Annotated in this window: 50 protein-coding genes (1 of these 50 running past the window's edge); 25 read left to right on the plus strand and 25 right to left on the minus strand. The window is 69.7% G+C overall.

From position 1 onward, the window contains the following. Window positions 1-80 precede the first annotated feature (80 nt). Window positions 81-1433, minus strand: coding sequence for a M14 family metallopeptidase (locus JK364_RS33645; protein WP_201855148.1), 1353 nt, complete (start codon window positions 1431-1433; stop codon window positions 81-83). Window positions 1434-1559: 126 nt separating this feature from the next. Here JK364_RS33645 and JK364_RS33650 point away from each other — a divergent pair, with 126 nt between their 5' ends. Then, window positions 1560-2450 (plus strand): S1 family peptidase, encoded by an 891-nt coding sequence (locus JK364_RS33650; protein WP_201855149.1) that lies wholly within the window; start codon window positions 1560-1562, stop codon window positions 2448-2450. Between the two features lie 84 nt (window positions 2451-2534). Here JK364_RS33650 and JK364_RS33655 read toward each other — a convergent pair whose 3' ends face one another. Then, window positions 2535-3545 (minus strand): chitinase, encoded by a 1011-nt coding sequence (locus JK364_RS33655; protein WP_201855150.1) that lies wholly within the window; start codon window positions 3543-3545, stop codon window positions 2535-2537. A gap of 218 nt (window positions 3546-3763) precedes the next feature. After that, window positions 3764-5536: a chitinase gene (locus JK364_RS33660; RefSeq protein ID WP_201855151.1), complete on the minus strand. Its 1773-nt coding sequence runs from the start codon at window positions 5534-5536 to the stop codon at window positions 3764-3766. A 280-nt stretch (window positions 5537-5816) separates the two neighbouring features. Here JK364_RS33660 and JK364_RS33665 point away from each other — a divergent pair, with 280 nt between their 5' ends. The 12 genes from JK364_RS33665 to JK364_RS33720 all read left to right on the plus strand — a co-directional run bounded on the left by JK364_RS33665 (window position 5817) and on the right by JK364_RS33720 (window position 17234). Then, window positions 5817-6722, plus strand: a complete 906-nt coding sequence (locus tag JK364_RS33665; protein ID WP_201855152.1) for a hypothetical protein — start codon at window positions 5817-5819, stop codon at window positions 6720-6722. Between the two features lie 26 nt (window positions 6723-6748). Then, window positions 6749-7453 carry a Flp pilus assembly protein CpaB gene (gene cpaB, locus JK364_RS33670; RefSeq protein ID WP_201855153.1) on the plus strand — a complete coding sequence of 235 codons (705 nt, stop codon included), beginning with the start codon at window positions 6749-6751 and terminating at the stop codon, window positions 7451-7453. A 16-nt stretch (window positions 7454-7469) separates the two neighbouring features. Further along, window positions 7470-9215, plus strand: a complete 1746-nt coding sequence (locus JK364_RS33675) for a CpaE/TadZ family protein (protein WP_201855154.1) — start codon at window positions 7470-7472, stop codon at window positions 9213-9215. Window position 9216: 1 nt separating this feature from the next. Further along, on the plus strand, window positions 9217-9864 hold the full coding sequence (locus JK364_RS33680) for a TadE/TadG family type IV pilus assembly protein (protein WP_307841457.1): 648 nt from the start codon (window positions 9217-9219) through the stop codon (window positions 9862-9864). Next, a complete protein-coding gene (locus JK364_RS33685) occupies window positions 9861-11369 on the plus strand; it encodes a TadA family conjugal transfer-associated ATPase (protein WP_230992903.1) in 1509 nt (502 codons plus the stop codon). Before JK364_RS33680 ends, JK364_RS33685 begins: the two co-directional genes overlap by 4 nt. A gap of 8 nt (window positions 11370-11377) precedes the next feature. Next, the gene (locus JK364_RS33690) at window positions 11378-12316 is read left to right on the plus strand and encodes a type II secretion system F family protein (RefSeq protein ID WP_201855155.1); all 939 of its coding nucleotides are present in this window, start codon (window positions 11378-11380) and stop codon (window positions 12314-12316) included. A 67-nt stretch (window positions 12317-12383) separates the two neighbouring features. Then, window positions 12384-13271, plus strand: coding sequence for a DUF5936 domain-containing protein (locus JK364_RS33695; RefSeq protein WP_201855156.1), 888 nt, complete (start codon window positions 12384-12386; stop codon window positions 13269-13271). A 289-nt stretch (window positions 13272-13560) separates the two neighbouring features. Then, window positions 13561-13710: a hypothetical protein gene (locus JK364_RS33700; RefSeq protein WP_162496074.1), complete on the plus strand. Its 150-nt coding sequence runs from the start codon at window positions 13561-13563 to the stop codon at window positions 13708-13710. 8 nt (window positions 13711-13718) lie between these two features. Continuing rightward, window positions 13719-14432: a pilus assembly protein TadG-related protein gene (locus JK364_RS33705; RefSeq protein ID WP_201855157.1), complete on the plus strand. Its 714-nt coding sequence runs from the start codon at window positions 13719-13721 to the stop codon at window positions 14430-14432. A gap of 67 nt (window positions 14433-14499) precedes the next feature. Continuing rightward, window positions 14500-15081, plus strand: coding sequence for a hypothetical protein (locus tag JK364_RS33710; RefSeq protein WP_201855158.1), 582 nt, complete (start codon window positions 14500-14502; stop codon window positions 15079-15081). Between the two features lie 8 nt (window positions 15082-15089). Continuing rightward, window positions 15090-15722 (plus strand): OmpA family protein, encoded by a 633-nt coding sequence (locus JK364_RS33715; protein WP_201855159.1) that lies wholly within the window; start codon window positions 15090-15092, stop codon window positions 15720-15722. Window positions 15723-15971: 249 nt separating this feature from the next. Continuing rightward, complete coding sequence (locus tag JK364_RS33720; protein WP_201855321.1) at window positions 15972-17234, plus strand: SLC13 family permease; 1263 nt, start codon at window positions 15972-15974, stop codon at window positions 17232-17234. A gap of 141 nt (window positions 17235-17375) precedes the next feature. Here the strand turns inward: JK364_RS33720 and JK364_RS33725 are convergent, their stop codons facing one another. Together JK364_RS33725 and JK364_RS33730 are read right to left on the minus strand one after the other, a co-directional pair. Continuing rightward, on the minus strand, window positions 17376-17786 hold the full coding sequence (locus JK364_RS33725) for a cold-shock protein (RefSeq protein ID WP_201855160.1): 411 nt from the start codon (window positions 17784-17786) through the stop codon (window positions 17376-17378). Window positions 17787-17890: 104 nt separating this feature from the next. After that, entirely contained in the window at window positions 17891-18382 is a 492-nt protein-coding gene (locus JK364_RS33730; protein ID WP_201855322.1) for a DUF192 domain-containing protein, read from the minus strand. A gap of 84 nt (window positions 18383-18466) precedes the next feature. On the opposite strand from JK364_RS33730, the gene JK364_RS33735 reads away from it, so the two are divergent. From JK364_RS33735 to JK364_RS33755, 5 genes are all read left to right on the plus strand, one after another. Then, window positions 18467-19210, plus strand: coding sequence for a prepilin peptidase (locus JK364_RS33735; protein WP_201855161.1), 744 nt, complete (start codon window positions 18467-18469; stop codon window positions 19208-19210). Between the two features lie 297 nt (window positions 19211-19507). Further along, window positions 19508-20269: an isoprenyl transferase gene (locus JK364_RS33740; protein WP_201855162.1), complete on the plus strand. Its 762-nt coding sequence runs from the start codon at window positions 19508-19510 to the stop codon at window positions 20267-20269. 397 nt (window positions 20270-20666) lie between these two features. Further along, a complete protein-coding gene (gene phoH2, locus JK364_RS33745) occupies window positions 20667-22004 on the plus strand; it encodes an RNA 5'-3' helicase PhoH2 (protein ID WP_201855163.1) in 1338 nt (445 codons plus the stop codon). 428 nt (window positions 22005-22432) lie between these two features. Further along, window positions 22433-23155 (plus strand): aggregation-promoting factor C-terminal-like domain-containing protein, encoded by a 723-nt coding sequence (locus tag JK364_RS33750; protein WP_504942168.1) that lies wholly within the window; start codon window positions 22433-22435, stop codon window positions 23153-23155. Between the two features lie 145 nt (window positions 23156-23300). Beyond that, window positions 23301-24863, plus strand: a complete 1563-nt coding sequence (locus JK364_RS33755) for an AI-2E family transporter (RefSeq protein ID WP_201855165.1) — start codon at window positions 23301-23303, stop codon at window positions 24861-24863. An 80-nt stretch (window positions 24864-24943) separates the two neighbouring features. Here the strand turns inward: JK364_RS33755 and JK364_RS33760 are convergent, their stop codons facing one another. Both JK364_RS33760 and JK364_RS33765 read right to left on the minus strand, forming a co-directional pair. Further along, on the minus strand, window positions 24944-25483 hold the full coding sequence (locus tag JK364_RS33760) for an alkyl hydroperoxide reductase (RefSeq protein WP_201855166.1): 540 nt from the start codon (window positions 25481-25483) through the stop codon (window positions 24944-24946). 11 nt (window positions 25484-25494) lie between these two features. Then, window positions 25495-26049 carry a peroxiredoxin gene (locus tag JK364_RS33765; RefSeq protein WP_201855167.1) on the minus strand — a complete coding sequence of 185 codons (555 nt, stop codon included), beginning with the start codon at window positions 26047-26049 and terminating at the stop codon, window positions 25495-25497. A gap of 138 nt (window positions 26050-26187) precedes the next feature. On the opposite strand from JK364_RS33765, the gene JK364_RS33770 reads away from it, so the two are divergent. Next, window positions 26188-27147: a hydrogen peroxide-inducible genes activator gene (locus JK364_RS33770; protein WP_201855168.1), complete on the plus strand. Its 960-nt coding sequence runs from the start codon at window positions 26188-26190 to the stop codon at window positions 27145-27147. Between the two features lie 3 nt (window positions 27148-27150). On the opposite strand, the gene JK364_RS33775 is transcribed toward JK364_RS33770, so the two are convergent. From JK364_RS33775 to JK364_RS33800, 6 genes are all read right to left on the minus strand, one after another. After that, window positions 27151-27756 carry a Uma2 family endonuclease gene (locus JK364_RS33775; RefSeq protein ID WP_201855169.1) on the minus strand — a complete coding sequence of 202 codons (606 nt, stop codon included), beginning with the start codon at window positions 27754-27756 and terminating at the stop codon, window positions 27151-27153. 171 nt (window positions 27757-27927) lie between these two features. Then, on the minus strand, window positions 27928-30345 hold the full coding sequence (locus tag JK364_RS33780; protein WP_201855170.1) for an ABC transporter permease: 2418 nt from the start codon (window positions 30343-30345) through the stop codon (window positions 27928-27930). Then, window positions 30342-31028 carry an ABC transporter ATP-binding protein gene (locus JK364_RS33785; protein ID WP_201855171.1) on the minus strand — a complete coding sequence of 229 codons (687 nt, stop codon included), beginning with the start codon at window positions 31026-31028 and terminating at the stop codon, window positions 30342-30344. The genes JK364_RS33780 and JK364_RS33785 overlap by 4 nt, the downstream gene beginning before the upstream one ends. After that, window positions 31025-31549 carry a PadR family transcriptional regulator gene (locus JK364_RS33790; protein ID WP_201855172.1) on the minus strand — a complete coding sequence of 175 codons (525 nt, stop codon included), beginning with the start codon at window positions 31547-31549 and terminating at the stop codon, window positions 31025-31027. Before JK364_RS33790 ends, JK364_RS33785 begins: the two co-directional genes overlap by 4 nt. 87 nt (window positions 31550-31636) lie before the next feature. After that, the gene (locus JK364_RS33795; protein WP_230992926.1) at window positions 31637-31897 is read right to left on the minus strand and encodes a type II toxin-antitoxin system antitoxin; all 261 of its coding nucleotides are present in this window, start codon (window positions 31895-31897) and stop codon (window positions 31637-31639) included. A gap of 47 nt (window positions 31898-31944) precedes the next feature. After that, entirely contained in the window at window positions 31945-32901 is a 957-nt protein-coding gene (locus JK364_RS33800; RefSeq protein ID WP_201855174.1) for an SPFH domain-containing protein, read from the minus strand. 216 nt (window positions 32902-33117) lie between these two features. On the opposite strand from JK364_RS33800, the gene JK364_RS33805 reads away from it, so the two are divergent. After that, entirely contained in the window at window positions 33118-35361 is a 2244-nt protein-coding gene (locus JK364_RS33805; RefSeq protein WP_201855175.1) for a transglycosylase domain-containing protein, read from the plus strand. Window positions 35362-35573: 212 nt separating this feature from the next. Here the strand turns inward: JK364_RS33805 and JK364_RS33810 are convergent, their stop codons facing one another. Beyond that, the gene (locus tag JK364_RS33810; protein ID WP_201855176.1) at window positions 35574-36914 is read right to left on the minus strand and encodes an NsdA family TPR-like regulatory protein; all 1341 of its coding nucleotides are present in this window, start codon (window positions 36912-36914) and stop codon (window positions 35574-35576) included. A 246-nt stretch (window positions 36915-37160) separates the two neighbouring features. On the opposite strand from JK364_RS33810, the gene JK364_RS33815 reads away from it, so the two are divergent. From JK364_RS33815 to JK364_RS33825, 3 genes are read left to right on the plus strand one after another with little or no spacing between them, the layout of a single operon-like run. Next, window positions 37161-37481: a hypothetical protein gene (locus JK364_RS33815; protein WP_201855177.1), complete on the plus strand. Its 321-nt coding sequence runs from the start codon at window positions 37161-37163 to the stop codon at window positions 37479-37481. Beyond that, a complete protein-coding gene (locus tag JK364_RS33820; RefSeq protein WP_201855337.1) occupies window positions 37478-37795 on the plus strand; it encodes a hypothetical protein in 318 nt (105 codons plus the stop codon). Before JK364_RS33815 ends, JK364_RS33820 begins: the two co-directional genes overlap by 4 nt. Before the next feature lie 29 nt (window positions 37796-37824). Beyond that, complete coding sequence (locus JK364_RS33825; RefSeq protein ID WP_230992904.1) at window positions 37825-38001, plus strand: hypothetical protein; 177 nt, start codon at window positions 37825-37827, stop codon at window positions 37999-38001. A 456-nt stretch (window positions 38002-38457) separates the two neighbouring features. Here the strand turns inward: JK364_RS33825 and JK364_RS33830 are convergent, their stop codons facing one another. Genes JK364_RS33830 through JK364_RS33840 form a run of 3 tightly spaced genes read right to left on the minus strand, consistent with a single transcriptional unit; the run spans window position 38458 to window position 41944 of the window. Next, window positions 38458-39207 (minus strand): hypothetical protein, encoded by a 750-nt coding sequence (locus JK364_RS33830; protein ID WP_201855179.1) that lies wholly within the window; start codon window positions 39205-39207, stop codon window positions 38458-38460. A gap of 4 nt (window positions 39208-39211) precedes the next feature. Next, window positions 39212-39649, minus strand: coding sequence for a hypothetical protein (locus JK364_RS33835; protein ID WP_230992905.1), 438 nt, complete (start codon window positions 39647-39649; stop codon window positions 39212-39214). A gap of 51 nt (window positions 39650-39700) precedes the next feature. Beyond that, window positions 39701-41944, minus strand: a complete 2244-nt coding sequence (locus tag JK364_RS33840) for a glycoside hydrolase domain-containing protein (protein WP_201855181.1) — start codon at window positions 41942-41944, stop codon at window positions 39701-39703. Window positions 41945-43604: 1660 nt separating this feature from the next. Between JK364_RS33840 and JK364_RS33845 the strand changes: the two genes are divergently transcribed. Continuing rightward, entirely contained in the window at window positions 43605-43841 is a 237-nt protein-coding gene (locus JK364_RS33845; protein ID WP_201855182.1) for a hypothetical protein, read from the plus strand. Window positions 43842-44816: 975 nt separating this feature from the next. On the opposite strand, the gene JK364_RS33850 is transcribed toward JK364_RS33845, so the two are convergent. Genes JK364_RS33850 through JK364_RS33860 form a run of 3 tightly spaced genes read right to left on the minus strand, consistent with a single transcriptional unit; the run spans window position 44817 to window position 49059 of the window. Continuing rightward, the gene (locus JK364_RS33850) at window positions 44817-46250 is read right to left on the minus strand and encodes an Nramp family divalent metal transporter (RefSeq protein ID WP_201855183.1); all 1434 of its coding nucleotides are present in this window, start codon (window positions 46248-46250) and stop codon (window positions 44817-44819) included. Window positions 46251-46303: 53 nt separating this feature from the next. Further along, complete coding sequence (locus tag JK364_RS33855) at window positions 46304-48100, minus strand: bifunctional sugar phosphate isomerase/epimerase/4-hydroxyphenylpyruvate dioxygenase family protein (RefSeq protein WP_201855184.1); 1797 nt, start codon at window positions 48098-48100, stop codon at window positions 46304-46306. 2 nt (window positions 48101-48102) lie between these two features. Beyond that, window positions 48103-49059 carry a shikimate dehydrogenase gene (locus JK364_RS33860; protein WP_201855185.1) on the minus strand — a complete coding sequence of 319 codons (957 nt, stop codon included), beginning with the start codon at window positions 49057-49059 and terminating at the stop codon, window positions 48103-48105. Window positions 49060-49173: 114 nt separating this feature from the next. Here JK364_RS33860 and JK364_RS33865 point away from each other — a divergent pair, with 114 nt between their 5' ends. Beyond that, window positions 49174-49821, plus strand: a complete 648-nt coding sequence (locus JK364_RS33865) for a TetR/AcrR family transcriptional regulator (protein ID WP_201855186.1) — start codon at window positions 49174-49176, stop codon at window positions 49819-49821. A gap of 40 nt (window positions 49822-49861) precedes the next feature. Here JK364_RS33865 and JK364_RS33870 read toward each other — a convergent pair whose 3' ends face one another. The 5 genes from JK364_RS33870 to JK364_RS33890 all read right to left on the minus strand — a co-directional run. Next, entirely contained in the window at window positions 49862-52453 is a 2592-nt protein-coding gene (locus tag JK364_RS33870) for a SpoIIE family protein phosphatase (protein WP_201855187.1), read from the minus strand. Window positions 52454-52510: 57 nt separating this feature from the next. Then, complete coding sequence (locus tag JK364_RS33875; protein ID WP_201855188.1) at window positions 52511-53251, minus strand: class I SAM-dependent methyltransferase; 741 nt, start codon at window positions 53249-53251, stop codon at window positions 52511-52513. A gap of 112 nt (window positions 53252-53363) precedes the next feature. After that, entirely contained in the window at window positions 53364-54065 is a 702-nt protein-coding gene (fomD, locus tag JK364_RS33880) for a cytidylyl-2-hydroxypropylphosphonate hydrolase (protein WP_201855189.1), read from the minus strand. Between the two features lie 68 nt (window positions 54066-54133). Next, on the minus strand, window positions 54134-55552 hold the full coding sequence (locus JK364_RS33885; protein ID WP_201855190.1) for a class II fumarate hydratase: 1419 nt from the start codon (window positions 55550-55552) through the stop codon (window positions 54134-54136). A gap of 78 nt (window positions 55553-55630) precedes the next feature. Continuing rightward, window positions 55631-57671, minus strand: the 3' portion of a protein-coding gene (locus tag JK364_RS33890; RefSeq protein WP_201855323.1) for a bifunctional polysaccharide deacetylase/glycosyltransferase family 2 protein. 47 nt of this gene lie beyond the right edge of the window; only the last 2041 of its 2088 coding nucleotides appear in the window; its start codon lies off the right edge, out of view; the stop codon is at window positions 55631-55633.

Genomic DNA, 57671 nt, shown 5'->3' on the forward strand with positions numbered 1-57671 from the left:
CCAACAGCCGACGCCTCGCGGGGCGCCGTCCCGGGTCTCCCCGCCGGGACGGCGCTCGCGTCGGGCCGTGCGGCCCAGGCTCAGGTGCAGTACTGTGCCTCCTTGCCGATCGAGCGGTACATGCAGTCCGCGTTCTCCACGAGTTGGAGCACCGCGTCGCGGTTGCGGCTGGTCTCGCGGTCGATGACCTCGTCGGGCGGGTAGAAGCCGCCGGCGCCGCTGGAGGTCGGGTACATCTCGAAGGTGTAGGCGAAGACCTTCTGGGTGCCCCACAGATAGTCGTCGATCGCGCCGTCCGTGATGTACAGCTCGCTCGACTGCTCGGGGGTGTAGCCGTTGCTCGCGGCCATCTTCTTGCCGACCGCGGCGAAGGCGTCGTAGTCGTCCCGCGTCATGCCGGTGGTGGTCTCGTCGTACGTCCAGCCGAACGGCCACAGCACGAGTTCGCTGTAGGTGTGGAAGTCGATCGCGGCCTTGATCTGCTGCTTGCCGCCCACGACCCGGCTGCGGGCGAAGTCGGCGACGACCTTCACCTCGGGGGCGGAGGCGGCTTTGGGCCCGCGGTAGGTCTCGGACCCCGGGGAGCCGGAGGAGCCGCCGCAGCAGCCCCACTTGAAGTCCCAGTTGCGGTTGAGGTCGGTGCCCACGGACGAGGAGCCGGAGTTGGGCTGGCGGTTCTTGCGCCAGCTGCGGTAGGAGCCGGTGGCGATGTCGTACTCGCCGCCGTCCGGGTTCACATCCGGCACGATCCAGATCTCCCGGCCGTTGACCGCGCTCGTGATCCGGGAGTCGCTGCCGTAGCCCTCGGTGAACTGCCGCACCAGATAGAGCGCCATCTCCACCGTAAGGTGCTCACGGGCGTGCTGATGGGCGGTGAAGAGGACCTCGGGCTCGTTCTCGTCCGTGGCCACGTTGTCGCTGATCTTGAGGGCGACGATGTCGCGACCCTCGTACGACTTTCCGATGACGCGCTTGCTGAGGATCGACGGATACTTGGCCACCGCCGCGTTGATCTCGGCGTTCGCTTCGGCGTAGTTGTGGTACTTCGCATCGGCCGACGGGAAGTCGAACGGCTTGGCCGATCTGCCCTCGGCACGGTCGGGCGGGCCCGGGAGCTCGGTGAGCCGGTAGCCGAGCGCGCGCAGCCGCTTGGCCTGCGCCGGGTCGGCGGTGACGACCAGGGAGCGGGCGTCCACCTCGTCGATGGACACCCCGGTGGCGGCGACCGCGGAGCGGTCGGCCTTGGTGGCGGGGCCGGAGACCTTGTACTGCCGTACGCTCTCGTCGGCGCCCTGGGCAGTGGACGATGCGGTGCGGTCGGTGCCGGGCCGTGGAGCGGGATCGTCGGCCTGAGCTGCCATGGGGGCGGCGAGTGCGAGAGTGAGCAAGGCGGAGAGGGCGGTGGCCCGTCTACCGCGGATGCGACGTCGCATGACATCTCCTGGGGGGTGAAGGGCGAGCGACTGCTGCGCCAGTGTTCGGCCATGCGCATGACATGCGCAAGGGTGGGAAATGGTCGAAGCCGAAGGAATCTCTCATCGAGGGAAGGAACCCCCCGCATGAACAGATCTCTCGTCGGTGCGCTCTCGGCCCTGTTACTGGGCGGCGCGACCCTCGTCGGCGCGGGCGCGGCGCCCGCGGCGGCGGCATCCCCCGCCAAGGCTCCTGCCGAGGCCCCCGCCAAGGTTTCGGCCAAGGTCTCCGCCAAGGCGCCGAAGGCGGTCAACTTCGCGGGCACGGTGGCGCTCAGCAACTGCTCCGGCTCCGTCGTCCGTACGCCGGGCTCGGCCGACACCGACCCCGCGCTCGTGCTCTCCAACGGCCACTGCCTGGAGAGCGGCTTCCCCGGCGCGGGAGAGGTGATCGTCAACAAGCCGTCGACCCGGAGCTTCACCCTGCTGACCGCCTCGGGTGGCAGTGCCGGCACCGTCCGGGCGAGCAAGGTCGCGTACGCGACGATGACCGACACCGACATCTCGCTGTACCAGCTGACGTCCACGTACGCCCAGATCCAGTCGTCGTACGGCATCAAGGCGCTGACGCTTTCGGACAGCCGCCCGACCCAGGGCTCCGCCATCAATGTGGTCTCCGGCTACTGGAAGAAGATCTACTCCTGCAATATCGACGGATTTGCATATCGCCTTAAGGAGGGGGACTGGACCTGGAAGGACTCGGTCCGCTACACCTCCGCCTGTAACACGATCGGCGGAACGTCCGGCTCTCCCGTCGTCGACCCGGCGTCCGGCAAGGTCGTGGCCGTCAACAACACGGGCAACGAGGACGGCGGCCGCTGCACCCTCAACAACCCGTGCGAGGTGGACGAGAACGGCACGGTGACGGTGCGCCAGGGCATCAACTACGCCCAGGAGACCTACCCCATCACCAAGTGCGTGACCACCGGTAACAAGATCGACCTGAACCTGGCGGGGTGTGTGCTGCCCAAGCCCTAGCGAACACCTGTGCGCCGGTGCGCCCCGCATGGTGTGAGCGGGGCGCACCGGCGTACGTCGAACTGTCGTTCGTGTCCTGAGGGTCTACAGCCCGTGGACGTGCGGGCCGACCGCCTTCGACCAGGCGTTCCCGCTGGCCGCGTCCCAGTTGGTGGACCAGGTCATCGCGCCACGGATGCCGGGGTAGGTCTTGGACGGCTTGAAGGAGCCGCAGCCGGAGCCCTTGGCGAGGCAGTCCAGGGCGTCGTTGACGACGCCCGGCTCGACATAGCCGGAGCCGGCGCCGCTGGTGGAGGCGGGCACGCCGATGCCCACCTGGGACGGGTCGAGACCGTTCTCCAGCTGGATGCAGGCGAGGGCGGTGAGGAAGTCGACCGAGCCCTGCGAGTAGACCTTGCCGTCACAGCCCTGCATCGAGCCGCTGTTGTAGTACTGCATGTTGACGACCGTCAGGAAGTCCTTGATCGCCAGGGCGGTCTTGAAGTACTCGGTGGACGCCGACTGCATGTCGATGGTCTGCGGCGCCATGGTGACCACGACATCGCTCTTCTTGTCGTGGATGGCCTTGAGGGCCTTGGTCATGTACGTGGAGTTGACGCCGTTCTCGAGGTCGATGTCGACGCCGTTGAAGCCGTACTTGTCCATCAGGCCGGTGATGGAGGAGGCGAAGGCGTCCGCCGAGGCGTCGTCGCTGACCGAGATGGAGCCCTTCTCGCCGCCGACGGAGACGATCACGGACTTCCCGGCCGCCTGCTTGGCCTTGATGTCGTCCTTGAACTGCTGCTCGTCGCTGTAGCCGGTGCCGGGGTCGAGCTTGAAGTCGACGGCTCCGGGGGAACCGGTGGCGTCGGCGAAGGCCACCGCGATGATGTCGTAGTCGTCCGGGACGTCCGAGAGCTTCTGCTTCGTCGCGCCGTTGTCGAAGTTCTGCCAGTAGCCGGTGACGGCGTGCTCGGGGACGGCGGCGGCGCGCTGCCCCGCGTCCGGGTGGTCCTCGGACGCGTTGGCCGAGCCGGCGGATATGAGCCCTCCTGCGGCGAGGGCGACGACTGCGGCGGCTCCGAGCAGCCGCTTGGTGAACTGTGCGCGTACCACGACAGCCTCCGTAGGTGGGGGGAGAGGTGTGGGGGTGGTGTTGCGAGTGTGCGTTCAGGGGCCCCTGTGGCGTGCGTATAAGGTGGTCCAGACCAATGCCGTTGTCAACCCCGCGCGACATCTTCCCCGCGCATGAGGGTGAAAAATGCGGATGAGGGGGCCGAGCGCTTGCGCCTCGGCCCCCTTGGCCCATCCCCCCGGGGAGGGGCCGCGTCACGCTACGGCAGCCCGTGCACCTTGGGGCCCACCGCGTTCGACCACGCGTTGCCCGCCGTCGCGTCCCAGTTGGTGGACCAGGTCATCGCGCCGCGCAGACCGGGGTAGGTCCGGGACGGTTTGAAGGAGCCGCAGTTCGTGCCGCGGGCCAGGCAGTCCAGGGCGTTGTTCACGACCGTCGGGGAGACATAGCCGCTGCCCGCGCCCCGCGTCGAGGCGGGCAGGCCCAGGCCGACCTGGGACGGGGAAAGACCGCCCTCCAGCTGGATGCAGGCGAGGGCGGTCAGGAAGTCGACCGAGCCCTGTGAGTAGACCTTGCCGTCGCAGCCCAGCATTGAGCCGCTGTTGTAGTACTGCATATTGACCACCGTCAGGATGTCCTTGATGTTCAGCGCCGTCTGGAAGTAGGCGTTGGACGTGGACTGCATGTCGATGGTCTGCGGGGCCATGGTGATCACCAGGCCGGATCCGGCCTTCGCCGACAGGGAGCGCAGCGCCTGGGTCATATAGGTGGCGTTGAGGCCGTTCTCCAGGTCGATGTCGACGCCGTTGAAGCCGTACTCGCGCATCAGGGCGTAGACGGAGTTGGCGAAGTTGTTCGCGGAGGCCGAGTCGTTGATCGAGACTGTGCCGTTCTGGCCGCCGATGGAGATCACGACGGACTTCCCGGCCGCCTGCTTGGCCTTGATGTCGTCCTTGAACTGCTGCTCGCTGCCGTAGCCGACGGCGGGGTCGAGGGTGAAGTCCACGGCTCCGGGGGTGCCCGTGGCGTCCGCGAAGGCCACCGCGATGATGTCGTACTGGTCCTGGACCTCGCGCAGCTTCTGCACGGCCGCGCCGTTGTTGAAGTTCTGCCAGTAGCCGGTGACCGCGTGCTTGGGCACGGTGCCGCCGCCCCCGCCGCCTCCGGCCGAGGTGGTGCCCGTCACGGCGGCCGACCTGGGCGACTCGCCCGCCGCGTTGGTGGCGGTGACCTGGAACTGGTACGAGGTGGACGGCGCCAGTCCGGTCACGGTCGCCGAAGTCCCGCCGACCGACTGCACCTTGGAGCCGTCGCGGTAGACGTTGTAGCCGGTCGCGCCGGTGACCGGGGACCAGGACAGATCGATGGAGGACGAGGTGACGGCGCCGGCCTTGAGGCCGCTCGGCGCGCCCGGCACCGGGTCCCCGGGGTCGCCGCCGGGGCCGGACAGGCTGATGTCGTCGGCGTAGTAGGCGGGCTGGCCGTACCAGCCATGGGTGTAGATGGTCACCGAGGTGGTGCTGGCGCCGGTGGTGAAGCCGGTGCTGAGCTGCTGCCAGCCGGTCGCGGAGGGCGTCCAGGTCGAGACGTCGGTGGTGCCGGTGCCGCTCGCGCCGAGGTACACATAGCTGCCCTGGACCCAGCTGGTGAGGGTGTACGAGGAGTTGGGCTTGACGGCCACGGTCTGGGCGCAGCGGGCGTTGTCCGAGCCCGCCGGGGTGGCCTTGAGGGCCGCCGAGCCGCTGTGGACGGGGCTCGCGACCGTGGTGCCGCTCCCGGCCGAGCAGGTCCAGCCGCTGAGGCCGGACTCGAAGCCGGGGTTCTGGGCGAGGTTGGCGGCCGCGGCGCTTGAGGCGGTGGCCTCGGTTGTGCTTGAGGCGGTGGCCTCGGTTGTGCTTGAGGTGGCGCCCGCGGCGGTGCCGCCGAGGGCGACCAGACCGGTGGCGCCCAGGGCGATGGTGGCGAATGCGCTGGTCAGCCGGGCGAGGTTGCGTCTGAGTCGGGTGGGGCGGGGGTGTGGGGCACGGTCCATGACTGCCTCCGTGGGGGAATCCGTTGGGAAGCCGGCGTGAAGGAGGAGATTGCGGACGGTGGCCACCGTATGAACGTAAAGTGGTCCAGACCAATAACCTTGTCAAGAGGATGCGCGGACTCCGCATCGGACCCGGGTGGCGTAACCCAGAGGAACTGTTCTCTCACGCCGTTTTCGTGGATAAAGTGACGACGCACCAGGACAGGGGCAGTAAGAGACAGGGGCAGTAACGACCTGCGGCCGCCGCCGCTCGGCGCCGATGTGAGACGGGGTAGCCGACGTGCCCACCGCGATAGCAGTCACCGGCCGTGAGCTGGTGCTTCCGCCGCCTGACGGGCAGACCCCGTCGGCCGTAGTGCTCCGGCCACCGGACGCACAGTCACTCGACGACGCGCTCGCCGAGGTCGGGACCCTCCTCGACCAGCAGGGCTACCTCGTCGTGCTCTACCCCGCCGCGACCCCCGCGGCCGTGGTCCGCCGGCTCCACACCGTGCGCTCCGTGCTGGAGAGCGACCGGATGGCGCTGCTGCCGCTCGAACTGCCGCCGCTGGCCGTGGCCGTACTGGCCCGTCAGCTGCGCCAGCTGTCCATATCCGACTTCAGCCCCGGCGTCCTGGCGTGCGCCGCCCGGCTGCTCTCCCACTACATTCACGCGGGCGCCCTGCTGGGCAGCGTCGCCAAGCTGGACCGGGTCCCGGTCAGCCTCACCTCGCACGTCAAGTCCTGGGTGCCCGGCGCCCACTTCGGGGTGCTCGCCCACCCCACCCCGCACCTGGTCAAGGTCGGTGGCGCCACCGAGCTGCCCGCCCCCGGGTACGCCACCTCCATGACGATCGCCCGGGGCCAGCTCGGCAGCCATGGCTACGGGGGCGGCGGCGCGGGCCACGACGACTGGGTCACCGGCGCCCTCGCCCCCGCCTGGGGCGTACGGGGCGTGGAAGAGGTGCCGCTGCCCGCCGAGTCGGCGCGCTGGTGGGGCACCCCGAAGCTGATCGAGTTCGCCGCCGCCATCCCCGACCTCTCGGTCCTCTACCAGCTCGTGGCCTCCGTACGGAGAGAGGAATGCCACTGGTGCGGTTTCGAACTCATCGGCGACCGCTGCGCCTTCTGCTCCTGCCCGGTGGCCCGCGGCGATGAGATCCCCGCACTGCTCACGTCCCAACGTCCCGCCCTGACCAGCCGGTAACGTCCCCGAACGAGGTTGTGCGACCCATGAATTCACGCCAGCGCCGCGGAGTCATCCTGCTGCTCCTGTCGGTCCTGTGCGCCGTCGGCGCCTTCGCCGGAGTCCTCTCCGTCGTCAACGACGTGGAGTCGAAGGTCGGCCCCGAGACCACGGCCTACAAGCTCACCTCGGACGTCAAGCCGTACAAGGCGCTGGAGGCGGGGGAGTTCGAGAAGGTCTCGATGCCCAAGCGCTATGTGCCCTCCACCGCGGTCACCGATCTCGACGAGCTACGCGGGAAGATCGCGGTGGCCCAGCTGACCAAGGGGTCGCTGCTCCAGCGCGACATGATCGCGAACCGGCCCGCCCTGAAGCCCGGACAGCAGGAGATCGCGATCATGGTCGACGCGGCGACCGGTGTCGCGGGCAAGATCACCCCGGGGGCGCGGGTCAACATCTACGCCACCTTCGAGGGCAACACCCAGGGCGAGAAGCCGGTCTCCAAGCTGATCGTCGCGGGCGCCGAGGTGCTCGACCTCGGCAAGATCACCGCCCTGGAGCCCGACCAGGACGACAAGCGGCGGATCAACGAGGCCGTGCCGATCACCTTCGCGCTCGACACCAGGAACGCCCAGCGCGTCGCGTACGCCGAGTCGTTCGCCTCCCATGTGCGGCTCGCGCTGGTCGCGCCCGGCGGGGGCCGCTCCATAGACCCCGACGACCGCACCTACACCCTCGACGGCGACAAATGAGTGAGGAGGTGCCGCGGTGACGATCAGAATTCTGCCGGCCGTCGGCGACCCCGACGCCGCCCACTCCCTCAGTGGGCTGCTCGGCCAGCTGCCCGGTGCCGAACCGTCGGCGCCGGTGGGCGACTCGACCCTGCTGCTCGACACCCTCGCCTCGCTGGCCGCCGCCTCCCTGGAGGAGCTGCCGGAGGTCGTCCTCGTCCATGAGCGCATCGGCCCGGCCCCGGCGCTGGAGCTGATCCGCGAGATCGCGCTGCGCTTCCCGGCGGTGGGCGTGGTGCTGGTCACCGCCGACGCGGGGCCCGCGCTGTACTCGGCCGCCATGGACGCCGGGGCCCGCGGCATCGCCGGGATACCACTGGCGTACGAGGAACTGGCGGCCCGGGTCCAGGGCGCCGCCCAGTGGGCCACGGGCGTGCGGCGCCATCTCGGGGGCGGCGGCGATCCGCTCGCCACCGGGCCCGGCGGCAAACTGGTCGCGGTCGCGGGCGCCAAGGGCGGGGTCGGCACCACCGTGACCGCCGTACAGCTCGCGCTCGCCGCGCGGGCCGCGGGCCGTAAGGTCGCGCTGGTCGACATGGACCTCCAGTCCGGGGACATCGCCTCGTACCTCGATGTCCAGTTCCGGCGCTCGATCGCCGATCTGGCGCAGATCAACGACATCTCGCCGCGGGTGCTCCAGGACGCGGTGTTCACCCACCAGACCGGGCTCGGGCTGCTGCTCGCGCCGGGCGAGGGCGAGCGCGGCGAGGAGGTCACCGACCGCACCGCACGCCAGGTCATCGGCGCGCTGCGGTCGCGGTTCGAGATCGTGATCGTCGACTGCGGTACGCAGATGACCTCCGCGGGCGCCGCCGCCGTGGAGCTCGCGGACATCGCGCTGCTGGTGACCACCCCGGACGTGGTCGCGGTGCGCGCCGCCAAGCGCATGGTCCGGCTGTGGGACCGGCTCCAGATCCGCAAGGCGGAGGAGACCGTGACCGTGGTCAACCGGCATACCCGCAGCGCGGAGATCCAGCCGCAGCTGGTCCAGCGGGCCACCGGCACGACGGTGGCGCGCACGGCGATCCCGGCCGGGTTCAAGGAGCTCCAGCCCGCCGTCGACTCGGGCCGGATGCACGACCTGGATGCCAAGTCCGCCGTCAAACAGGCGCTGTGGGGGCTGGCCGGTGAGCTGGGCCTGGTGGAGGCGGCGCCCCCGGGCGGCGGCCGCCGCGGCAACCACCGGGGCGGCCACGCGGCCGGGGGCGGCGGCGAGCGCGCGCTGCCGGGGCTGCGGCGGCGCCACGCCATAGAGGCGGGCGGCGACCCGGCGCAGGGCAGCGTGGGCGACGGCACCGACGCGCTGAACGAGATCGCCCCGCCGTCCACCAGGGGCTTCCTGCGCAAGCGGGGCGGCGGCGACCGCGGCCAGGTGACGGTCGAGTTCCTCGGCGTCCTGCCGCTGGCCCTGATCGTGCTCGCGGTCGTCTGGCAGCTGGTGCTGGTGGGCTACACCTACTCGCTGGCGGGCAACTCCGCCGACAAGGGCGCCCGCGCGGGCGCCGCCAAGGGCGCGGGCGCCTGCCAGGACGCGGCCGCGAAGGACATCCCCGGCTCCTGGACCGCCGACATCGCCTGCGGCGGCGGCGACGGCACGGTCTACAAGGCCACGGTCAAGCTCCACGTCCCGATCCTCTTCCCGGGCGCCGCCGACTTCCCCTGGACGGTCACGGGCACGGCCGGCGCGGCGGACGAGACCGACCTGGCGGGCGGAGGGGGATGAGATGACCCGTCACCGCGCACCACTGCCAACCGCCTCCGGCGGCCCCGAGACGGCGCCCCGCCACCGTGACCGTCCCGGGGCGGCCCCGGATCCCGCGGCGCCGGATCCCGCGGCGCCGGATCCCGCGGCGCCGGGCGGCGGGCCCGCCACGGCGGCCGCCCTGCGCCGGCACGGCCACCCGGCGGTGGGCTCGGGCCGGCTGGGGCGGCGCCCCGGCGCGTCGCGTCGGGGGCGCGGCGACGCCGGGTCGGCGTCCATCGAGTTCCTGGGGTTTCTGCCGATCCTCATCCTCGTCGCGCTCGCCGCCGTACAGCTCGGCATCGCCGCGTACGCCGCGCAGCAGGCCGGGACCGCGGCGCGGGCGGCGGCGCGGACGGCGTCGCTGGACGAGCCGCGGACCAGCCCGCAGGCCGCCGGTAAGGCGGCGATCAGCGGGTGGCTGGCCGACGGGGCGAGCATCGGCAGTGGGGGCTGCGGGGGCGGGGAGGCGCAGGCCACCGCGACCGTGGAGATCCCCTCCGTCATCCCCGGCTTCGACTTCGGCAGCGCCGAGAAGAGCGCCACCATGCCCTGCGACGACGGAGACGGCGGGGACGGAGACGGCGGTACGGGCGGCCTGGCATCGGCCGCGATGGGAGGCGAACGATGAGCCTGCGGGCCCGTATCACCGCGCCCGAGGGGCCCGGCGAGGGCGGCGGGCGCCAGGACGGGCACCTCGTCTCCGCCTACCGCGCCAAGCTGCTGGAGGAGATCGACCTCGCCGAGATGTCCTCGCTCTCCACCGCCGAGCGCCGCTCCCGCCTGGAGCGCGTGCTCGGCCACATCATCAGCCGCGAGGGCCCGGTGCTGTCCACCAGCGAGCGCTCCCAGCTGATCCGCCGGGTGGTGGACGAGGCGCTCGGCCTCGGGGTGCTCGAACCGCTCCTCGAGGACACCTCCATCACCGAGATCATGGTCAACGGCCCGGACCAGATCTTCGTGGAGCGGGCCGGCCGGGTCGAGCTGGTCCCCGTCCGCTTCGCCTCCGAAGAGCAGCTGATGCAGACCATCGAGCGCATCGTCTCCACGGTCAACCGCCGGGTGGACGAGTCGAATCCGATGGTCGACGCCCGGCTCCCCTCCGGTGAGCGCGTCAACGTGATCATCCCGCCGCTCGCCCTCACCGGCGCCACGCTCACCATCCGCCGCTTCCCCCGCGCCTACACCCTCCATGAGCTGATCGGCATGGGCACGCTGGACGAGCAGATGCTGATGCTGCTCGCGGCGCTGGTGCGGGCCAAGTTCAACGTCGTGGTCTCCGGCCCCACCGGATCCGGTAAGACCACGCTGCTCAACGCCCTCTCCGGGCTGATCCCGGACGGGGAGCGCATCATCACCGTCGAGGACGCCGCCGAACTCCAGCTCCAGCAGAGCCATGTGATCCGGCTGGAGTCCCGGCCGCCCAACGTCGAGGGCAAGGGCCGGATCACCATCCGCGACCTGGTCCGCAACTCCCTCCGGATGCGCCCCGACCGCATCATCGTCGGCGAGGTGCGCGGCGGGGAGACCCTCGACATGCTCCAGGCCATGTCCACCGGCCATGACGGCTCGCTGGCCACCGTCCACGCCAACAGCGCCGAGGACGCGCTGATGCGGCTCCAGACGCTCGCCTCCATGTCGGATGTGGCGATCCCCTACGAGGCGCTGCGGGACCAGATCAACAGCGCCGTGGACTGCATCGTCCAGCTCGTCCGGCACGCCGACGGCTCACGGCGGATCAGCGAGATCGCGCTGCTCGACAGCCATGGCCACGAGTCGTACCGCATCGCCACCGTCTGCCGCTTCGACGCCCAGCCGATGGGCGCGGACCGGGTGGTGCGCGGGCGGTTCGGCTACTTCCCGCTGCCGGAGCGGGTCGCCGAGCGGCTGCGCATGGCCAGCGAGTCGGTGCCGCCCGCCTTCGGCGTGGCCGCCTTCCCGGCGCAGCTGGCCACCCGCGCGGCCGGATACGACCCGCACGACCGGCCGCCGCACGACCGGCCGCCGCACGACCGGCCGCCGCACGACCGGCCGCCGCACGACCGGCCGCCGTACGACCGACCCCCGCAGGACCGGCCCCCGTTCGGCCGACCCCCGCAGGACCGACCCCCGTTCGACCCCAGGGACCGGAGGTAGCAGGGCCCATGGACCATCTCGCGACGGCCGCCCTCGGCGCGACGCTGGTGTGCGGCGCGCTGGGCGTCGTGGGCGTGCACACCTATGTACGCGGCAAGGAGCAGCAGCGCGCGCTGATCGACCGGCTGTCGGAGACCGGCCCGCTGCCGGGCACCGCCCGTGCGCGCCGCTTCTCGGGTGTCGACCGGCGGCTGCGCACCACCTCCCTAGGCCGGAAGCTGGAGCTGCGGCTGGCGGCCACGGGCCTGGAGATCACCCCGGGGGAGTTCTTCGTCTACACGGCGGGGGCGGCGGCCGGGCTGTGGGTGATCGCGGCCTCCTTCCTCGCGGCGTTCTTCGGCCCGATAGCGGCGGTGATCGCCGTCTGGGGGTCCTTCGCGTTCCTCAGCTGGCAGCGCCAGAAGCGGATAGAGCGCTTCATCAACCAACTGCCCGAGCTGTCGCGGATCCTGGCCAACGCCACCCAGGCCGGACTGGCGCTGCGCACCGCGCTCGGCATGGCGGCGGACGAGATGGAGGCACCGGCGGGCGAGGAGCTGGCCAAGGTCGCGGCCAAGCTGGCCGTCGGCCACTCGATCGACGACGCGCTGGAGGAGCTGGCCGAGCGGCTGCCGTCCCGGGAGCTGGTGGTGCTGGTCACCACGCTGGTGCTGTCCAACCGCGCGGGCGGGACCGTGGTCAGCTCGCTGCGCAACCTCACCCAGACGCTGGAGGAGCGCAAGGAGACCCGGCGGGAGGTGCGCACCCAGCTCTCGCAGGTGACCGTCACCGCCTATGTCGTACCGCTGCTGGGGGTCGGGACGCTGCTGCTGATGAACCGGATCTCGGCCGGTTCGCTGGACCGGATGACCTCGTCCTTCTGGGGGCAGGCGGCGGTGGTCGTGGCCTTCTGTCTGTACGGGATCGGCTTCTTCCTCATCCGCCGCATGTCCAAGATCGATGTCTAGGACCGTCCGGGACCGACGTACGAGCGAATCCGAATCCAGGTAAACAGGCAGAGGGGACTTGAGGGAGATGGCACTGCTGCTGGCGCTGGCGGCCGGTCTCGCGGTGGCGGGCATCGCCTACGGCATCACGCTGTACCGCAGCGAGGCCAAGCTGCCCGGCGATCTGGCGGTGGCCCTGGAGGTCGGCTCCAGCCGGACGACCGTGGTCGGCTCGGCAGTCGATCGGCTGGGCATCCGCTACGCCCCCCTGGTGCTGCGGCTGATGGGCGAGAAGCGGGTGGCCCGGGTCCGCCGCCGGATCGATCTGGCGGGCAACCCGGGCGGTCTGACGGTGGATCGCTACGCGGCCCGGCGGGCGGTCTACGGGGCGCTCGGCTTCGTCGGGGCGCTGGTGATGCTGGGCAGGGGCCAAGTCCTGCTGGCGCTGCTGCTGGTGGCGTTCGGGCTGTTCTGGATCGAGGTGGGCATCTGGGCGGCGGTACGCGAGCGCAAGGACGCGATCGAGCGGACGTTGCCGGACTTTCTGGATGTTCTGGCCGTCGTGGTGAGTGCCGGATTGAGCTTCCGTCAGGCCCTGGACCGGGTCGCCGAGAAGTATGAGGGCCCCTGGGCGGATGAACTTCGCATCACACTTCGGCAAATGGACATGGGTGTCAGCCGCCGTCAGGCGTTCGAGGAACTACGTAAACGTAATGACTCAGAACAGGTCGCGCAGTTCGTCACCGCCCTTCAGCAGGGCGAGGAGCTGGGCGCTCCGATTGTCGAAACGTTGATCGCCATTGCGAACGACATGCGCCGTACGGACGCACAGAACGCCCGGCGGCGCGCGGCCCGCGCGGTGCCGAAGGCGACCATGGTCATCACGACCTTCATGGTGCCCGGAACCATGGTGTTGCTCGTCGCGGGGTTCTTCATCGGCTCGGGCACCGACTTCGGCTCGGTGACCGGGGACTGACGGTCTCTTTTAGGTGAAGCTCCTTCGCGGTTGCAATTGAATGTGGGACAGTCGTCGACGGAGAACTCCTCGGTGCGGGAGGGGGTGAGACGGATGCGCGATCGGGGTTGGTCGTCACGTCCACGGTTCGAACGTGGTGAACGGGGAAGGCAATGCTTCCTGGGGCACTGTTCCGAGACGACTGTTTCGGCGTACTTTGCTCGTGTCGCGAGCGACACCACGGGGGTTGAGTCGCCGGACCACAGAGGGACGGCAGCCCATGGAGGGGAACACAATGGGGAAGCGCGTCATGCGGAACGATCGGGGACAGACCTCGATCGAATATCTGGGCATCATCGCCGTGGTGGTGGCCATCGTGCTGGTCCTGTCGACCACGGACTTCGGCAGCATGATCGCAAACGCCATCTCCGACAAGATCTCACAGGTCGTCGGCATCTGACCGGTCCCGTGACAGCGCGCCGAGATCTCAGGAGCGACGCGGGCCAGGCGTTTCCGATCTACATCACGGCGGTGGCGGGCCTGCTCTTCCTGGCGCTCGCCCTCTTCGCCGTCGGCCAGGCCGGAGCCACCCGCAACGGCGGACAGACCGCCGCCGACGCGGCGGCCCTCGCGGCCGCCCAGGACTACCGCGACCAGCTGCGCAAGGGGTTCCTGGAGGCGATCGCGAACGGCAGCGCATGGGATGACCTGCTGGACGGACGGGGACTGGGCGGCACCAACGCCTGCGATCAGGCGCAGTGGTTCGCCGACCAGAACGGGGCGGATGTGACCGACTGCAGCGGGCCCGACTTCCTGCCGACGTCCTTCACCGTCACCGTGAAGACGCACAAGCCCGTGGGCAAGACCGTCATTCCCGGCACGGAGAGCAAGTACGGGGAGGCGACGGCCAAGGCGGTCGTCACCCCGCGCTGTACGGCCGAGCCGCCCGCCCCGCCGACCGAGCGGCCCGACGACGGAGACAAGGGCGACGGCGGCGGTGGCGGCAAGGACGACGACGGTAAGGACGACGGCAAGGGCGGCGACGGCGGTAAGGACGACGGCAAGGACGACAAGCCGCCCATCGACCTCCTCTGCGACGGAATCGACCTGACCATCGACCCGACGCATCTCGATCTCTTCCCCGACGCCAAGGACCTCTTCTCCGTGCACCTGGCCGACTGAACGGCCGACTGACGAGCGAACGAGCAGCAGAAGAGCAGAAGAGCAGAAGAGCAAAGGACAGCGAGCGATGAGCATTCGGCACACGACGAAGGCCCGGAGGGGGGCCGCGGCGACGGCGCTCGCCGCGGCCCTGGCCCTCGCCGTGGCCGGGTGCGGCAACGGCGACGGCGACAAGAAGCCCGACGACGCCGCGGACCGGACGTCGACCGCGGCCAAGGACGACGGCGACGAGCAGCAGCCCGCGGCGGACTCCTCCAAGACCATCGGCGAGATGAAGGGCCCCGGCGGGATCGTCGTCACCCTGCACTCCGCGGAGCGCGACGACGGCGGGTTCGTCACGGTGAACGCCACCGTCACCAACCACGGCAGCCGGCTCTTCAACGCGATCGACTGGCGCTCGAAGGAGACCGAGGTGAAGTCCCTGTCGTCCGTGTCCGGCGCGTCCCTGATCGACGAGAAGGGCAAGAAGCGCTATCTCGTCCTCCGGGACACCGACGGCCAGTGCCTGTGCACCACGGGGCTCTCCGGGATCAAACCCAATGAGAGCCGTCCGCTGTTCGCGCAGTTCCCGGCCCCGCCGAAGAGCGTCAAAGAAATCGACTTCCAGATCCCGACCATGCCGTCCGTCAGCATCACCCTCTCCGGGTGAGCCGCGCCATGACACCGCAGACGACGGCCCGCCCCGCGCGCCGCGGCCCCGTGCTGGCCGCGCTGGCCTCCACCGCGCTCCTGGTCACCCTCACCGCCCCGGCGCCGCCCGCCCACGCGGACAGCGGCCCCGGCGCGCCCGCCGACACCACCCCGCCGGTGAAGATCGACGCCAAGGACTCCGATCTGAAGATGCCCGAGGGCGCCAAGCTGGCGCCCGGCCGGGTCCTGGACATCAAGTCCGTGGTCGAGACGGACGACGGCGACGAGCGGCGGGAGGACACCAACGCCAAGGTGAAGTTCGCCCTCCAGGCCGAGGTGCTCTTCGGCAAGGACAGCTCGAAGCTGGGCGGTGACGCACGGGCCCGGATCAAGGAGATCGCCTCCGAGGCCGAGCGGCAGAACGCCGAGAGCGTCCGCGTCTTCGGCTTCACCGACGACCTGGGCTCCGCGGGTCACGGCATCGTGCTGTCCAAGCAGCGGGCCAACGCGGTCCAGCAGGCGCTCGCCGAGGACCTGGACCCTTCCGTCAAATACGAGATCCGGGGCTACGGCGAGCAGTACCCGATCGCGGACAACGCGACCGAGGAGGGCCGCAAGCGCAACCGCCGGGTCGAGGTCAGCTTCCCCAGGACCGGCTGACCCCGGCTGACCCCTTCCCACAACCGGGGCTCCGCCCCGGACCCCGCTCCTCAATCGCCGGAGGGGCTGATTTCAGCCCGTCCGGGGTCCATGGGGCGGAGCCCCATGGTCCGGGAAGGGGCGGGTAGGGGAACAGCCCGCCGCAGGCGTCACGACCCGTCGGCCATCCACCCGAACAGGCTGAGCGTGGCCGCGGCGCACGATGCCGCATCATGGGTGTGTTGATCGCACCCTTCGCCGGAGTTCGTTCTGAGTACCGCCGTCGCCGAGACCCTCGCTGTCGTCCTGCTCCTCGGCGTACTCGCTTTCGCGGTGGTACGGCCCCGGGGGCTGCCGGAAGCGGTCGCGGCCGTGCCCGCCGCCGGGATCGTGGTGGCCATCGGGGCGGTCTCGCCCTCCCGGGCCTGGGCGGAGGCCCGGGAGCTGCTGCCGGTCGTGGGCTTTCTGGCCGCCGTACTGCTGCTGGCCCGGATGTGCGCGGACGAGGGGCTCTTCGAGGCGGCGGGGCAGGCCGTGGCGCGGGCCTGCGCGGGGCGTACGGACCGGCTCCTGGGCGGGGTGTTCGCCGTCGCGGCCGCCGTCACCGCCGTGCTGAGCCTGGACGCCACCGTGGTGCTGCTCACTCCCGTGGTGTTCGCCACGGCGGCCCGGCTCGGGGCGCGGTCCCGGCCGCATGTGTACGCCTGCGCCCATCTGTCGAACTCGGCGTCCCTGCTCCTCCCGGTCTCCAACCTCACCAATCTGCTCGCCCTGGAGGCCGGCGGGGTCTCCTTCACCCGGTTCGCCGTGCTGATGGGGCCCGCCTGGCTGGTGACCATCGGCATCGAGTACCTGGTCTTCCGCCGCTTCTTCGCCGACGATCTGGCCGCCGGGACCAGCGAGCCCCCGCCCGCCGACTGGCCCCGGGTGCCGGTGTTCGCGGTGACCGTGCTGCTGCTGACCCTCGCCGGGTTCGTCGGGACCTCGCTGGCGGGCCTGGACCCCCAGTGGGCGGCCTGGGCGGGCGCCCTCGTGCTCACCGTAAGGGCGCTGCGGCGCCGCCGGGCGACCGTAAGGGAGGCGGTGGGCGCGATCGGGCCGCTGTTCTGCCTGTTCGTGCTGGCGCTCGGGGTGGTGGTCCAGGCCGTGCTGGCAGGCGGCCTCCAGGGGGCGCTGGACCAGGTGCTGCCCACCGGGGCGGGCCTGCCCGCGCTGCTCGGGATCGCGGCGGTCGCGGCGGTGCTGGCCAACCTGATCAACAACCTGCCCGCCGTGCTGGCGCTGCTGCCGATCGCCTCCGGGGGCGGCCCCGGGCCCGTGCTCGCCGTGCTGATCGGCGTCAACCTGGGGCCCAACCTCACCTATGTCGGCTCCCTGGCCACCCTGCTGTGGCGGCGCATCGTCCACCGCCACGACCCGGAGACCGGCTCCGACCTGGGGGTGTTCACCCGCCTGGGGCTGCTGACCGCACCGGCGACCGTGGTGGCCGCGACGGCGGCGATGTGGGCGATGCTGAGGCTCACCGGAAGCTGAGGCTCACCGAAAGCCGAGGGTCACCGGAAGCCGAGTGTCACCGGAAGCCGGGGTTCACCGAAGGCCGAGGGGCCGCCGCCGCGACGGTTCGTCGCGGCGGCGGCCCCTCATCCCGCTGTCAGGGCCCGGCAGGGCCTGACGTCAGGATTCGATCCAGTTGTGCGCCTGGGCGATCTCGATGACCCGCCTGCGCACCTGCTTGATCTGGTCGGCGGTCAGGCTGCCGCCCACCTCGACCAGTGCCTCCGTGAGCTCCTGCCGGAACTCGGTGACCGACAGCACATCGCACATGGTGTCGTCGCCGTCCGGACCGGCGGAGGGCCGTACGACCGGCGTCGGCGCGGCACGCTCGACAACGCGCACCTCGGAAGCCTTGGGCCCCTTGTCGCCGTACTCGGGAACGAACCGCACCTTGGACCCGGGCTGGAACAGATGCTTCTCGTCCAGCAGGTCATTGGCGTGCATGAAGACATCCTCGCCACCGTCGTCCGGAGCGATGAAGCCGTAGCCGCGGAACTCGTCGAAACGCAGAATCTTGCCCGTGGTCGTCACCGTGCTACCCCTACCCCTATACCTCTACCTCGATGATCTCGACCGCGATCGAGGGTGTCCCGACCATGACCGACCGAGGGTGCCCCAACCATGGCACCGAGACGTCAGCGTACAGAAGGAGGCGGCGGCGCTGAAGGGCTGGGGGCGATCACGACGCGTACGCCCCGCCGCACGCCCCAGTGCTCCAACGCGCCCGCCTCCGCCTCCAGCACATGGCGGGACCGCAGCCGGGGTCGTCCGAGGCGCCCGGGGCGCAGGGTGTGGACGTCCAGGACGGTGAGCCGCCGGTCCAGATAGGCGACGTCGATGGCGAACCGCATCCGGAAGGTGTGCACCCCGCTCGCCGGGGTGAGCAGGAGCGCGCCGGTCAGCCCGTCCCGGCCGAGCAGTCCGCGGGCGCGGGCGCGGTAGGACGCGGCGATGGTGAGCGGAATGCCCTCCGCGCGCCCCGCGCCGCCCTCCGCGCGCCCCGCGCCGCCCGCCACGCCCCCCGGGTCCTCCTTCGCGCCGTTCGAGCGGCCGCCCGAGCCGCCGTCCGCGCCGTCGCCGCCGCCCACCACGCGCAGCGTCCCCGTACCGTCCCGCCAGCGGCCCATGACCCGCGCCCCCTTCGCCCGTTCCACGCCGTCCGCCCGTTCCGGCAGTGTTCCACCGGCCGGGCGCTTCCGTAGGCTCGGCCCGTGCAACCGCTGCTGATCGTGCTCGCCGCCGCGTACGGCGCGGCCGCCGGGCTGCTCGTACCGCGCCCGCTCTACCGGCTGGCCGTCGAGCCGGAGGAGCCCTGGCGCGGCGCCTGTCCGCGCGGACACGCGCTCACCGGCCCGGCGCGCGGCTGGCTGGGCCCCGCCCGCTGCGCCGGCTGCCGGGACGGCGAGCGGGACTACGGGAGCCCGGTGCTCGCCGCCGTGCTCACCGCCCTGGTGTGCGCGGGCCTGGCGGCGGCCGTCGGCGCCCGCCCCGAGCTGGCCGTATGGCTGCTGCTGGTGCCGCTGGGGGTGCTGCTCACGGCCGTGGACCTGGCGGTCAACCGGCTGCCGGACGTCCTCACCCTGCCCATGGCGGGCGGGGCGGCGGCGCTGCTCGGCGCGGCGGCGCTGCTGCCGCACAGCGCCGGGTCCTGGCCGCGGGCGCTGCTGGGCGGCGCGGTGCTGGGCGGGGCGTATCTGGTGCTGTTCCTGATCAGCCCGAGCGGGATGGGGTTCGGCGACGTCAAGCTCGCGCTGACCCTCGGGGTCGCCCTCGGCTGGTACGGCTGGGACGTGCTCTTCGTGGGCGCCCTCGCCGGGCTGCTGCTGGGCTCCTGCTGCGCGGTGGCGCTGGTGCTGACCCGGCGGGCCGGGCGCCGGACCGCGATGGCCTTCGGCCCGTTCATGATCCTCGGGGCGGGCGCCGGACTGGTGCTGGGGGCGCTCGGCGCCGGATGACATCGGCGCGCGGCGGGCCCGCCCTGCCGAGATGCATGGACATCCCCTCACGAAGCGTTATGGTGGAAGCCCCCCCTCGGGCCGGTCCGTACTCCCCCCCACGGACCGGCCCGCTTCTTTTCCGGGCTTCTGGGGTCAAAAAGGGCGGCACGTATCCCACACGGTCGACTACGAAGCGTGACGGGATACGGTCATTCGGCCGTCTCGGTTAGCCAGTCCCCCCGCCCCGCAGTAGGGTGTCGGCCTTGGGGCGGACTGCCATGGCGAGCCATGTGAAGCACTGAGGGGCTGGAAGACGTGAAGTTGCGCGACCTGGTGTACGGGCTCTACGCACGCCGGGTGGAAGGCCGCCTCGATCACGCCCAGGTGCCCAAGCACATCGGAGTCATCCTCGACGGCAACCGCCGCTGGGCCCGCGCGGCCGGCGGCACCGCCGAGCAGGGCCACAAGGCGGGCGCCAGCAAGATCCAGGAGCTGCTCGGCTGGTGCAGCGAGACGGACGTCGAGGTCGTCACGCTCTGGCTGCTCTCCACCGACAACCTGGACCGCCCCGAGGAGGAGCTGGTACCGCTCCTGAGCATCATCGAGGGCGCGGTCCGCGACCTGGCCGCCGACGGCCGCTGGCGGGTGCACCACGTCGGCAACCGCGATCTGCTGCCCTCCCGCACCCAGACGGTCCTCAAGGAGGCCGAGCGGGACACCGAGCACATCGACGGAATACTGGTCAACGTGGCCGTCGGCTACGGCGGACGGCAGGAGATCGCCGACGCGGTGCGGTCGCTGCTGATGGACCACGCCACCAAGGGCACCTCCTTCGAGGAGCTCGCCGAGGTCGTCGACATCGACCTTATCTCCGAACACCTGTACACCCGTGGGCAGCCCGATCCGGACCTGGTGATCCGCACCAGCGGTGAGCAGCGGCTCTCCGGCTTCATGCTGTGGCAGAGTGCCCATTCGGAGTACTACTTCTGTGAAGTTTTCTGGCCCGCCTTCCGCAAGGTCGACTTCCTCCGCGCGCTGCGCGACTACGCCGCCCGTCATCGCAGGTACGGCAACTAGTTCCCGTTAGTAGCACCGCAGTTCACCGGCCCGGGGCCGGACGCCGGCCGGCGTCCGGCCCCGGGCCGTGTAGCACGCTGGTTTCACAACGTTCATATCCGCGCCGTCATATGCCGTTGCATGCCCCCGCACGTTCGAGGGAATATCCCTTCCAGGTCGACGCCCTGTCCCACCTGTCCAGTTGGGTGTCGAACTGCCAGCGGACGGCATCGGGCCGTTCGCCCGGGAGGCCCTTTGCACACGGACGACTGTGCGGATCGTGCGTATGACGCGGAGGGCCGGCGCTCGGCCCTCCCAGTGGGGCCTGAGCCCGGTCCGTTCCCCGTCTGCGGCGGGGAATACCTCACTCCCGCGACGCCGTCGCACCCCAACCTCTCCCGAGGGGGTTCGTCCACCCGTGGTGACCAGCAAGAAACGCCGCGAGCACGACCGGCGCACCTATGTCCTCGACACCAGCGTCCTGCTGGCCGACCCCAATGCCATGGCCCGCTTCGACGAGCACGAAGTCGTGCTGCCGGTCGTGGTGGTCACGGAACTGGAGGCCAAGCGGCACCACCCGGAACTCGGGTACTTCGCACGGCAGGCGCTGCGCCTGCTGGACGAGTACCGCGTCCGCTACGGCCGTCTGGACGCTCCGATCCCCATCGGGGAACTGGGCGGCACCCTGCGTGTCGAGCTCAACCACTCCGACCCGGGCATCCTCCCCGCCGCCTTCCTGAACCACGGCGGCAAGGTGGGGGACAACGACTCGCGGATCCTCGCGGTCGCCAGAAACTTGCAGGCCGAGGGGTACGACGTCACCGTCGTGTCCAAGGACCTGCCGCTGCGCATCAAGGCGTCCTCGGTGGGCCTGCTCGCCGAGGAGTACCGCGCGGAGCTGGCGATAACCGACTCGGGCTGGACCGGGATGGCGGAGCTCGCCGTCTCGGCCGAACAGGTGGACGACCTGTTCGCCGCCGAGACGGCGTATGTCCCCGAGGCGGCCGGGCTGCCCGTGCACACGGGCCTGGTGCTCCAGTCCGAGCGCGGTAACGCGCTGGGCCGGGTCACCCCGGATGGCCAGGTGCGGCTGGTGCGCGGCGACCGCGAGGCGTTCGGCATCCACGGGCGCAGCGCGGAGCAGCGCATCGCCCTGGACCTGCTGCTCGACCCGGAGGTCGGCATCATCTCGATGGGCGGCCGGGCCGGTACCGGCAAGTCGGCGCTGGCGCTGTGCGCCGGTCTCGAGGCCGTGCTGGAGCGGCGTCAGCACCGCAAGGTGATGATCTTCCGCCCGCTGTACGCGGTGGGCGGCCAGGAGTTGGGCTATCTGCCCGGCACCGAGGCCGAGAAGATGAGCCCTTGGGCACAGGCGGTCTTCGACACCCTGTCCGCGGTGACCAGCGCCGAGGTGATCGAGGAGGTCGTAGGGCGCGGGATGCTGGAGGTGATGCCGCTGACGCACATCCGCGGCCGCTCGCTCCATGACGCCTTCGTCATCGTCGACGAGGCCCAGTCGCTGGAGCGGAACGTGCTGCTCACCGTTCTGTCCCGGATCGGCGCCAACTCCCGGGTGGTGCTCACCCACGATGTGGCGCAGCGGGACAACCTCCGCGTCGGGCGGTACGACGGTGTGGTGGCGGTCGTCGAGAAGCTGAAGGGGCATCCGCTGTTCGCGCATGTCACCCTGACCCGCTCCGAGCGTTCGCCGATCGCGGCGCTGGTGACCGAAATGCTGGAGGACGGCCACATCTGAGCCGGTTGAGTCGTTTGCGGCCATAGGGCGCCGCGCGGAAAGGCCAACGAGCTTAGCCGCGCGGCGTCTTGGCGCGCGGAGGTTTCCGGAAATCCTAGGGCGTAAACAGGATGTGAGCTTTCACACCTGGCGGGGAATTGCCGAGGGGGCTCCACGTCCGGCAGTGTGTGGGTTCTGTCAGGCCCCGCATACGGCACACCAGTACCCCCAGCGGTACCGAGCACCAGCAGTATCAGAACTAAACAGCGTTCGCCGTATGCCGCCCGAGCACCTCGAGGATTTCCCGCGGGGGATCCCCACCGGGCCCGTGCCTCCCGTGACCAGTCGACCCCATCGCACCACCGGGGACGGAACAAGGGGAGGACAGCGTCAGGGGCACGATTGCGCCCGCGAGGTCACCTAAGCGGGCGATGCTGGAAGGACACCGAGTGAGCCGGATTTCGGTCCGGGGATTCGCAGTGGCTTCGGCCACCGCGGTCACCACTGTGGGCGCCGTCGTCGGCGTCGCCGCGGGCGGACAGCAGCAGCAGGGCTCGTCCGACCCGATCGAGGCGACCGCCGCCGATTCGACGCTCCTTGCGGACATACCTGCTGGGCAGCAGGCCGTCGCGCAGACCGCATCCCTGACGCAGCAGGCGGACGTCCAGTCCACCGCGGCCGACGCGGAGGCGCGCAAGTCCGCCGAGGAGTCGGCCCGCAAGCAGGCAGCCAAGGACGCGAAGGCCAAGAAGGCCGCCGCGGACAAGGCAGCCGCCGAGAAGCTGGCCAAGGAGCGCGAAGCCAAGAAGGAGAAGAAGGAGGAGGTCGCGAGCCGTTCGGCGTCGCGTGACGCCTCCAGCTTCCCCCAGCAGGCTTCGTACACCATCTCCGAGGTCCAGGCGATGGCCCGGCAGATCGTGCCGAGTGGCCAGTTCCAGTGCTTCAGCAACATCGTGGACCACGAGTCCACCTGGAACTACAAGGCCAGCAACCCCTCGTCGGGTGCCTACGGTCTGGTGCAGGCGCTGCCGGCCGGCAAGATGGCCTCGGCGGGCGCCGACTGGCAGACCAACCCGGCCACCCAGATCAAGTGGGGCCTGAACTACATGAACGAGCGCTACGGCAGCCCCTGTGACGCTTGGTCGTTCTGGCAGGCCAACGGCCACTACTGAGCCGGTTCCACCGGGCAACACCCGGTAGCCGCCCAGTATCGAACGCTTCACGAAACCCCCGGCTCAGGTCGGGGGTTTCGCGCATCCTCGGCAGGTAACGTCTCCTTGACGACCGAGGGGGAAACTGGGGGGTAGGAAACGAGAAATGTCCAAATTGCCGCAGTGGGTCGGCAGGCTGGGAACCGGACTTACCCGGCTCGCCCACCGGCTCGAATCCCAACAGGCCGAGATGCGGGGGCGCGAGGGCGACGGCGGCACCGGCCCGCGCAAGCCACCGGGGCCCGGACCGGGGCCCGAACGGGGATCTGAACGGAAATCTGAACGGGGATCTGAACCGAGGCCCGGACCGGGGCCCGGACCGTCTGAAGAACGCCCGCGGGGCGGCGCCGAGCGCGCCGAGGGTCCCGAGGGTCGGAAGGGCCCGGAAAGCGCCGAAAGCCCGGAGAGCCCGGAGAGCCCGGAAAGCCCCGGGACCCCCGAGGGCGAGGCCGCCCGGCCGGAGCAGCCGGCCAGCGTGCCCGCCCCGCCCGCCTACGCCCCCGCCGTCTCCGCCAGACCCGATCCGGTGGCCGCCGTGCCCTGGGGTGTCCGCGTGGCCGCCGAGGCGGCCTGGCGGCTGCTGGTGCTCGGCGGCACGGTGTGGGTGCTCATGCGGGTCATCAGCTCCGTCCAGCTGGTGGTGCTGTCCTTCACCGTCGCGATCCTCATCACCGCGCTGCTGGAGCCCACCGTGACCCGGCTGCGCCGGCGCGGTGTGCCGCGCGGGCTGGCCACCGCGCTCACCTTCATCGCCGGCTTCGTTGTCATGGGCCTGGTCGTGTGGTTCGTGGTCTGGCAGGTCATGGAGAACGTCGACGAGGTCTCGGGCGAGGTCCAGGCCGGTATCGACGATCTGCGGCGCTGGCTGCTGCACAGCCCGTTCCATGTGACCGAGAAGCAGATCAACCATGTGGCCAAGAGCCTGCGCGAGGCGGTCGGTGCCAACACTGAGCAGATCACCTCGGCGGGGCTCGAGGGCGTCACGGTCGTCGTCGAGGTGCTGACGGGCATCCTGCTGACGATGTTCTCCACGCTCTTCCTGCTGTACGACGGCCCGAAGATCTGGAACTGGACCCTCAAGCTGGTCCCCGCCCAGGCCCGTGAGGGCGTGGCGGGCGCGGGTCCGCGCGCCTGGTCGACGCTGACCGCCTATGTACGCGGCACGGTGATCGTGGCGCTGATCGACGCGATCTTCATCGGCGTGGGTCTGTTCTTCCTCGATGTACCGATGGCCGTGCCACTGGCCGTCTTCATCTTCCTCTTCGCCTTCATCCCGCTGGTGGGTGCGGTGGTCTCCGGCGCGCTCGCGGTGGTCGTGGCGCTGGTCACCCAGGGCGTGTTCACGGGGGCGATGGTGCTGATCGTGGTGCTGGCCGTCCAGCAGATCGAGGGCCATGTGCTCCAGCCGTTCATCCTCGGCCGGGCGGTGCGGGTCCATCCGCTGGCCGTGGTGCTCTCGGTCGCGGCCGGTTCGCTGATCGGCGGCATCGGCGGCGCGGTGGTGGCCGTTCCGCTGGTGGCGGTCGCCAACACGGTCGTCGTCTACCTGCGCGGCTACAGCCAGGAGAACGCCCTGCGCGCCGTCCCGGGCCCGCACGGCGCCACCGCCTCCGACGTGGCGCCCACCGCCCCGCCGGGCCCGCCGCCCGGGGAGGGCGGAGCGCGATAGGGCCGATGGCCGAACGCCGAAGGGCGCCCACCGATCGGTGGGCGCCCTTCGGGTTGCTACGTGTCCGAACGTGACCGAGGTCAGCCGTTGGCGGCCAGGACGCCCTCGGCATCCAGGGTGGCGCCGACCGCCTGCAGCACAGAGGCGATCTTGAAGGCTTCCTGGATCGTCTCGCGGTCCACGCCCGCCTTGCGGAGCACCTGCTCATGCGAGTCGAGGCACATTCCGCAGCCGTTGACCGCGGACACGGCCAGCGACCACAGCTCGAAGTCGACCTTCTCCACACCCGGGTTGCCGATGACGTTCATCCGCAGCCCCGCGCGCAGGTTGCCGTACTCCGGGTCGGACAGCAGATGCCGGGTCCGGTAGAAGACGTTGTTCATCGCCATGATGGCGGCCGCCGACTTGGCGGCGGTGTACGCCTCCGGCGAGAGGTTGGCCTTGGCCTCCGGCTCCAGCTCGGTCAGCACGCGCGCCGAACGCGACGCGATCGCGCAGGCCAGCACGGTGCCCCACAGCTGCTGCGGCGGAAGCTCCGAGTTGCCGATCACCGAACCGAGGTTCAGCTTGAGGTCCTTGGCGTAGTCCGGCAGCGCGGACTTCAGCTCATCGAGTGCCATGGCGAATCAGCTCACTCTCCGGAGAGGAGGGCCACCGGGTCCAGGGTGTCCTCGCCCTTGCTCCAGTTGCAGGGGCACAGCTCGTCGGTCTGCAGGGCGTCCAGCACCCGCAGGACCTCCTTGGGGTTACGGCCCACGGAACCGGCCGTCACCATGGTGAACTGGATCTCGTTGTTCTGGTCCACGATGAACACGGCGCGCTGCGCGAAGCCGTCCTCGCCCTCGACGCCGCAGTCGCGCATCAGCTCGTGCTTGGAGTCGGCCAGCATCGGGAACGGCAGGTCACGCAGGTCGGCGTGGTCCTTGCGCCAGGCGTGGTGGACGAACTCGGAGTCGCCGGAGACACCGAGGATCTGCGTGTCACGGTCGGCGAACTCGTCGTTCAGCTTGCCGAAGGCCGCGATCTCGGTCGGGCACACGAAGGTGAAGTCCTTGGGCCAGAAGAACACCACGCGCCACTTGCCCTCGTAGGACTTGTGGTCGATCTGCTCGAACTCCTTGCCGCTCTCCAGCGACACGCAGGCGGTCAGGTCGTACTGGGGGAACTTGTCACCGACGGTGAGCACGGACACTCCTTGCAGCTTTTACGTAGGAAGGACCCGGTCGTCCGGGTTTTCCTGGGGTTGGACGGTCTTACCTTGGCACAGAGTGCATTGATCAGTGAAATAGCTACACTCGGTGGGGTTGATTGGAGGTGGCTATCAGTGGCCGCATCACCCACCCCGTCCGGCAAACCGCGCCAGCCGAGCATTTCCCAGCTCAGGGCCTTTGTCGCGGTCGCGGAGCAGCTGCACTTCCGCGATGCCGCGGCCGCCATCGGGATGAGTCAGCCCGCGCTCTCGGGCGCCGTCGCGGCGCTCGAGGAGACACTCGGTGTCCAGTTGCTCGAGCGTACGACGCGCAAGGTGCTGCTCAGTCCGGCGGGGGAGCGGCTGGCGGTCCGTGCACGCTCCGTGCTCGAAGCGGTCGGGGAGTTGCTGGAGGAGGCCGAGGCGGCGCGGGCGCCGTTCACCGGTGTGCTGCGGCTCGGGGTGATCCCGACCGTGGCGCCGTATCTGCTGCCGACCGTGCTGCGGCTGGTGCATGAGCGCTACCCCCGGCTCGATCTCCAGGTGCACGAGGAGCAGACCGCCTCGCTGCTGGACGGGCTGGCCCATGGACGTCTGGATCTGCTGCTGCTCGCGGTGCCGCTCGGCGCTCCCGGGGTGGTCGAAATCCCGCTGTTCGACGAGGACTTCGTCCTGGTCACACCCCGGGACCACTGGCTGGGCGGGCGCGATGACATCCCCCGCGAGGCGCTCAAGGAGCTGGATCTGCTGCTACTCGACGAGGGCCACTGCCTGCGCGACCAGGCGCTGGACATCTGCCGTGAGGCGGGCCGCACCGAGGGCGCCCCGGTGACCACCAGCGCCGCCGGGCTCTCCACCCTGGTGCAGCTGGTCGCGGGCGGGCTCGGGGTGACGCTGCTGCCGCGTACCGCGCTCCGGGTGGAGACCGCGCGCAACGACCACCTGGCCACCGGCGACTTCGCCGATCCGGCGCCCGCCCGCCGGATCGCCCTGGCCATGCGGGCGGGCGCGGCACGCACGGAGGAGTTCGAGGCGTTCGCGGAGGCGCTGCGGGAGGCGCTGCGTCCGCTGCCGGTGCGGATCGCCCGGGGGTGAGCGTCAGGGGCGCCCGGTGGCCAGGACCGCCTCCACGTCCAAGGTGACCTCGGCGCCGATCGACTCTGGGAGCGTGATGTCCTCGCCCGGGGCGTAGACACGGTGGGTGTCGTATCCGCCTTCGACGGGGTCGGTCAGCACATGGACCCGACCGTGCTTGCGGTTGACGATCACATAGACCGGAATCTCGGCCTCCGCATATGCGGTGACCTTGTTCCGCAGATCGTTGTTGAAGTTACTGGACGTCACCTCCAGCACCAGCCGGAAGGACATCGGGTCATAGCAGTTGTTCTCGATCAGGTGCTCGTGGACGTCGGCGTCGACCACCGCCAGGTCCGGGATGGCATAGTCCTCGGGGCCGGTGGGCAGCCACAGGCCGATCCCCTGGACAACCTTGGTCTCCTTGCTATGCAGCCCCGCTTCCATCAAGGGGATCATGATGTCGGTGAGCGCCATCCCATGCGGCGCATCTGGCGGTGGGGCCACGGTGATTACTCCCCCGATGATCTCGACTCGGTAGCCCGGGTGCTGCTCCATGAGCTTGTTGGCTTCCTCGAGTAGAGGCAGCGGCTCGGGGCGGTGGGGCCCCTCGACTGCGGCAGCAGACATGGCTGGTCTCCCGGTGGTTGATGTCGAGAACGTCATCGTAGGCCCGAATGTGGATGTGTGTCCGTCTGTCGGGAATCACCCATACGGGTGGCATGATCGCCGAAAACCCGGTGCCGGGGACCGTTTCCGCAGGTGGGAATGGTCCCCGGCACCGGGAGGGGGCGGCCGGGTCTACTCCGTCCGCAGACCCCCCGGCCGCATCATCCGCCACAGCGGCGGCAGGCTGACCAGGGTCACCAGCAGGATGACCCCGCCGCCGATGCCGGTCATGGTGGCGAGCCCGGTCCAGTCCACGGCCAGCGGCTGGCCGACCATCTTCAGCAGCATCACGCCCAGCGCCAGCCCGCCCGCGATCGACAGCGCCAGACCCAGCACCACCGGGACCGCGGTCTGCCACAGCACGGACCAGCTGAGGGTGGTGCGCCGGGTGCCGAAGGCGACCAGGACGGACAGCAGCCGTTTGCGCTCGCGGAGCTGCTCCAGGGTGGTCACGATCATGCTGGCCCCGATGAGCAGCAGGGTCGCGGTGGCGCCGATGAACAGGGCCTTGCGGATGACCGTGAACTCATCCGACTGCGCGGTGCTGCTGAGCCGCATGACATCCATCGCCGGGGAGAGCGCCACGCTGGTGTTGCGTACGTACTCGACCCCGTCCGGGACCTTCGGGTCCAGCCGGATCATGGCCGACGCCCCGGGGTCCGGCAGGTCGGCGATGTCGAAGGCGCCGGGGGTGGCGAAGATGCCGGTGCGTTCGCTGCCGACCGGGTCCTTCCGGGGCTTCACCTTCGTGGCCGAGTCGGGGATCGTCCACAGCTTCTTCTTGCGCAGGTCCGGCGTACCGTCGTCGCGGTAGGCGAGGTTGACCTTGGCGCCCGGTTTGGCGAAGCCCTCACCTTCCCCGTAGTAGCTGGGCGAATCGACGAGGAAGACCTCGCCGTTCTTGCAGCTGGTGATGCGGACCAGCTCGCGGAGCGTGGGGCAGTCGGCGACCGTGATGGCCTCTTCCGGGACCGACGTCGGGTCGTCCTTGCTGTGGCGCACATCGGAGATGTAGTCCTCGGTGACACCGAGGAGATCCTTCACGCCCTTGGTCGCGCGGTACCGGGCGAAGGCGTCGTGGGCCTGGGCGCCGTTGCTCACCGGGACGTTCGCGATCAGCTGGGCGCGGTGCGGGTCCTGGCCGGTGTCCTCGCGGTCCTGGGCCTCCACGCTGGCGAAGAGCATCTGGAGCGCGAGGGCTCCGGCGACGGCGACCGTGATGCCGCTGACCGCGCGCGAGGCGGTGCCGCTGCTGAGCTGGAGTCGGCGGGTGGCGAGCTGCCAGGGCACCGAGCCCCTGCCGCCGAACCGTTCCACCACGGCCTCGACGACCCAGGGCAGCAGCGCGGTGATACCGATGAGCAGCAGGACGGCACCGGCCGCGGCCTGGTACGCCTTCGTATTGCTGCCGCTGCCGCCGCCGGCCCCGAAGCCGCCGGCGAGCGGCAGCAGCAGGGCCATGCCCAGGAGCGGCAGCAGCAGCCGCCACCACAGACGCCGGCGCTTGGGCTTGGCGTTCCGGACGACGCCCAGCGGCTCGATGGCGATACCGCGCAGGGCGATCAGGGTGACCATGACGGCCGAGGCGGGCACGGCCGCCGCGATCACCAGGGCGAGCGGGGCGCTCGGCACGATGTCGGAGGCGAAGAAGCTGATGCCCCAGATGTCGACGCCGCTGGCCAACTCCCGCCCCAGCAGGAACAGCCCGGTGCCGACGGCGAGCCCCAAGAGCGAGCCGAAGAGCGACTCACCGGCGGCGATCCGCCGGGTCATATGGATGTCGGCGCCGACCAGCCGCAGCGCGGCCAGCCTCCGGTCGCGCCGCTCACCGCCGAAGCGGGCGGCGGTGGCGATGAAGATGAGCACCGGCAGCAGCAGCACCACACAGCCCACGATGATCAGCAGCAGCAGCGCGGGGTCGAGGGGCTTGTCCTCGCCCTTCTTCTCCGAGCCCCAGTGGTCGATGTGGTACTGAGACCTGACGTTGTCGAACGCCTTCTGGGAGATCCCCGCGTAGTAGGTGAATTCGGTCGGGCCGGTCAGGCCGCTGTCGCCGATCACCCCGATGGTGCGGTAGGGGAAGCGGTCCCGGAGCAGCTTGCCCTCGTCGGAGTCGAGCAGCTTCTTGAGCGCCGGGGACACCCACATCTCACCGGCGGCCGGTATCCGGTCGATGCCCGGCGGCACGGGCGGGGTGCCCTTGCCGTCGGGGGCCATGACCATGCCCGTGATGTCCTGGTCGCGATAGTCGGTGCCCGCGTTGGCGAGTTGGAGCGTATCGGGGCCGGGCTTCACCTTGGCGTTCCCGAAGCTGAGCGCGGAGCGGGCGTCGCCCCGCTCATTGCGCTGCTGGTACATGGTGGGGACGGCGGAGGCCAGCAGCAACAGCGCCACCCCCAGGCCGACGCCCACCGCCGTCATGATCGTCCTGGCCCAGCTCTCCCGGCCGCCGGTGACCGCGAACCGGCCGCCCATGGCCAGATCGGCGGCCCAGCGGGCGATGGAGACGCGGGAGCGGGACTCCTTCGCCGGGGCGTCCTGGCCGCTCATCGGACCCCTGCCATATCGCGGGCCTTGCCGTCGCGGACGACGACCTCGCGGTCGGAGTAGGCGGCGACCCGGGCCTCGTGGGTGACCAGCACCACGGCGGTACGGGACTCCCGGGCGGCCTCGGTCAGCAGCTCCATCACCCGCTCCCCGTTGAGCGAGTCCAGCGCACCGGTCGGCTCGTCGGCGAACAGCACCCGCGGCCCGGTGACCAGCGACCGGGCGACGGCGACCCGCTGCCCCTGACCGCCGGAGACCTCACCGGGCCGCTTGTGCGCCACATCGGCGACCTCGAGCCGCTCCATCCAGGCCGACGCCCGGGTCTCGGCCTCCTTGCGCTTGGTGCCGTTCAGCCGCAGCGGCAGCGCGACGTTCTCCACACAGCTCAACTCGGGGACGAGCTGGCCGAACTGGAAGACGAAGCCGAACTCACCGCGGCGCAGACCGCTGCGCTCGGCGTCCGACATGGCGGTCAGCTCGCGCCCGTTGTAGTGGACGGAGCCGGAGTCCGGCTTCACGATCCCGGCCAGGCAGTGGAGCAGCGTCGACTTGCCCGAGCCGGAGGGGCCCATGACGGCGACGACCTCGCCGGGGTGGATGGAGAAGTCCGCACTGTCCAGGGCGGGGGTGTGACCGTACGTCTTGTGCAGGGACGTGGCGATCAGCAAGGAGCCTGCCGGGGTCATGAACGCACCGCCTTGGCGAGTTGGCCGAGGCGGGCGGCGGTGAGCTCCAGCCAGCGCAGATCGGCCTCGAGATGGAAGAGGGCGTGGTCGCAGATGAGTTGGTCGCTGAGGTCGCCGCCGCGCTTGCGCTGGGTCAGATCGCGCATCAGCCGCAGATGTTCGGCGCGCTGGACGTCGAGGAGATCGGCCGCGTCGCGCCCGGTGAGCAGGGCGATGACGACCTTGGTGTAGAGGACCGACTGGAGGTACGGCTCGGGCTTCTCGGGCTGGACGAGCCAGTCCTCCACATCGGTGATGCCCGCGTCGGTGATGGCGTAGCGCTTGCGCTCCGGGCCACCGCCGTGCTCGATGCCGTCGACCTCCACCAGGCCGTTCTTCAGGAGCCTGGACATGGTCGAGTAGACCTGCCCGTAGTGCAGCGGGCGGTCGTGTCCAAATCTTTCGTCGAAGGCTCGCTTGAGGTCATAACCGTGGCGCGGGCCGCCCTCGAGGAGTCCGAGCAGGGTGTGGCCAATTGACATGCCCAGCACTCTACACCATGCGTATACATGGAGTGTATAGCTGCACTGTGAGGATTGTTTCCGCAGGTCAGAGGGTTGCGGAAGGGATCAGGGTCGGCGCGGCTCGCGGCCGGTGCCCTCCGGGCCCTCGGCGGGGCCCTCGGTGGGGCCCTCGCCCTCCGGGCCCTCGGCGGGCCGCCGCGCCGGGCGGCCCCGGCGGGGGATCGGGCGCGCCGCGCCGGGCAGCCGGCCCGCGTCCGCGAGCGCCTTGCGCAGCAGGAACTCGATCTGCGCGTTGGCGCTGCGCAGTTCGTCGTTGGCCCAGCGCGCGAGGGCGTCATGGACGGCCGGGTCGAGCCGCAGCAGCATCTGCTTGCGCTGCCGCGGCTGCCGCGCCTTCCGCTCGCTCTCGTCCGTCACTGGTACAGCGTGCCGGTGTTCAGGACGGGCTGCGGAGAGCGGTCCCCGCAGAGCACCACCATCAGATTGCTGACCATCGCGGCCTTGCGCTCCTCGTCCAGCGCCACGATCTCCTCCTCGGCGATCCGGGCCAGCGCCGCCTCGACCATGCCGACCGCGCCGTCCACGATCTGCCGGCGCGCGGCCACCACCGCGCCCGCCTGCTGGCGCTGGAGCATCGCGGAGGCGATCTCCGGGGCGTAGGCGAGGTGGGTGAAGCGCGATTCGATGATGCGGACCCCGGCCGCCTCGACCCGGGCGTGCAGTTCGATGGCGAGCTTCTCGGTGATCTCCTCGGCGTTGCCGCGCAGCGAGAGGGCGTCCTCGTCGTGGGCGTCGTACGGGTACTCGATGGCGATGTGCCGGACGGCGGCCTCGGTCTGGGTGGCGACGAACTCCAGGAAGTCGTCCACCTCGAACATCGCCTGGGCGGTGTCCTCGACCTTCCAGACGACGACCGCGGCGAGCTCGATCGGGTTGCCGTAGGCGTCGTTGACCTTGAGTACCGCGGTCTCGTGGTTGCGCACCCGGGTGGAGATCTTCTCCCGGCTGGTGAGCGGGTTCACCCAGCGCAGTCCGTCGGTGCGGATGGTGCCGCGGTAGCGGCCGAAGAGCTGGACCACCCGGGCCTCGCCGGGCGCGATGGTGTTGAGGCCGCACATGGTGAGGATCGCGGCGATGATCACCACGATGCCGGAGACGATCAGCAGCGTGGACAAGGTGCCCTTGTGCTCGGCGGCGACGGCGGCGCCCGCGAGGATCAGCCCGACGCCGCCCGCGAGTCCGGCCAGGCCTCCGAGCAGGGCCAGCCCGCCGCTGACGTTGTGCGCGGGCCGCTCCCGGACCCGGGGCTCCGGGAGGGACGGTATGTCGGCCCGGTCGGTGATGGGGTCGGTTGAGATGGCCTTGGACATGGAGGGCTCCCCGCTTCGTTCGGTGGTGCGTCTAGCAAAGTGATAGCACATTACAGACCGGTGGCAACCCTTGGTGCCCGTAAGCCGTCAGTTCCCTTGGAGCGGGTGCTTTTTGTCACCTTCGGAAAAAGCTTGATCGATGGGCATTTGAGGGTTGTTGCGGTGTTAGTTTCATGAGCTGGCCTGGGGGGCTTACGGACTGGAGCGGCGGGAGCGATGGGTAGAGCGGAAGAGCGACGCGCGCGGCAGCAGAGCGCTCGCAGAGCCAAGCGGGCGGCGAAGTCGGGGGGCATACGCCGCTTCTTCACCTGGAAGTGGCTGCTGGGGTATTTCCTGGGGCTCGGTGCGCTGCTCGTCGGGGCGTTCTTCGTCCTCTATCTGCTGGTGGAGGTTCCGCCGGCCAACGCCGCGGCCAAGGCCGAGGCCAACGTCTACAAGTACAGCGACGGCACGATCATGGCGAAGGAGGGCAAGGTCAACCGTGAGTCGGTGCCTCTGTCCAAGATTCCCAAGAAGGTGCAGCACACCTTTGTCGCCGCCGAGAACAAGGACTTCTACGGCGACTCCGGCGTCTCGTTCACCGGCACCGCCCGCGGTCTCATCAACACCGCGCTGGGCCGGGGCAAGCAGGGTGGTTCGACCATCACCCAGCAGTACGTCAAGAACTACTACCTGAGCCAGGAACAGACCGTCAGCCGCAAGCTGAAGGAGCTGGTGATCTCGCTCAAGGTCGACCAGCAGAAGTCCAAGGACTACATCCTCGCGGGCTACATCAACACCAGCTACTACGGCCGCGGCGCCTACGGCATCCAGGCAGCCGCCCGCGCGTACTACAACAAGGACGTCGAGGACCTCAGCGTCGCGCAGGGCGCCTATCTCGCGTCGGTGCTCCAGGCGCCCAGCCAGTACGACTGGTCGGCGGCGGGCCCCAAGGGCAAGAAGCTGGTGAAGGCCCGCTGGAACTACGTCCTCAACAACATGGTCGAGAAGGACTGGCTGTCCAAGAGCGAGCGCGAGGGCATGAAGTTCCCCGTGCCCATCGAACCCCGCCCCATCCCGGGACTCGACGGCCAGGCGGGCTATTTCATCAAGGCCGCCAAGGACGAGCTCTTCAAGGCCGGGGTGAACGAGAACGAGTTCGAGGCCGGCGGCTGGACGGTCACCCTCAACATCGACAAGAAGAAGCAGAAGGCGCTGGAGAAGGCGGTCCGCACCGAGCTGACGTCCAAGCTGGACCCGAAGAAGCGCAAGGTCGACGGTGACGCTCAGGTGGGCGCGGTCTCGGTGGACCCCAAGTCCGGCGGCATCGTGGCGATGTACGGTGGCGCGGGCTACACGGAGCACTGGACCAACAACGCCACCCGCTCGGACTACCAGCCCGCCTCCACCTTCAAGCCGCTCATCCTCGCCTCGGCTTTGGAGAACGGCTCGACCACCCAGGACAGCACGCCGATCACATCCAGCACCCTCTACGACGGCACCAGCAGACGGCCCGTCAAGGGCAGCGACACCGCCTTCGCCCCGCCGAACGAGGACAACAAGTCCTACGGGCCCATCTCCGTCCAGAAGGCGATGAACAACTCCGTCAACTCCGTCTTCGCCCAGATGGCGGTGGACGTGGGGCTGAGCAAGGTCAAGAACACCGCCACGGACCTCGGCATGGACGGCCGGGTGGACAACGGCTTCGATGTGCGCCCCGCGATGTCGCTGGGCGTGATGGGCGCCAGCCCCAAGGAGATGGCCGGGGTCTACGCGACCCTCGACAACCACGGCAAGAAGGTCACTCCGGCGATCGTGAAGTCCGCCGAAAAGGGCGATGAGCGGCCCGAGTTGCCCGATCCCACCAACGGCCAGGCGATCAGCCGCGGCGCCGCCGACTCCGTCACTTCCGTCCTCACCGGGGTGGTCGACGACGGCACCGGCCAGGCCGTGCGCCAGCAGGGCCAGGCCGTCGCGGGCAAGACCGGCACCTCCGACGACAACAAGTCGGCCTGGTTCTCCGGCTACACCCCCGATCTGGTCACCTCGGTCGGTATGTTCGGCGAGCTGAAGGGCGTCGGCAAGCAGGTCTCGCTCAAGGGCACCGCGGGCGGCGGCCGCGTCAACGGCGGTGACTTCCCGGCCAGGATCTGGGCCGCGTACACCCAGTCCGCGCTGAAGGGGGATAAGGCCTCGAAGTTCGACCTGGACACCGACATGGGGGCGGCGGTCAAGCCGACCGCGCCGCCGAGTTCGAGCGCCACCTCGGAGTCGCCGTCGTCCAGCCCGTCGGCGAGCGAGTCCGCCAGCGAGTCGCCCTCGTCGTCCCCGTCGGCCAGCGAGTCCACGAGCGAGTCGCCGAGCTCCTCGTCGTCGGCGTCGCCGTCGGACGACGCAGGCTCCCCGAGCCCGCCCGACCCGTCGAATTCGGCCTCGGACGGACCCCCCGGCCACCAGGGCCGAAACAAACCACAGCCGTGACGCCTCCGGTGCGGGCGCGCTTCTCGGCACGCCCGCACCGGACCGCAGGACGGGGAAGTGCAGGGCCCGCGCCCGGCCTGCGGACGCGGTAGGGGCGGGAGTTGGGACCTGCTGCCGGTTGACGGCGCTTGGGCGCCTTTCGGCGTGCACGAGTGAGCATCGACGGCTGCGTGACGCTCCTTGCAACTACCCGTCCCCGACGTGGGAGGCGATTAGATGGCTAGTGAGCCAGGAGCGACGAGCCGGGCACGTTCGTACAGTTCTCGCGCTGCTGGATTCTTGAGATAGGGGCGCAGCGAGTGGAACATGGTCAGCACATGTTGGTCTACCTGGCCTGACTTTATCGTGGGGTAATCATCGAGGACCTTACTCCAATTGGCGCATGCCGTCTCGAGGTGCCCGACTTTCAATTGCCTTTCGGCTAGCATGGAAGTAAAGCGGATTCCGCTGCGCCTACTATCGTTGCTGCTACTGCGAAGGCGGAAATGCCGCTGAAGGGAATCGACACTCCCCGTGGTGTCGCCGAGCGCATTTCGAACCTGGGCTTCGTGATAAGCTAAAGTGGCGGGCGAATATCCGCCGAAAGTGCGCGCCTGGCTTTCGGCCTTCTCTATCGCGGAATCGGTCTCTTGAAGGAACTGGTAGGCCGTTCTTTTGTCTCCTCGCACCGCATGAGCGTGCGCCTGTTGTCCTGCGAGAAAGGCGCGCATTCGGGGCGCGGCGCTCGGCGCGGCGGCAGCGGCGGCATCTGCCAGGCGCACTGCGGGAGATCCGTTGCCCAAGTCTGCGGCCTGTACTGACATGCCGCGCAAGATATGGCAGTACGTGAAATGGTCATCGCTTGCCCCGGCCAGTTCTAGGCCCTTCACGTAGTAATTTTGAGCTAACCTGTGCAGCCCTTCGTCTACCGCCATCCACCCGATGAGATAGCAGAGGAAAGAAGCGGCACCCATCATGTTCTTCCGCACAGCCTCTGAGGCTGGGGCCCGCAAGTAGGGGGCGACGGTGTTCACCAGAAAGGCGGCAGCCATCGGCCTGGCGTGCCGGCCGCCGAATTCGTCGTCCAGCTCTGACAGTCTTTCTGTCATGGCCTTGATCATCTCGACCTCGGGAATCCCGACACGCCGAGTCTCGCCAGCCTGAACAGCTTCCATCCTGCCCACTACGTCCGGCCAGCCGGGCACCGTAAGTGCGACGGAAAAGAGGCTGGCACCTATCACGCTGCGGCGCGATGGGTCCATATCCTGCCTGCTAAGGTCGATCAACCCCTCAACAGTACTCGGCTTCGCCGAGTCGGATATAGGTGCCGGAAATCCTGCCTCACTATGAGTGATCGGACGACCCAGTTTCCGGGAAAGGGCCTCCAGGACAAGTGGCCGAGCTTCCGCTTTCGGGACGTGGCCCTTTAACCACTGGTGCACCGTCTGCGCACTGTACGTCTTGGGCGCGCCTCCCTCGGTACCGACCCGGTTGACCTCCCGGGCGAAGCGCCCCAAGGTCCACCCCGTTTGCCCATACAAGTGTTTCAGGTTCGGGTTGGACTCCGGCCCCATGCCGCCACCTCCTCGTTCAAGAGCATTTGAAGCTTTTGAAAACCGCCGCTCTTGCAACGGTACCGCTCTGAGTAGTGGCGCAGTTGCCTAGAGCGAGGAACCAGCCCGATACGCGCCGTTACCGGCGTAGGCCACGTGTCACACATGAGAGACCCCCGCAGCCGCTCCGAACGGCCCGGGGGCGTGGCCATCAACCACGTGGAGGTTGACGACATGCATGACCTTACGCGCCGTGCACTGATGTGGATGAGTGCACTTCTGGCCTTACGGCCGTCCGGCCGCCACCGTGCTGTCCCGGGCCTCCCCGCGTCGTATCCGGCGCCTTCCCGGCCCGTGGCGGGGGCCGTGGACTCCGCGACTGTCCGGCCCGGACAGGAGCCCCCGCGTCTTCACACCGACTCGCCGACCCTCGAACGGCGCGCCCTCCCCATGCCGCTGGATGGCGAGCTGCCCGCGCTGGTAGGCCCCTACGCGGTGGCCGATGAGCAACGGCGGCAACAGCGGTCGAGGACCGGCCCGCGCGTGGAGTTGATCTGCGCCCCGCATGGGATGGTGGTGATCCGGTGACCGCCAACGGCAATGCCGTGTCCGTTCCGGTTCCCGGCTGCACTCTGTGCGCCACTCCCGGTGATTTCGGGCCCCGCAACCTCAGTGATCCGCGTTCGGGCCTGTGTCCGGCATGTATCGCGGCTGGCAAGCCCACCCGCGACGGCCTTGAGCGGGCCGTCATGATCGTCGCCGGACAGAGCCTCGCCGCCGCTGAAGCCCTGAGCCTGGCCACCGCCGCGCCGGAAGAACTCGCCTACCACCTCGGCGCGGTCAAGCGCGGTCTGCGCGCCGTGCTTCAGCTCCTCGCGCCGGTCGAGGGGACGGGCCGATGAGGGCGGCCAACGGGGGCGAAGAGACTCGCATGACGATGCGCGTCTACACCATGGCGCGCGACGGGATCGTGACCGTACGCCACGCGATGGTGGCCGTCCTGGTCGGCGAGAAGAGCAACCCCTACGCACTGGGCCAGGCGTGGCCTCCGTGCCAGTGCCCCCGTCACCGCGAACACAACCGGCTGGACCGCTTCAGACGGACCTGAGACGGCCGTCCGCCCCTGCACGCCCCTTTGCCCCCGGAAGGTAGCAGGGGCGGACGGTCCCCGGCCTCGGGCGCCGTGCTCCCCGTGGCAGACGATCCGGGGGGCACCCTGAACGCCCCCGGCTATCGAACGACCGAACGGAGCCGCCTCGTGATCTCACACATCACCATCGACCGGCGCGACGCCGCCTATGATCACCACGCCGGACAGGTCGTAATGCCCATGACGGCCCATCACTGTGACGGCCACACCGAGCCAAGGTCGTCTCGTCATGGACCCCGGGCAGGTAGAGGTCTACAGGAACCAGCTCGGGCAGCTCGTCGAAACCGCGTGAAAGCGCGGAAGCGTCGTGAAGGCTGCGATCCGCACGACCTAGCCACCGTGTTTTCGCCCGAGGACGCCGTCACGGGCGAGATAGGCCCCTGCCGGGAGCGGCATCCTCGAGCGTCGGCCCACTCAGCGGTAGCGGGCGGCCCGGCGGCGCCGGGAGGGCTCGGTCACGTCGAGCACTACCCCGGCACCCGCGCCTGGAGTTTCGTCCCAAGCTCGGATCTTGGCCGCGACCCGCTTCAGACGCGCGTCGCCCGGAGGCACGGTGAGGTAGAACAAGCCCTCGTAGGGACGGCGATCCTCGCCACCCCAGCGGACGATGCCTTCGGTGTCGGCGATGATGTCGCGGATGATCAGCTGCTGTCCGGAAGTGAAGCCGCCCCGTACACCGGGCGGGTAGAAGTCCGGCCGGATCACGATGGCGGTGCCGGACGCCCGGTTCGCCTCCGGGAGCTGGCTGTCGCGGACCGCCGACGGTGCCACCCAGCCCTCGATCGGGTTTGGCTCGCCGTGCAGACCGAGGGTGGCGACCTCGTAGTGGAAGCGGCGGATCACATGAACAAGGACCGTTTCGGTGTCTCCCTTGCGCACGGGAACGTTCAGGCCGGTACCCGGCACGGGACGCGTCGCGATGTCACCGCCGTCGTCGGTGCCCTTCTCCATCTCCCACCGGTTGGCGGACGGCCGGCCAGTGAGAAGGCGGCGGCGACGGGCTTCGACGCGGCGCAGCGCCTCCTTAAGTTCGTCGTTTCTGAGGGGCTGCGGCGCGGCGAGGGCCGGGGCGGCGAGGAGACCGGTGGAGGCGAGGGCCGCGGCGACGGTGACACCTGCCGCAGCCGTTAGAGCGTGTCTACGGGGCAAGTCGGTGGGGCTCAACAGGTCAGCCTTTCTTCCGTGTTGTCGGGCGCTGTTTGAGGTGGAGAAGGGCAGAGACGAGGGCGCAGGCGAGTGCGAGCAGCAGCAGGACGGCGATGGACGGGTTGATGTAGTCGGGGATGACGACGGAGTAGTCACGGCCGTCCGACGCCTCACAGACGAGCCGTAACGGGATGAAGTCGCCTCTGCGGCCCACCAGGCGCGGAATGTCTGCTGGGCGTTGCCGCTCGCACGCCTCGGCCTGTTCCTGGTCTTCGAGGAAGAGGACGTGGAGACACCCCCACAGATAGAGAGCGAGCGCTGCGGTGATCGTCGCCAGGGACACGTCCCGCCACCCCATGAACGGGACGTATCGTCGACGGACCGGTTGTGTGAACCGCGAACAGAGGTATCCGGTGAGGCCCAGCAGGGTCGCCGCACCGGCGAGCAAGATGGCGGACAACGCTGCGAAGTTGTGCCCTTGCCAAGGATTGGATGCCGTGATCATGACCTGTCAGGACTCGCGAATGATGCGGTTGTACTTCTCGAAGATCGCATAGAGCGGCATCCGCAGCTGCGCGTGGGCCTCTGCCTCGCTGCCGAAGCCCTGGTAACGGCGGAGGATCTCGAAGATCTCCGTGTCGTTGTAGTCGAGGGTTGGGCGGCGGATCGGGGTCTCCTCATGGTCGCCCGCCTTTCCGTCGGCTGCCCAGATGTGCAGATGTGGGACGGTGCTCAGATTGAAGAGGTTGTCCTGGTTACACTTTTGCCACCTGGCCCACCTGTCGCTCTCGGAGGTGGAGTCGAGGATGTCATCCTCCAGAAGCCCCGCTCGGATCGAGTTGTTCCGCGACAGGATGCATGTGCGCCCCGAGACCTTGGCGACGCCAGTGCTGCTGTCGACCGTCTCATTGATGACTGGCAGGTCCTTGGCCCAGTCCGGGATGATGCCGGTGTGGTAGAACACCACGCCAGCGTCCTCCGCCAGGTCCTTGTAGCTGTAGTGGCAGAACTCCCAGAAGGCCGAGGTCTGGATGAGAGCCTTGCGCATGCGGTACCTGCGGGCCGCCGATGTGATGGCGGCGTCGTAGTTCATGATCGTTTCGAGGCACTGCCGCCGGGTGTAGATGTAGCCCGTTCCGCCGGGTCTGTTGATCGACTCCATGTAGTCGTCGATCTCCTTGAGGAAGGCCGACCAGTAGTCTAGGTCGAAACCGATGTCGAGCTTCTGTGAGGGCGCGGGGTGGAAGTCGCCCTGGCCGGTGTCGCGGCCGGAGGCGATATTGTTGTCGATCTCGATACGGCCGTCACCGGAGCCGACTGCTTTGGTGACGATCTGGTCGAAGGCCCAGTTCTCCGGCATCGCGTAGCCGAGGTTGCCGGAGAAACCGGATGACATGTCGGACACAAAACTGGTGTCCGCGTAGCCTTCCTCGGAGATTCGAGAGCATGCGTTGCGTGGGCCGTAGACCCCGATCTTGTAGGGGCTGCCCAGCTGGCCCATCTGCTCCTTGATGCTCCGGAAGTACGGCAGGATGTGCGAGGTGACCTCGTCATTCACTGCGTCGTAATCGACCGCGAAGTAGATGCGTGACCCCGGCTTAAATCCGTGCTCCTCCGCCTTGAACGCGGCGTTCATACAATCCGCGGCGCCCTGCGCCACGCTGTAGTAGTCAACTGAGCGCGCCCACGTCTGGTAGATCGGGAAGCAGCGCAGCCCGTACTCCTTGATGGTCGCGAGCTCACCCGGCTGGATCTCCTTCTCGGGCAGGTCGGTGGTGGAGGGGTTGTACAGGTAGCGGCCGATGTACTTGTAGCCGGCGTCCTTCAGAGCCTGCGCGCGGGCGGGGGTTATCTTCGTGACGCCGTCGCACGCCTCGCCCTGGCGGGTCTGGTCGCCGTAGGAGACCAGTAGGGAGGACCAGGTCCGGAAGTCGGCCTGCCCGTTGACGGTGAGCTTCATGAACCCCTGAAATGCCCTGGCGCTGTCGGATAGAGAGGAGGTGAACGAGGCCGAGAAGGACACTGGTCGCTTGTTGAGCACCATGGCGGCGGTAAAAAGCTGCACCCATACCCCGGAAGAACCAGTGGACAGCGTGTGACTCTTCAGCCCGGACTGTGTGCCGGGGCCGAAGACACCGTTTGCGACACCGTCGGCCATACCCAACTCGTATTGGATGGCCAGGATCATCGACTTGGCGACGTCACGGGAGTGGTGACCGTCGCAGGGGATGACGTAGTAGTCCTTGCGGAGGACGTACCGGCCGTTCAGCCACTGCTGGATGGAACGGATGGTCTCCGAGCCGTCGTTGACGGTGACGTAGGCGTCCATGTTGAACAGGCCCTTGACCACTTTTGGCCACAGGGAGCTGCCCGGATACGTGCCGCTTACGCCCATGTTCTGGTTCAGCTTTGCCACCGCGTCCTTGACACGGGAGTTGTACTTGCCGTCGATGTCACCGCCGTCGTAACCCTTGCAGTACAGCGCCGACTGGATGATCCGGCAGAAGTTCGCCGACGGGATCGTGGTCTCGTCAAGCTTGCCGTACTTCTCTTGGAGCGCTGAAAGGGTGCCCGGGCCGAAGTTATTCGATAGAACAGTGATGCCCATCTCGTACTGTAAGGCACGAGTGAGGGCGTACATGACAGTCCAGCCGGTCTGACCGTTCTCGTCCAGCTTGGATATGCCGAGGGTGGCGCCATTCCCATATGTAGTGTTGATGAATCTTTGAGCGCGACGCACCATTTCGTCAGCCATTGAGTTCCTCTCATGGACGAACGGGTTGTGATTGCGCATATAGGGTGAGCTCTGGTTGGTGCGTGGACCACGACGTCGCCCGGACATCTGCCGAGCCGGCGGGTGGCCGGCTGGTACGGCTTGGCGGGAGCGGAGCGAGGAGTTGCCGGTCGAATGGCGTGGGGCAAGGCAGGCGCCGGGCCCTGCTGGCCGTCCGGCCCGCAGTGACCGCAGGCCGAGTCGACCGCCGCGTGGATTCAGGCCGGACGACCGCCATCGGTCAGTGGAATCGGCGCTCCAGGGACGCTCTCGAGTGAGGGGCCGCGTATGGCGGCGGTCTCGGGGCGTCCGCGAGCAGGTGAGAAGCCTGAGGTCGTGCCCGGCACAGTGGTGTCGCCGCAGTGAACGAATTGTCCACCACTGATGGCCTGCATGACTGCCCCCCTGGATCCCGGCGATTGCCTGCCCCCGCGAGCGCCCCCCGGCTCCTCGCTGCAGCCGAAACCTAAATCACCCGGGGTGGTGAGGAGAAGGTGCCCCGAGCGCGACAGAGTGCGTGGGGTAGAAGATGAGTGTCACCAAGAGTGACGCGGATGGTGGAATGATTCGCTTGCATCCATTCGCGCCTTTTAAGTTGATTGCCCAATTTGGGCATGGGTGTCGCCAGCGATACTCGGACACTTGATCGAGTGCCGGTCCGCAGCTTCGGTGTGGCCGGCTTGCCCCTTAGTGGCCAAGGCGATCGACGTCTCTTGACATCACCAATGAGCGGCTCGTCGAGGGTTGAATTTTCGCCAGGCTGCTCATCTGTGCTGTCGTCAAGCGCGCTTCACGTATCGGCGAGCAAAGGGTAACCAGCCGTGTGCGTGTGTCGTTGGTCACAATTCGAGGTTTGGAGCGTCCTTCTCTGGACTGATGGAGAGGACGAGGCAAGCGGCCTGGGCGTGGACACTCAAAGATTGGAAACCGCCATGGCTGTGCTCGCGAACCACTTCGCTTTGCCTGCGCGCGGGGCCCGTGAACCAAGAAACGGGCACCTAGCGCATCCATGAGGCGTGGCTTCGGGATAGGGACGGCACGGCATCGGCCCTTCCGGCGTCGAAAGCCCCCCAACTGGTGGAATGGCGTTCAGGACCGGTGGCCAGAACGGTAGGGGCTCCGAATGATGGATGACCGCCACAGTGGGTCCGCAAGGAGGGAACGTGAAATTCCGATTTGTTGCTCGGGCTGAGCCCGGCGGAGCCCAACTGCGTTTTGATGCGTGGTGCTCTGGGGAAGCTTGACACTGCGGATCGTACGCACATACGATGCCGTTTAATCAAAAGCCAGGCTGCCGGGTTTCGTGCAAAAAGTACAGCCAACCTCTTGTTGTGGAGGTGCAGCCAGCGTATAGCCCAGTGGCGGGTGCTCTTCACTTCGGCCATTGATCTTTGTGCGCCATGCTTTGCGTCTTACGAGGAAAGAAACTCATTCGTTCATCGCCGCAACGCAGGGAGAACATTTCCTCTCGTTGCATACAAGATGGGATTAAGTTGTGAAGTCAATTACCCGTGTTGTTGTCGTTGGCTCGGCTGCAGTTGTTTTGGCGACGACTATGTCTACCAGTGCCTTCGCTGAAGACGTACACGTCACCTCTTTCGATTTCGGTGCCCGGGCGACTTGGCGTCCGTACGGTGATCACTTGGAGATCACCGACTTAGAAAAGGATGGACATTCGGCCATCGGAAGTTACCAGATGGGCTCCGACACGTATTACTACTGGAACACGAACGGGCAAGGTACGACCCGGTACGTCAACCTTAATCTCCCCGAGAACAGGGCTGTTGGTATTGCCGCGGCGACAGGTGACTACCAGGGAACGCCTACGGGCGGCCTCAGATGGTCGACGCTTGCTGTTACAAACGGCTACACCTCGTAATGCGCTAATAGTCGGCAGGAGTCACGTACCTCCTCCTCCTAGATGCTACTGCAAGAGTCTGCGACTGTGCTGACCTGGTCGCGTATACGAAGGGCTAGAGGTTCAATTCCGCTCGCGGGACGGTCTTGATTGGATCGTCCCGCGAACGTATGCCCGCACGGCGCGTTCTAATTTTTTGCAGGCTTGAAGTTTGTCGCTCATTGATGTGGAGAAAGCAGTGACGGTTGGGAAAATGGTGGCTTGTGTTGGCGGCGCCATGGCGGTTGTGCTATTCCTGTCCGCATGCGGAGGGTCAAACTCGAAGGCGTCATCAAAGAAGCGGACGACTGTAGTCAAGAGAGATCCTGCAGTCGGCGAGGATTTACAGAAGGCAATCCAAGGCGCGGTCAAGTCTGGGCTTGGCTATTCTGTCCGTAGCGCGAAAGGCGGAGGTCGATCCATCGATATGAAATCGTTGGATCAATACGAGGTTTGCTTCGAAAGGTCTGTTCCGACGATGCAGGCGGTTATGTTTTATGTAGTGCCGGTGTTGGAGGAGTGCCCCCAGAAGGTTGGCAGGTAGGTATCGCCTTGGAGGGCACCGAATATCTCGGGGAAGTCCGCTGGAAGTATTTGATCGGACATCGCGTTGTGTGGCGATATCGGATGTTAAGCGCAGTCCATCGGCTATACCGATGAAGACAGCAACCGTCACGCACCCCGGTCCCCAACCGGAGCAAGCCTAAGCTCGATCTTGCATTTGGGCTCGTCAGCTTGCTGACGGGCCGGCAGCCCGTCGGCGAGCGAGTCCACCAGCGAGTCGCCCTTGTCGTCCCCGTCGGCCAGTGAGTCGACGAGCGAGCCCGCCTGACCCATCCAGTTCGGCCTCGGCCGACGGTGACGGCGGCCTCCTCCGCAGAGACCAGGAGTGACGGCCGGTGCGGGCGTGCCGAGGGGCACGCCCGCACCGGATCACAGAGCCCTACGGCCGCACGGTCAGAAGTTCTCCTCGAGCTGGCTCTTCAGCATCGCGAGGGCGAAGAAGCCGTAGAAGCCGATGGCCAGCAGCATCATGCCCAGCCGTGGCCCCCGCAGCCGTACGGCGGCCGGCAGATCGCGGCGGTTGAGCCGGATCAGCAGCGCCGTGTAGACGAGGGTGACGATGGAGGCGGTGCAGGTGGAGATGGTCAGCAGCACGATCGGCTGGTTCACCCCGGACAGCAGGATCGCCGAGCCGATGGCGACCTCGGCCCACACCACCGCGAAGTACAGCCGTCCCTCGGTCCAGAAGGCCGCATCGCGCAGGTAGTTGCGCTTGGCGAAGTCGCTGACCACCCGTCCGATGATGTCGAGCAGACCGATCGAGGCGGCCCAGAGCGAGACCGTGGCCACCGCGAAGAACAGGATCTTCAGCCAGTCGCCCACCTGCTGCCCCAGCAGATCGCCCTGGAGCCGCAGGAACTCCGGGCTGTTCTCCACGTCGTCGCGCCCGAAGAGGGTTTCGTACGCGAGCATGCTCATCAGCCCGATCGTCACCAGGCAGATGACGAAGAACGACAGGATGTGCTCGGTGTTGGCCCGCCGCCACCACACCCGCCAGCGGGCCAGATTGGCCTCGTCCTGCGGAAAGGCGTAGCGGTCGGCGCCGGATGCCTCCGACTGGCCGGTGATCGGGGAGACCAGCTTGGGGACATGGGCGCCCATGCCGTAGCCCTTGTCCCGGATCCAGTTGCTGAGCACCAGGTTGTGCACCCCGCCCGCCCCGGCGGCGCCCAGCGCGCTGAGGATCATGGTGAAGGTGATGCCGTCCGGGATCCGGCCGGCGCCGGTGACGGTCTTCTCGCCCGCCGTGGTCCATGTGTGCCAGCCGATGACGGCGACCGCGACGACGGCGAGGAAGAACAGCGTCAGGATGACCTTGACCAGTTCGACCTTCTCGATCGTGCGGTAGACCACCGGTGAGACGGTCAGCACCACCCCGAAGCCCACCAGCGAGCCCACGGTGATCCAGACGACATCGCCGCCGCCGGTCAGATAGGTGAGCACGGTCGATCCGGAGGTGGCCCAGCCCGGCCAGACGTACTGGAACGCCCCGGCCAGGCAGATCAGGATGCCCCACGCCTTGGACCAGCGGGAGAATCCGGCGACCACGGTCTGCCCGGTGGCCAGGGTGTAGCGCTCGATCTCCAGGTTGATCACCGTCTGGATGGCCAGGGTCACCACCGCGAGCCACAGCAGCCCGAGCCCGCCGACCGAGGTCAGATACGGCCAGAGGATGATCTCGCCCGCCGCCATGCCGATCCCGACGGCGACGACCCCCGGGCCGACCATCGTGCGCAGCGGTGGTGGATCGGGCAGATCGAGACAGTCGGGCGGGGCGGCGGTGGGGGACGGGCGCTGGGCGGACGGTGTCGACGACGCTGACGACATGGCGGCTCCTCGGGGGACGGCGAGGCCGTATCCGGACAGGGGGGTCGGGGGATTCAGCGGGTGCGGGCGTGCTGGGCGGCCAGGCGTACGGGCGCGTTGGCCGCGCCGTAGCCCTGGTAGCCGTCGATCCGCTGGACGATCTCGAAGAAGACCCGGCCGACGGTGGCCGTGTACAGGTGCAGGAAGGTGCCGCTGTCGTCCCGGTCGTAGAGCAGGCCGAGTTCCCGCAGGGTGCGATGGAGCGCGGGGGCCAGTTCATGGCGCGCTTCGAGGTCGTCGTAGTAGTTGTCGGGGATGGGCAGCAGGGGCGCGCCGCGTTCCCGCAGCCGGCGCGCGGTGGCGACGATGTCGCGGCTGTGCAGCGCGATGTGCTGCCACAGCGAGCCGGACGGGCCCGAACCCGGGCGGATCTGGGCCACGTTGAGCGCGAGCCGCACCGAGCCGTCGGCGCCTGAGACGGCCCGGCTGCGCAGCAGCCCGTACGGATCGGCCAGTTCGAGGGACTCGTGCGGCCGCAGCCCCAGGACGGTGCGGTAGAACAGCGACGCCTCGTCGAAGTGGTGCCGGGGCTGGGTGAGCGCCACATGGTCGATGCGGGTGATCCCGGCGGGGGCGGCGGAGGCGGCGCGTGGCGTGAAGTCGCCGGTCCAGCTGGGGTGGTCGGGGTGTTCGGTGCGGCAGAAGAAGAGCTCGGTGGAGTCGGGCGCGGCGACCGCGTCCAGCGGGGCGTCCGCCACGGCCCGGTGGCGCGGCAGGACGGGGGCGAGCAGGGCCCGCGCCCGGCCCGCGGACGCGGCCGGGTCGGGGGTCTCCAGGCCGATGGCGGCGAGCGCCGATTCGGGGTGCCCGGTGGTGGCGTCGAGGCCGGAGTTGAGGACGATACGGGCGTCGCCCTGCTCCCACAGCTCCACGGGCTTGGAGTGGTGGCGGCCGGTGCGGGCGAAGCCCAGCTCGGTCAGCAGCGCGGGCAGCTCGGGGCCGGTGGAGGCCAGTTCGGCGAAGGCGAAGCCGGTGGGGACGGCGGGGGCGGGCAGATCGGTGCGGCCCGCGGCCTCCTCCAGGGCGATCAGCGAGCGCAGCGCGTCCACGGCGGTACGGGCGGTGTCGCCCTGCCGGAAGACGTCGTTGAAGACCTCCAGGGACAGCAGCCCGCCGTAGCCGGTCCGCAGCACGTGCTCCAGCAGCCCGGCCACGTCGAGGCCGCCCTGGCCGGGGAAGCAGCGGTAGTGGCGGCTCCACTGGAGGACGTCCATGGCCATCAGCGGGGCGTCGGCGAGCTGGAGGAAGAAGATCTTCTCGCCGGGGATCTCCTCGATGCCCTTGGGGTCCGAGCCGCGCGAGAGGATGTGGAAGCTGTCCAGGCAGGTGCCGAGCGCCGGGTGGTCGGCCTGCCGGACGATCCGCCAGGCGTGGTCGTAGGTGTTCACATGCCGCCCCCAGGCCAGCGCCTCGTAGGCGATGCGGATGCCGTGGGCGGCGGCCCGCTCGGCGAGGAGGCGCAGCTGCTCGGCGGCGAGGGCGTCGTCGTCGAGGGCGGCGGGGGAGACGCTGGAGCACACCAGCATCAGATCCGCCCCGAGCCGCTCCATGACCGCGAACTTCTTCTCGGCCCGGCGCAGCGTGCGGGCCAGGAGGTCCTCGGGCACGGCCTCGACGTCGCGGAATGGCTGGAAGAGGTCGATGGCGAGGCCGAGTTCGGCGGCCCGGTCCCGGATCCGCTCCGGTGACAGGGGGCTGGCCAGCAGGTCGTTCTCGAAGATCTCGACCCCGTCGAAACCGGCGGCGGCGATGGCGGTGAGCTTCTCCTCGAGGGTGCCGCTGAGGCATACGGTGGCGATGGACTTGCGCATGATCAGCCTCCGGCGGGGAGCTCGAGCAGATCGGAGAGGTCGGTGAGCATCCGTGTCGCGTCGGGTTCGCGGCCGGTGAAGAGGCGGAAGGCGTCGGCGGCCTGGAAGACGGCCATGCCGCCGCCGTCCAGGGTGCGGCAGCCGGCCGCGCGGGCGGCTGCCAGCAGCGGGGTCTCCAGCGGGCGGTAGACCACCTCGGCGACCCACAGTCCGGCCCGCAGCAGCTCCACGGGCAGCGGCAGCCCGGGGTGGGCGGCCATTCCGGTGGGGGTGGCGTGCACCAGCCCGTCGGCGCCGCCGACGGCCGCCGGGAGCCCGGCGGGTGCGACGGTACGGACCCGGGCGGCGCCGAACCGTGCCGCCAGCGTCCCGGCGAGCCCGGCGGCCCGTGCCGGATCGGTGTCGGCCAGCGTCAGCCGGTCGGCGCCGACGGTCAGCAGGGCGTGGGCGACGGCCGAGCCCGCCCCGCCCGCGCCGAGCAGCACGATCTCGCCGGTGGGCGCGTCGGGCAGACCGCGGGCGAAGGAGCGGGCGAAGCCGGACCCGTCGGTGTTGTGGCCGATGGCCCGGCCGTCCTCGCCGAACACCACCGTGTTGACCGCGCCGAGCAGCGCGGCGTCCTCCGACAGCCCGTCGAGGTGCCCGATGACCGTCTGCTTGCACGGGTGGGTGATGTTGAGCCCGTCGAAGCCCAGCCGGGCGGCGGCCCGCACCAGCTCGCCGACCCCGTCCGGGCCGAGCCCCAGCGGATCGATGTCGATCAGGCGGTAGAGGTACCGCAGCCCGTGGCGGTCGGCCTCGCGCTGGTGGAGGGCGGGGGAGAGGGAGGGGCCCACTCCGGATCCGATCAGCCCGACCAGACAGGACTCCCGCCTCTCCCGGCCCTCCCGCCTCTCCCGGCCCTCCCGCCCCTCCGGGCCCTCCCGCGCCCCGCGTGACTGCCGCGCACTGCCGCGCATACCGGCGGCCTCCCGTCTTCCCGGCTAATGTACGAACTGGTTCGTTAGTAGCGTGGACAGTAAAGGCCCAGGACCGCCCTCTTGGGAACCCCCTGGACGTAGAGTGGCCCCAGCATGAGCGATCAGCCGCCGAAGAACAGCCGTCTCCGCGACGCCGTCCGCACCCAGGCCGAGATCCTGGACGTCGCCACCCGCGAATTCGCCGAACGCGGCTACGCCGGGGCCCGCGTCGACGAGATAGCCGCCCTCACTCGCACCACCAAGCGGATGATCTACTACTACTTCGGCGGCAAGGAGCAGCTCTACATCAAGGTCCTGGAGCGCGCCTACACCGGCATCCGCGAGGCCGAACAGGCCGTGGACGTCACCGGTCTGGACCCCGCCGAGGCCATCCGCCACCTGGCCGAGCTGACCTTCGACCACCACACCGAACACGCCGATTTCATCCGGCTGGTGTCCATCGAGAACATCCACCGGGCCGAGCACCTGGCCAAGTCCGAGACGCTGGCCAAGGCCGGCACACCGGTGATCGACCTGATCTCCGGGATCCTCGCCCGCGGCCGGGAGCAGGGCGTCTTCCGGGGCGACGCCGACGCCGTCGACATCCACATGATGATCAGCTCATTCGCCGTCTTCCCGGTGGCCAACCAGCACACCTTCGGCACCCTCTTCGGCCGCGACCCCCTGGACCCGGGGCGCCGCGCCCACTACCGCCGGATGGTCGGCGACATGGTCGTCGCCTACCTCCGCGCCGGGTCCTGAACCGTACGGTGCGGGACCCGGCGCGACGGGGCGGGACGGCTCAGGACGGCATCGCGAGCTCGAACCAGACGACCTTGCCCGTGGACAGCCGGGTCGCGCCCCAGCGCCGCGCCATCCGGTTCACCAGATACAGCCCGCGCCCGCCCTCGTCGGACGGCCGGGCCTGGCGCAGCCGCGGCAGCTGCGGCACATCGTCGCCGACCTCGCAGCGCAGGACGTCCGTGCGCAGCAGCCGCAGCGTGATGGGCCGCTCCGCGTAGCGCACCGCGTTCGTCACCACCTCGCTGACCAGCAGCTCCACCGCGTCCGTCAGGTCCTCCAGGTCCCAGCGGGCCAGCGCCCGGCGGGCCAGCCGGCGCGCCTGCCCGGCGGTCTGCGCCTTCGGGTCCAGGAACCAGTACGCGACATCGCTGGGCGCGATGCCCTCGAACCGGGCCGCGAGCAGCGCCACGTCGTCGTCGCGGTCGCCGGGGCCGAGCATGTCCAGCACCTCGTCGCACAGCGGCTCCAGCGGCGGCGGGTTGGGGCCGGTGAGCCGGGCGGTGGCGGTCAGCCGCTCCCGCAGCTGCTCGATCCCGGTCCACACATCGCGCATCCGCGACTCGACCAGACCGTCGGTGTAGAGCATCAGGGTGGCCCCGGCCGGGGCGTCCAGCTCGACCGCCTCGAAGTCGACACCGCCGACCCCGATCGGCGCCCCCGGCGGCACCCGCAGCACCTCGGCGCGGCCGCCCCGGTGCAGCAGGAGCGGCGGCGGATGGCCCGCGTTGGCCACCACGATGCGGTGCGCGACGGGGTCGTAGACCGCGTACAGGCAGGTGGCCATGCGGTCGGTGCCCAGCCGCTGGGCCTGCTCGTCCAGGTGGTGCAGCACCTCCTGCGGCGGCAGATCGAGTCCGGCGAGGGTCTGCGCGGTGGTGCGCAGCTGGCCCATGATCGCGGCGGAGGTCATCGAATGGCCCATCACATCGCCGACCACCAGCGCCACCCGGTTGCCCGGCAGCGGGATCGCGTCGTACCAGTCGCCGCCGACCCGCGCGGTCTCGGCCGCGGGCAGATAGCGGCTGGCCAGCCGGACGCCGGTGGGCTGCGGCAGCGAGTCGGGCAGCATGGTGCGCTGGAGCTCGTCCGCGATGTACACCTCGCGCCCGTACAGCACCGCCTTGTCGACGCCGAGCGCGGTGTGGGTGGCCAGCTGGGCGGCCACCAGCAGATCGTCCGGTTCGAACGGCGGCCGGTCCGGGCGGCGTACGAAGACGGCCGCGCCGATCACCCGGCGGCGGCCGCGCAGCGGCGCCAGCACGGTGCGCTGACCGGTCGCCACCGACGGCCCCTCGCCGAGCAGTTCCGGCAGCGCGGCACGGGCGGCCTGCGAGTCGCCGAACACCGGCCGCACCCCGCGCAGCACCTCGGCCAGCGGACCGCCCGCCTCCACCTCGCACAGCTCGGCGGCCGGGCCGCCGCCCACGGCGGGCGACAGATCCGGCTGGGAGGGCAGCAGCGACAGCCGGCCGCTCTCGGTGTCCGGGTCCAGCGGGATCCGGTCGGTGCGGCGCAGCCGCAGCACCACCGGGCCGACCGGGCGCTCGTCGCCGACCGGCAGCGGATCGCGCAGATAGACCAGGATCGCGTCGGCGAAGGTGGGCACGGTGGCCCGGCACAGGCCCAGCACGATCTCGTCCAGGTCGATGCCCCGGGCGATCCGGCGGGTAGCGGCCCCCACGAACCGCAGCCGGTCGCCGCCCCGGTCCCGCGCGATGGCCGCCTCGGCGGCCGCGGTGCCGCCCGCGGGCGGCACCGCGGGCACTCCGCCCTCCGGCGCGCTGTAGGCGACCTCACCCGCCGTGGCGGCCGCCGCGTGAGCCTCGCCAGAGCCGGCCGCCGCGTGGGCCTCGCCGGACCCGGCCGCCGCGTGGGCCTCGCCAGGCCCGGCCGCCGTATGGGCCTCGCCGGACCCGGCCGCCGCGTGGGCCTCGCCGGGCCCGGCCGCCGTATGGGCCTCGCCGGGCCGCTCCGGATGCTCGCCCGCGCCGGTGCCCCGGCGCGCCGCTCCCCGGCCGCGCCCGTCGCCCTGGGCGGCCGGGGGCTGCTCGTCGGGGCCGGTGCCGCCGTTCGCCCCCGGCCGGCGCGACGCGCCTCTTGCGGCATTGCGATCCGCGTCCCACACAGGCTCGCCCTCCGGTGTGCCGTGCTCCGGCTGCGCCGGGTGCTCGCTCTCCGCCGTGTTCCGGCGCTCCCTGCCTCCACCACCGCGCGCCGCGGCGGCGCCACCCCGCCCGTCCGCCCCGTCCGCCCCGTCCGCGCCGTTCCTGCCGCGGCCACGGCGCGCGGGGCCCGTCCGGTCGGCGCCCTCGCCGCGCTCGGGGGCGGCGCCGCGCCCTCTGGCGCGGGGCGCGGGCTCCCCGGCCGGACCCGGGGGCCCGTCGTGCGCCGCCGGTGCGGCGGGCCCGTCCGTGGGGCAGGCCGGACGCGGGCGGCCGTCGCCCGGCTCCTGGCCGGGGGCAGCCGTCTGCCGCACGGCGGTCCGCGGGTCCGGGACCGCGCCGTGCGCGTCGTCGGGCGCGGCCGCGCCCGGGGCGGCGGCAGAGGTGGCCGCCTGCCGCCTGTTGTGGGAGGTGGGGTGCTCCGTCACGCGTGGGTTTCCATCCGTCCGGGGCCGTGCGCCCGCGTCTCGCGGGCGCACCGAGTGTCAGGCACGTCGTCGGCAGTTCAGATAGAGCTGGATCTCGGGTGGTACGTCCGTGCTGGCCGGGGCGTACGCGTGCGAGTCCTCCCCGGCGATCTCGAAGCCCGCATCGCGGACGGCCTGGCGCAGCTCGTCCCGCAGATAACCGGATACCCGGACCGAGTTGCCGAGGAACGGAATGGGGAAGTCGTCGATGTCCGCCTCCACCATGGCGAGCCCCAGCAGCCCCCCGGGTCTTAAGCCGGCGTGCAGGGTCCGGAGCGCGTACGGGATCTCCGGGCGGGGCAGCAGCAGCAGTGTGAAGTAGGCGGCGATGCCGTCGAAGGGGCCGAGCTCCCGGGGGCCTCCGGGGCCGTACCGGCCGCCCACCCGCAGATCGACGATGTCCACATGGTGGAAGGTGGCCTCCGGCACATTGTCCCGGGCCAGCTTGAGCATCCCCGGGGAGATGTCGATCCCGACCACCTCGTGCCCCGCGTCGACCAGCTGACGGGCCGTGGGCAGGCCCGTGCCGCAGCCGACATCGAGCACCCGGGAGCCGGGCGGAAGCGTTTCGGCCAGCCAGCGGCCGGCGTCGAGCTGGCCCTCCTTGTGCGGAAAGGCGTCGTCGTAGCGGTCGCCGATGTGGTCGAAGGCTTCCGCCTGACCGCTGCGGTCCAGTGCGAGGCGGTCGAAGTCCTCGTAGCCCTCGTAACCGTCCCCTTGCTCGTCCTCACCGCTCACGACCCGCCCCTTCTGTGACATTACGTCAGATCTTGCGCATCGCCCGTGACTTGCGCCGGCGTCTGGCTGTCCCGCATGGGCAGTGTTCCGGACGACGATCCTACGTTTGAAACACTGGGACACGACAAGAGGTTCATGACCTCGAGTGTGCCGAGGTGTGCTTCTTGTCCGTACGGCCCCAGTCCGCCGGAAGCGCGGGCACGGACCACGTGGGGTCGGGCCGCCAGTTCTCCCATCCGTCCCGGAAGGGCGCTTCCCAGGACTCGATGGCCGCCGTGGCCGCCCGCCCCGCGGCCCGGACCCGCTCCGCCTGCTCGGGACCCATCAGCCCGGCCCGCTGCGCCTGCGCGAACTCGTCCTCGTCCTTCCATTCCCAGCTGCGGTCGGCGTAGACCGCGATGTCCAGGAAGTGGTCCTCGGAGTCCACTCCGCGGTCCCAGCGGACCAGCGGCTCCTCCAGGTTCACGTACCAGTTCCGGAATCGCCAGCCATGGTCCCAGAACAGCCACACCGACCACGGCTCGCCGGGCCGGGCCAGCTTCAGCACACCGGTGCCGAACCACTGGGACCGCGCGGTGGTCCGCGGCTTGGTGTACCGGGTGGACAGCGGCTCGTGGTGCACCGAGGTGCCGTCGGTGAGCTGCGGCTTGACGCAGACGGTGCCGGGGGCGAGCCAGACGGCGAGCAGCTCCGCGGTGTCCTCGACGACGGTCACGGGACGGCAGATGTGGATGACGTCGGAGGCGTTGGCCCGATAACGCCACATGATGTGGTCGCCCGGTGCCCACCGGGCGGTGTCCGCCGTTCCCGTCGTCTCCACGATGTCCGCTGTCATGAGCAGATCTTAGGTGCGCACGGGCCGCGACGCCGTGACCTATGACGCAACCGGGGGCCAACGCCCGGCTAAGGATGTGTCATGCGCAGGACGTCAAGCGCCTCGTCCAACTGGTCGAGCGTCAGCAGTCCGCGCTCCACATAGCCGGACTCCAGCACCACCTCGCGGATCGTCTTGCGCTCCGCCAGCGACCGCTTGGCCACCTTCGCCGCCTCCTCGTAGCCGAGGTAGCGGTTGAGCGGGGTGACGACGGACGGCGAGGACTCCGCGTACTCCCGGGCCCGCTCGGCGTTGGCGGTGATCCCGTCGATCGTGCGGTCCGCGAGCAGCCGCGAGACATTGGTCAGCAGCCGGATCGACTCCAGCAGATTCTTGGCGATCACCGGGAGCATCACATTGAGCTCGAAGTTCCCGGCGGCCCCGGCCGTGGCGACGGTGGTGTCATTGCCGGTGACCTGCGCCGCGACCATCAGCGTGGCCTCGGGGATCACCGGGTTGACCTTCCCGGGCATGATCGACGAGCCGGGCTGGAGATCGGGCAGCGCGATCTCGGCGAGCCCGGTGCGCGGGCCCGACGCCATCCAGCGCAGATCGTTGGCGATCTTGGTGAGGCCGACCGCGATCGTCCGCAGCTGCCCGGACGTCTCGACCAGCCCGTCCCGCGCGCCCTGTGCCTCGAAGTGGTCCCGGGCCTCGGTCAGCGGCAGCCCGGTGGCGCGGGTCAGCTCGGCGATGACGGCGGCGGCGAACCCGGGCGGGGTGTTGATCCCGGTGCCCACCGCCGTCCCGCCCAGCGGCAGCTCGGCCAGCCGGGGGAGCGAGGCGCGCAGCCGCTCGATCCCGTACCGCACCTGGGCCGCGTAGCCGCCGAACTCCTGACCGAGGGTCACCGGAGTGGCGTCCATCAGATGGGTCCGCCCCGCCTTGACCACCTCGGCGAACTCGGCGGCCTTGCGCTCCAGCGCCTCCGCCAGATGGGCCAGGGCCGGGATCAGATCGCCGGTGACGGCCGCGGTGGCCGCGATGTGGATGGAGGACGGGAAGACGTCGTTGGAGGACTGGCTGGCGTTGACGTGGTCATTGGGGTGCACCGGGCGGCCCAGGCGGTCGCTCGCCAGGGTGGCCAGCACCTCGTTGGTGTTCATATTGGACGAGGTGCCGGAGCCGGTCTGGAAGACGTCCACCGGGAAGTGGTCGTCCCAGCGGCCCTCGGCGACCTCGGCCGCCGCCTCCGAGATCGCCCCCGCGACGTCCTTGTCCACCACGCCCAGCTCGGCGTTGACCAGGGCGGCCGCGCCCTTGATCCGGGCCAGCGCCTGGATGTGCGCCCGCTCCAGACGCTGCCCGCTGACGGGGAAGTTCTCCACCGCCCGCTGGGTCTGGGCGCGCCACTTGGCGTGCGCGGGCACCCTGACCTCTCCCATCGAGTCGTGCTCGACGCGGTAGCCCTCCTGGGGGCTGTCGTCGCGGTGGCTCTCGTCGGTCATGGGGACACCTCCGTCCAGCACAGCGTCTTCACGCCACGCCGTGTTCCCGCGCCCGCTGAGCCGGACTGGTGAGCCCGGTCACCGTACGGCCTCGGGCGCCCGCGGGGTCTCCACCTCGCCGGTGCGCTTGAGTTTCTGCCATGGCAGCAGGGCACCGGTGGCCGCGGTGACGCAGGAGTGCAGTAGCACCAGATACATCAATTGGCGGTAGGCGATCTGCTGCAACGGCAGTACGGCCAGTGCGCGGTAGTTCTCCCGGTCCAACCGGAACGCGTACGCCGCACCCAGTAGCTGAACCAGCAGCAGCGCCGCCCACGCCAGCAGCGAGCGCACCGGGTCCAGGAAGATCACCCCGTAGAGGGTGAAGAGGTCGATCAGCGGCGCGCACAGCGGGGTGAGGATCTGGAAGAGCACCACCAGCGGCATCCCCACCCGCCCGAACCGCCCCGAGGGCCCCCGGTCGATCAGCGAGCGGCGGTGCTTCCACAGCGCCTGCATGGTGCCGTAGGACCAGCGGTAGCGCTGCTTCCACAGCTGGCCGAGGGAGCTGGGCGCCTCGGTCCAGGCGCGGGCGTGCTCCTGGTAGACCACCCGCCAGCCGGCCCGGTGCAGGGCGATGGTGATGTCGGTGTCCTCGGCCAGGGTGTCCGCGCTCATGCCCCCGGCGTCCAGCAGCGCCCGGCGGCGGAAGGCGCCGATCGCGCCGGGGATGGTGGGCATGCAGCGCAGCAGGTCGTACATCCGCCGGTCGAGGTTGAAGCCCATCACGTACTCGATGTGCTGCCAGGCGCCGATCAGCTTCCCCCGGTTGCCGACCTTGGCGTTGCCCGCCACCGCGCCCACCCGTGAGTCGGCGAACGGGCGCACCAGCTCACGGATGGTGGTGGGCTCGAAGACGGTGTCGCCGTCCATCATCACGATCAGCTCGTGACTGGCGTGGGCGATGCCGCGGTTGAGGGCCGCGGGCTTGCCCGCGTTGGCCTGGCGCAGCACCCGTACGTTGGGCAGCCCCATCGCCTCGGCGATGTCGGCGGTGCCGTCGGTGGAGCCGTCGTCCACGACCAGGATCTCGATGGGGTGGGTGGAGGCGGACAGCGACTTCAGGGTGTTGGCGATGCACTCCTTCTCGTTGTACGCGGGCACGATCACGCTGACCGGATCGGTGACCTCCTGCACCCGGCTCCAGCGCCGCCGCTCCCGGGAGCGCCGGTGCCACCAGGCGAGGACCACCATCAGCAGCAGCCGCCCGATCACCGAGAAGCCCACCAGGCCCAGCATCCCCATCAGGAACGGCAGTGCGCTGTGGCTGACCCCGGCCGCCCAGATCAGCGCCCGGCCCTCCCAGACCGGCAGGGCGCGCGCCGGGTGGTTGGCGCTGTGGGCGCCGAGCGCGCCGGTGACCGTGGTGAAGGAGTAGCCCTTCTTCTTCATCCGCTCGATGTACAGCGACAGGGCCCGCACGGTGCGGGCGCGGTTGCCGCCCGCGTCGTGGAAGAGCACCGACGCGCCCTTCCTGCCCTCGGGGGTGGCGTTCTGGACGATCTCCTTCACCGGGGGCCGCTGCCAGTCCTCGCTGTCGGTGTCCACGAACGCGCTGATGTAGCCCTTGGAGCCGATGTGCTGCTGCACCGGCCAGGTGCGGTCGTCCAGCGCGCGGACCTTGGAGGCGTACGGCGCCCGGAACAGCGAGCTGGTGATGCCCGCCGCACCGGCCAGGGCCAGCTGGGACTGGGCCAGTTCGCGGTCCATGCGCCCCTTGCCCTGGTACGACAGGTCGACATGGGAGAAGGTGTGCACCCCGACCTCATGGCCCGCGGCCCGCATCCGGCGGACCAGCTCCGGATGGCGGATCACCATCTGGCCCAGGACGAAGAAGGTCCCCCGCACCTTGTGGCGGCGCAGCACGTCGAGGATCTCCGGGGTCCAGCGCGGGTCCGGGCCGTCGTCGAAGGTCATCGCGATGGTCCTGGACGGGATGGAGTGCTCGGTGGCCTTCCCCCGGCGGTCGAAGGTGATCACCGGGCCGCCCTTGCGCAGCCGGTCGGGGACGGTGCGCGAGGCGTGTGAGCGGTACACCCGGGCGTCGTTGCCGACCTCGGCGTGCAGATAGCCGTCCAGC

It is taken from the genome of Streptomyces endocoffeicus, assembly GCF_016741935.1.
Classification (GTDB): domain Bacteria; phylum Actinomycetota; class Actinomycetes; order Streptomycetales; family Streptomycetaceae; genus Streptomyces; species Streptomyces endocoffeicus.

Excerpts from the sequence above, each read along its gene's own strand:
- JK364_RS33715 (WP_201855159.1), top strand. The coding sequence starts at position 15,090 with ATGACACCGCAGACGACGGCCCGCCCCGCGCGCCGCGGCCCCGTGCTG.
- JK364_RS33685 (WP_230992903.1), top strand. The coding sequence starts at position 9,861 with ATGAGCCTGCGGGCCCGTATCACCGCGCCCGAGGGGCCCGGCGAGGGC.
- JK364_RS33695 (WP_201855156.1), top strand. The coding sequence starts at position 12,384 with ATGGCACTGCTGCTGGCGCTGGCGGCCGGTCTCGCGGTGGCGGGCATC.
- JK364_RS33805 (WP_201855175.1), top strand. The coding sequence starts at position 33,118 with ATGGGTAGAGCGGAAGAGCGACGCGCGCGGCAGCAGAGCGCTCGCAGA.
- JK364_RS33785 (WP_201855171.1), bottom strand. The coding sequence starts at position 31,028 with ATGACCCCGGCAGGCTCCTTGCTGATCGCCACGTCCCTGCACAAGACG.
- cpaB (WP_201855153.1), top strand. The coding sequence starts at position 6,749 with ATGAATTCACGCCAGCGCCGCGGAGTCATCCTGCTGCTCCTGTCGGTC.
- JK364_RS33875 (WP_201855188.1), bottom strand. The coding sequence starts at position 53,251 with ATGTCACAGAAGGGGCGGGTCGTGAGCGGTGAGGACGAGCAAGGGGAC.
- JK364_RS33865 (WP_201855186.1), top strand. The coding sequence starts at position 49,174 with ATGAGCGATCAGCCGCCGAAGAACAGCCGTCTCCGCGACGCCGTCCGC.
- JK364_RS33860 (WP_201855185.1), bottom strand. The coding sequence starts at position 49,059 with ATGCGCGGCAGTGCGCGGCAGTCACGCGGGGCGCGGGAGGGCCCGGAG.
- JK364_RS33730 (WP_201855322.1), bottom strand. The coding sequence starts at position 18,382 with ATGGGCCGCTGGCGGGACGGTACGGGGACGCTGCGCGTGGTGGGCGGC.
- JK364_RS33650 (WP_201855149.1), top strand. The coding sequence starts at position 1,560 with ATGAACAGATCTCTCGTCGGTGCGCTCTCGGCCCTGTTACTGGGCGGC.
- fomD (WP_201855189.1), bottom strand. The coding sequence starts at position 54,065 with ATGACAGCGGACATCGTGGAGACGACGGGAACGGCGGACACCGCCCGG.
- JK364_RS33755 (WP_201855165.1), top strand. The coding sequence starts at position 23,301 with ATGTCCAAATTGCCGCAGTGGGTCGGCAGGCTGGGAACCGGACTTACC.
- JK364_RS33825 (WP_230992904.1), top strand. The coding sequence starts at position 37,825 with ATGACGATGCGCGTCTACACCATGGCGCGCGACGGGATCGTGACCGTA.
- JK364_RS33645 (WP_201855148.1), bottom strand. The coding sequence starts at position 1,433 with ATGCGACGTCGCATCCGCGGTAGACGGGCCACCGCCCTCTCCGCCTTG.
- JK364_RS33660 (WP_201855151.1), bottom strand. The coding sequence starts at position 5,536 with ATGGACCGTGCCCCACACCCCCGCCCCACCCGACTCAGACGCAACCTC.
- JK364_RS33850 (WP_201855183.1), bottom strand. The coding sequence starts at position 46,250 with ATGTCGTCAGCGTCGTCGACACCGTCCGCCCAGCGCCCGTCCCCCACC.
- JK364_RS33815 (WP_201855177.1), top strand. The coding sequence starts at position 37,161 with ATGAGTGCACTTCTGGCCTTACGGCCGTCCGGCCGCCACCGTGCTGTC.
- JK364_RS33700 (WP_162496074.1), top strand. The coding sequence starts at position 13,561 with ATGCGGAACGATCGGGGACAGACCTCGATCGAATATCTGGGCATCATC.
- JK364_RS33800 (WP_201855174.1), bottom strand. The coding sequence starts at position 32,901 with ATGTCCAAGGCCATCTCAACCGACCCCATCACCGACCGGGCCGACATA.
- JK364_RS33775 (WP_201855169.1), bottom strand. The coding sequence starts at position 27,756 with ATGTCTGCTGCCGCAGTCGAGGGGCCCCACCGCCCCGAGCCGCTGCCT.
- JK364_RS33690 (WP_201855155.1), top strand. The coding sequence starts at position 11,378 with ATGGACCATCTCGCGACGGCCGCCCTCGGCGCGACGCTGGTGTGCGGC.
- JK364_RS33780 (WP_201855170.1), bottom strand. The coding sequence starts at position 30,345 with ATGAGCGGCCAGGACGCCCCGGCGAAGGAGTCCCGCTCCCGCGTCTCC.
- JK364_RS33760 (WP_201855166.1), bottom strand. The coding sequence starts at position 25,483 with ATGGCACTCGATGAGCTGAAGTCCGCGCTGCCGGACTACGCCAAGGAC.
- JK364_RS33840 (WP_201855181.1), bottom strand. The coding sequence starts at position 41,944 with ATGGCTGACGAAATGGTGCGTCGCGCTCAAAGATTCATCAACACTACA.
- JK364_RS33885 (WP_201855190.1), bottom strand. The coding sequence starts at position 55,552 with ATGACCGACGAGAGCCACCGCGACGACAGCCCCCAGGAGGGCTACCGC.
- JK364_RS33795 (WP_230992926.1), bottom strand. The coding sequence starts at position 31,897 with ATGCTGCTGCGGCTCGACCCGGCCGTCCATGACGCCCTCGCGCGCTGG.
- JK364_RS33710 (WP_201855158.1), top strand. The coding sequence starts at position 14,500 with ATGAGCATTCGGCACACGACGAAGGCCCGGAGGGGGGCCGCGGCGACG.
- JK364_RS33810 (WP_201855176.1), bottom strand. The coding sequence starts at position 36,914 with ATGGGGCCGGAGTCCAACCCGAACCTGAAACACTTGTATGGGCAAACG.
- JK364_RS33680 (WP_307841457.1), top strand. The coding sequence starts at position 9,217 with ATGACCCGTCACCGCGCACCACTGCCAACCGCCTCCGGCGGCCCCGAG.
- JK364_RS33790 (WP_201855172.1), bottom strand. The coding sequence starts at position 31,549 with ATGTCAATTGGCCACACCCTGCTCGGACTCCTCGAGGGCGGCCCGCGC.
- JK364_RS33855 (WP_201855184.1), bottom strand. The coding sequence starts at position 48,100 with ATGCGCAAGTCCATCGCCACCGTATGCCTCAGCGGCACCCTCGAGGAG.